Source organism: Nitrobacter sp. 62-23 (genome assembly GCF_001897285.1).
In the GTDB taxonomy this organism is placed as follows: domain Bacteria; phylum Pseudomonadota; class Alphaproteobacteria; order Rhizobiales; family Xanthobacteraceae; genus Nitrobacter.
In genome coordinates this window covers 1-42,045 of the sequence record NZ_MKSM01000109.1, presented here as the reverse complement: position 1 = coordinate 42,045, position 42,045 = coordinate 1, and the positions used below count along the sequence as shown (strand labels likewise).

Here is a 42,045-nt window from a genome sequence, read left to right as displayed (position 1 = left end):
CTTCCGACACCACCTCGCCGGAGCAGATCGAGGACATCATGTCGATGCTCTCCGACATGGGCATCAACGTGTCCGAGTCCGAGGACGCCGACAGCGAGGAGGAGAACAAGGAAGAAGGCGACGACGAGACCGACAACGAACTCGTCGAGGTCACGCAGAAGGCCGTCACCGAAGTCAAGAAGTCGGAGCCCGGCGAGCGCACCGACGACCCCGTGCGCATGTACCTGCGCGAGATGGGCACTGTCGAGCTGTTGTCGCGCGAGGGCGAGATCGCCATCGCCAAGCGTATCGAGGCCGGCCGCGAGGCGATGATCGCGGGGCTGTGCGAAAGCCCGCTGACCTTCCAGGCGATCATCATCTGGCGCGACGAACTCAACGAGGGAAAGATCTTCCTGCGCGACATCATCGACCTCGAGGCGACCTATGCAGGACCCGACGCCAAGAACAACATGAACCCGTCGCTGCTTGGCGCGCCGGTCGGCCCCGACGGCCAGCCGTTGCCGGCGGACGCCACTGCTGCATCCGGCGAGGGCGATGTTGACGCCACCGTGGCCGCGCCCCCCGCCGCGCCGCCGTCGCCGACGCCGTTCCGTCCCGCGCGCGGCGCGCCGGGCGGGGCTGGCGAGCGCGACGAGAAGGACCCGGGCGAGGCCGCCGCTGAAGGCGATATGGAGGAGGACGACTTCGACAACCAGATGTCGCTCGCCGCCATCGAGGCCGAGTTGAAGCCGAAGGTGGTCGAAACTTTTGACAAGATCGCCGAGAACTACAAGAAGCTCCGCCGGCTGCAGGAAGCCGACATCTCCAACCAGCTTCAGAATGAATCGCTCTCGCCCAACCAGGAGCGCCGCTACAGGAAGCTGAAGGACGAGATCGTCGTCGAGGTGAAGTCGCTGCGGCTCAACCAGGCGCGCATCGATTCCCTCGTCGAACAGCTTTACGACATCAACAAGAGGCTGGTCTCGTTCGAAGGTCGCTTGCTGCGACTCGGTGACAGCCACGGCGTGGCGCGCGAGGATTTCCTGCGCAACTATCAGGGCTCGGAACTTGATCCGCGCTGGCTCAACCGCGTCTCAAAACTCTCGGCCAAGGGCTGGAAGAATTTCGTTCATCACGAGAAGGATCGCATCAAGGAGTTGCGCGGCGAGATCCAGCAGCTCGCGGCGCTGACCGGGCTCGAGATCGGCGAATTCCGCAAGATCGTGCACAGCGTGCAGAAGGGCGAGCGCGAGGCGCGCCAGGCCAAGAAGGAAATGGTGGAGGCGAACCTGCGCCTCGTTATCTCCATCGCCAAGAAGTACACCAACCGCGGCCTGCAGTTCCTCGACCTGATCCAGGAAGGCAACATCGGTCTGATGAAGGCGGTCGACAAGTTCGAGTATCGCCGCGGCTACAAGTTCTCGACCTATGCGACATGGTGGATCCGGCAGGCGATCACGCGCTCGATCGCGGATCAGGCGCGCACCATCCGCATTCCGGTGCACATGATCGAGACCATCAACAAGATCGTGCGTACCTCGCGCCAGATGCTCAACGAGATCGGCCGCGAGCCGACGCCGGAGGAGCTCGCCGAGAAGCTCGGCATGCCGCTGGAGAAGGTGCGCAAGGTTCTCAAGATCGCGAAAGAGCCATTGTCGCTGGAAACGCCGGTGGGCGACGAGGAGGATTCACACCTCGGCGACTTCATCGAGGACAAGAACGCGGTGCTGCCGATCGACGCCGCGATCCAGAGCAATCTGCGCGAGACCACGACGCGCGTGCTCGCCTCGCTGACGCCGCGCGAGGAGCGGGTGCTGCGCATGCGCTTCGGCATCGGCATGAACACCGACCACACGCTGGAGGAAGTCGGCCAGCAGTTCAGCGTCACCCGCGAACGCATCCGCCAGATCGAGGCCAAGGCGCTGCGCAAGCTCAAGCATCCGTCACGCAGCCGTAAACTGCGTTCGTTCCTCGACAACTAGCTTTTGTCTTCACGGAGGCGTGCAGCACGACTGTTGCGCAGCCGGGGCCTGCCCATTCATCGATCAGCAAAACGGCGGACCGCAAGGTCCGCTTTTTTGTGTCATGAAACATTCGCTTCGCCGCGCCGTTGTCCGGGCTCACGCAACGCAAACGCGAACGGAGACACGCCATGGCGGAGCAGCTCAAGGGCAAGCGCATTCTCATTCTCGCTACCAACGGTTTCGAGCAGTCGGAACTCGAGGTTCCGCGCGACCGGCTGAAGGCCGCCGGCGCTGAGGTTAACGTCGTCTCGCCGGAGTCGGGCGAGATCAAGGGCTGGGACAAGAAGGACTGGGGCCGCGCGGTGAAGGTCGACAAGCCGCTCTCGGCCGCGAAGGCCGACGACTATGACGCCATCGTGCTGCCCGGCGGGCAGATCAATCCGGATATGCTCCGCGTCAACAAGGACGCGCTGGCGCTGATCAAGGCGTTCTACGAGGCGGGCAAGACGGTGGCGGCGGTGTGCCACGCGCCCTGGCTGCTGGTGGAGACCGGCATCGCCAAGGGCCGCCGCATGACCTCGTATCACTCGATCCGCACCGACGTCATCAATGCCGGCGCGCGATGGGAGGACAGCGAGGTCGTGACCGACGAGGGCATCGTCACCTCGCGCAATCCGGGCGATCTCGAGGCGTTCAGCGCCAAGATCATCGAGGAGGTGCGGGAAGGCCGTCACCAGCGCCACGCGGCCTGACGCCGGCCCGCGCATTCCCCATCATCCCATCAAATCGCCGGCGGGTGGTGCGGATCGTAGTCGTGCGGGCGGTTGTTGCCGATCTTCTTCCAGAACGGCCAGATGAACGCGGCGCCGGCCGTCAGTGGGCCGATCGCTTGCCATTCGTGCAGGTCGACAACCAGCACCGCCGGTGTCACCACGAACAGCAGGGCCGTTATGACGCCGAGCGCCAGCATCGCCTTGCGGTAGGTCGGCGAGACACCCGCGGTGAAGCGAATGGCGCCTTCCGGCGCGTCCGCGAGGCGCTGGTGCAGCGCGCGGATGAAATCGCGATAAACCGGCCTGCGTATGCGATCGACCTTGCCGTCGATACCCGCATCGGTGACGAGGAGAAAGCGGCCGCCGCGAAAATCGATGCGGCATTTGTCGACGGCATCCTTGCCGTCGGTGTCGGGCATGTTGACGGAGACGATGTCGGTCCAGAGTTGCCGGCCCGCTTCGCCGGCCTCGTTGCGCCAGGCGACGGCCGAGTCGCGCCCGGCGTCGATCAGCGCCACGCCGTGGCTCGCGCTGCGCCAGAAGTAGCGCTCGCCGTTCACCAGGTAATACAGGTCATAGGCCGTCGAGGCCATGTATGCTGGCTCGATCATGCGCCGAGCATAGCGCATTTTTGCTCACCCTCGAAACGGGTTTTCACGTTGCATTGCAGCGGGATGAGGCGGGTTCCCAATCGAAACTCCGTCTGCTTTTGTGTTTTCCAGTGGAGTATGTCCTCGGGCTTGATCCCGGGATTGATCGCTTAACGCGACGAGCCGCGCTTCGCCTCCCGCTTGCGGGGAGGTTGAGCGACAAAGCCGGTCGGGTCGGGCGGTTCATCGCCATGCCCCACGACATTGCCGCCGTTCCAACCCTCTCAGAGCGAGCGTTGCTCGTCTCGACCCTGCAAGCTGGAAAAGAGCACGTCGCGCTCCGATGAAGCGCTTCCATTAAGATGTGACTGGTCTAATCCTGCAGCACCTTTGACGCCGAGCGCGCCTTGGCTATGCGATCAATATTATCAATCGAAATGTTTCGTTCGGATCGTTCGACCGAACCGAGGTAAGTGCGATGTCCCGGATGCAATGCGGCGCGAGCGTCAGTGTCGTGGCGCGTTGCGGAGTTGGGACCATTGCGGGATGATCGCGGATCAGCGCCGCATTGCTGAGACGCTCCGCCGCATCCGGAATGCGGACCTCCGCGGGTCGGCTGCCTCCGGGCCGCGTGCCGCCACGCCGCCACAGTCGTGCTATAACGCGCATCGATTCAGAAAAAAGGGATTGCAATGAAACTCCGTTTTGCCGTTGCCGTCGCCGCTGCCCTTCTTGCTGCGCCCCTCGCATCGACTGCCGCCTCCGCCGCGCAATGCGGTGGCGACTTCAACACCTTCGTGGCCGCGATGTCGCGGGAGGCCGCGGCCAACGGCATCTCGCAAAGCGTGATTTCGCAGGCGCTCGGCGGCGTGCAGCAGGACCAGGCGGTGCTGAGTTTCGACCGCCGCCAGCGCGGCACGTTCCGTAAGAGCTTCGAGCAATATGCCGCGACCCGCGTTACCCCCGGCCGCATCAAGGGCGGCAAGGCGATGCTCATGCGTCACGCCTCGCTGTTGTCGCGGATCGAAAAGCAGTTCGGCGTGCCGCCGGAGATCATCGTCGCGATCTGGGGACTGGAAACCGATTTCGGCCGCGGCGACATGGGCAGGCTGCCGGTGTTCCGCGTGCTGGCGACGATGGCGCATGATTGTCGGCGCAGCGAGCTGTTCCAGGGCGAATTGCTGGCAGCGCTCAAGATCGTGCAGCGCGGCGATCTGCGGCTCAGCGACATGATCGGCGCTTATGCCGGCGAGATCGGGCAGACCCAGTTCCTGCCCTCGTCCTATATCAAGTACGGCGTCGATTTCGACGGCAACGGTCATGTCGATCTGCGACATTCGGTGCCCGACGTACTGGCTTCGACCGCGAATCTTCTCAGGGCCAACGGCTGGAAGGCTGGCGGCGACTACCACCAGGGATCGGCCAATTTCGAGGCGATGCGGGAATGGAATCGCTCCGAGGTCTATCGCAGGACCATCGGCTATTTCGCCGACAAGCTGGCCGGGCAATAGCTGAAAACCGGAGGCGGGCCGCACGCCCGCTTTCGTCGACTCCGTCAGCGTTTTGGCCGGCGCCGTGATCGAAAAGCCCGGGCGGAGCATCCGCCCGAGCTAAAAAAAACGACTACTTCTTTTTCTTCGCGGCTTTTTTGGCTTTCTTTGCTGTCTTCTTTTTCGCTTTCTTAGCCATAATAATCCTCTTGAGGTTAAATGGTTGAAGCGCGACTTCGAGGCGTGCCTGGCGGAGGGTGATCCTGGCAACAGCCTCGGACGGCGATCCGAACAGATTCGGAGCAACCTGTCCTCGCGTTGTCACGCCGCCTCCATCCTCTTATCCACAGGTGTTGCACGGGCGATGCCCGACCGGGCCAGACCGGCCGCCCGAGCGGGTGCGATGGGACGCGCGGCATTCATTGTTTCAAAACCACGACGGGAGGGGGGTTCGCCGCAGTGAGGTTCCGTTAAGCGGTGCGGCTGCACGCTGACCGGACGACGGGGAAAAGCCGTTGGAGACAACACGAAGGGGACCGGGCGGAGACGCTCTGAATTCGCGATGCTGAGCGTGGTGACGCTGTGGGTTGTGTTCGCCGTCAACTTCCTGGCGCTGGGTCTGGTCTGGACCTACGTCATGCGGAGCTATCCGACGCTCGTGGCAGCGCGATATTGGGCCGCGGCTGCTTTCACCGCCGCCTTTTTCGCCGCGGTATCGATTCTGCGCGGTCACATCGATTCGATGCTGCCTTTGCTGTTCGCAGGTGGCGGGTTGATCTTCGCGGTCTGCCTTTGCACGATGGGAATCCGACGCTTCTATGAGCGGCCGGTGTCCTGGCAAACCACGTTCATCACGGTCGGGTTGGGCGTCGCGGGGCTCGCCTTTTTTCTGTATGTGCGCGACGACAGACCGATGCGCATCTTCGTCTATTCGACGGCTCAGGCTGTGCCGATCGCCATGACGCTGAATTTGGTGCTGTCGCGCAAGGACGGTCGTGTCAATTCGGGCGCCCAACTCGCGGGAGTCGTTGGCGTGCTGATCATTTGCGTCAGCGCGGTCAGGTCGATCTGCACATTTTCGGGGGTTGACGGCGGAGTGTCCTACGTCCACTTCAACAGCCTTCACGCAACATTGCTGGTTGCTCTCGTCTTCCTGTCGATGACCTGGAATTTCGGTTTTCTGCTGATGGCGATCGACCGGCTGCGCAACGAGGTTGTCGACCTCGCGCTGGTGGACGACCTCACCGGCGTCGCCAACCGGCGGCAGTTGCTGGGGCGGCTGGAGGACGCATGCGCAATGTCGCAGCGGGGCGGCGAGCCTTTCGCGCTCCTCGTGATCGATCTTGATGGCTTCAAGCAGATCAATGACACTCACGGTCACGCCGCCGGCGACGCCTGCCTGCGGCATTTCGCGCTGATGACGCAGATGCAGTTGCGGCCGGGCGACCTGCTTGCACGGACCGGTGGCGACGAGTTTTGCATCCTCCTGCCGGCGACGGCGCTGCGCGAGGCGGCAGTCATTGCCCAACGCGTCCTGGATGCATGTCGTGAAGACGCCGCGGGATGCGCCGGCGCCGATGTCCCGATCGCGGCATCGATCGGGCTTGCCCAATGGACGCGGGAGATCGGAGTCTGTTCGGAGCGTCTGCTGGCCGTCGCGGACCAGGCCCTTTATGCCGCCAAGAACCAGGGCAAAAACCAGTATGCGGCCTGCGAATCCGCACCGTCGATCGCGCCGGATTGCCCGTCAGGACAGAGCATCCTGCATCACAATCCCGGATAGACGTCCGGAATACCGCACGGGACTCACAGGAATGCCGACGGCGATGCTTTTTGTTGCCCGCAACAAAAGCGGGCGTCCGCCGCGCCTTTATTTCCAGGCCGATTTGTCGGCGTCCCAACGCTGCGCCTTGAACTGTTTCGCCAGCGCCTCCACGACACCGCTGTCGTCTGTTTCGACGTCCTCGTCCTCCCCTGCGGACTGGTCGTCGGCCAGGCTGAGCTTCGGCCCCTCGCTTTCGTCCGCGGTGGTCGTCGAGGGGACACCGATCCAGAGCATGATGTGATCGGACCCGCCGGGCCGGTCGGGGGCGGGCAATGCGGCCACCTCGATGATATCGGTCAGTCCAAGCGCTGGAACTAGCTCGCTCGGGCGCTTGAAGGTCAGGGTGAGCTTTCCGGTGTCGTCACTCCATCTTGCCGACGCCGGCTTTGCGTCCAGGGCCTTTTCCAGAGCGCCGGAGATGGCGGTCGCGAGCTTGTCCCGATTGAGCTTGCCGTTGTCGCGCCATTCCGCGGCCGGGAAGCGGATGGTGCGGTCCATGTCGAACAGGCCGGCGCTCCAGCCGGCGGCGATCACGCCCGGCACTGCCTTCAACCTGGCGATGAGGGAGGGTGCGCGCTCCGGATCGACGTTGATGTCGATGACCTGCGCGCCGGCCCGCAGCGCCTCGCAGCTCACCTCCAGGCTGCCCAGCGCCACCTCGACGTTTTGTCCTCTCAGCCCCTTGAGCAGATCGGCAACCGCATCGAACCTGACCTTCACGGCGATTGCCTCGGGAGACACCTCGGTGAAATCCTTCGGTGTTGCGGTGATGCCGTCGTCAGTTGTCCGGCTCTCGTTGAACTCGGCTTCGCTGAGATCGGAATTGTCGGTCGACGTCACCTTGGTGACGGTCTGGCCGACGCTGACCCGGCCGTCGAACTCGAACGTATCGCCGGTGGGCTTGCGGGTGAGCGTCACCGTGACCGGCAGCTTGTCCTTGATGCTTTGGGTCGTGCCGGTCAGGGTCGAGCCGTTCACCGCGAGGTTGACCACGAAGCGGTCCTTGCGATCGGAGCCTTTCTCCGCGGGGTAACACACATCGAGAACGGCGCCCGTGACGATCTTGCCCTGACGGGTTTCCTTGAGGATGACGTCGGCGTTGCCTTCCATCAGTCCGTCGATGGAGGTGAAGTATCGTATCTCGGCGCTGCCGGGTGGTTTGGGAAGCGGCCTGTCCTGTGCGGACAGCAGGTTCGGTGAAACGACCATCAGGCCGCCCAGGCACCACAGCAGCGTGCGCATAAGGAATCCCCGTTCGTCGAATCGACTGACACCCTAGAACCCGCTTCGCCAAAAAAGAAGGCCGCCCGGAGGCGGCCTTCTGGCGAAGCTGTGCAGTTGAAAGGGCTCAGTAGCCCATGCCGCCCATTCCGCCGCCCGGCATGGCTGGCGCGGGCTCGTCCTTCGGCAGTTCGGCCACCATGGCTTCGGTGGTCACAAGCAGGCCCGCGACCGACGAGGCATCCTGCAACGCGGTGCGCACGACTTTGGCCGGGTCGATGATGCCCTTGGCGACCATGTCGACATACTCTTCCTTCTGGGCGTCGAAGCCGAAGGTCTCGGCCTTGTTTTCGAGGACCTTGCCGACGACGATTGATCCCTCCATGCCGGCGTTTTCCGCGATCTGGCGGATTGGGGCTTCCAGCGCCTTCAGCACGATGTTGATGCCGGCCTGTACGTCCGGATTGTCGTTACTGATGCGGCCGACCGCTTTCCGGGCGCGCAGCAGGGCGGTGCCGCCGCCTGGGACGATGCCTTCCTGCACGGCCGCGCGGGTGGCGTTGAGCGCATCCTCGACCCGATCCTTCTTCTCCTTGACCTCGACTTCCGTCGCGCCGCCGACGCGGATCACCGCGACGCCGCCCGCAAGCTTGGCCAGACGCTCCTGCAGCTTCTCGCGGTCATAGTCCGAGGTGGTCTCCTCGATCTGCGCCTTGATCTGTCCGACCCGCGCCTCGATGTCCTTCTTCTTGCCGGCGCCGTTGACGATGGTGGTGTTCTCCTTGTCGATCAGTACTTTCTTGGCGCGGCCGAGCATGTTCAAGCTGACGTTTTCGAGCTTCATGCCGAGATCGTCGGAGACGAGCTGGCCGTTGGTCAGGATCGCGACGTCCTCCAGCATGGCCTTGCGGCGGTCGCCGAAGCCCGGCGCCTTCACCGCGGCCACTTTCAGGCCGCCGCGCAGACGGTTGACCACGAGCGCGGCCAGCGCCTCGCCTTCGACATCCTCCGCGACGATCAGAAGCGGCTTGCCCGATTTCACCACCGCCTCGAGCACCGGCAGCATGGCCTGAAGACCGGACAGCTTCTTCTCGTGCAGCAGGATGTAGGCGTCGTCGAGTTCGGCGGTCATCTTCTCGGCATTGGTGATGAAGTAGGGCGAGAGATAGCCGCGGTCGAACTTCATGCCCTCGACGATATCGACGTCGGTTTCGAGCGACTTGTTCTCCTCGACGGTGATGACGCCCTCGTTGCCGACCTTCTGCATTGCCTGCGCGATCATTTTTCCGATAGCTGCGTCGCCGTTGGACGAGATGGTGCCGACCTGCGCGACTTCGGCAGACGATGCGACCGGCTTGGCGCGCTTTTCGATGTCCTTCACCACGGCCGCGACCGCGATGTCGATGCCGCGTTTCAGATCCATCGGGTTCATGCCGGCGGCGACCGCCTTGGCGCCCTCGCGGACAATCGACTGCGCCAGTACGGTGGCGGTGGTGGTGCCGTCGCCCGCGGTGTCGTTGGTTTTGGAGGCGACCTCGCGCACCATCTGCGCGCCCATGTTCTCGAACTTGTCCTCGAGTTCGATCTCCTTGGCGACGGTGACGCCGTCCTTGGTGATGCGGGGCGCGCCGAAGCTCCGCTCGATGACGACGTTGCGGCCTTTCGGGCCGAGCGTCACCTTTACGGCGTTGGCGAGGACGTCGACGCCGCGCAACATGCGCTCGCGAGCGTCGGCGGAAAACCTGACGTCTTTGGCGGCCATTGAATGTTACTCCTGGTTTGTTGTCTGCCGCTCTCCCTGAGCGTCATTGCCGGGCCTGACCCGGCAGCCTGTCTTCTTTTCCGAAAGATGGAGGCGCGGATCAAGTCCGGTTTTGGCCGAGACTGCAAGCGGCAAGATCGAGTGTCAGTCGCGGGTCTGTAGCCGGATTTTCCGGTACGGTCGATCCGGTCGCGGACGGCGTCGGGGGGCATCACGGCTTAGTCCCCCATGTAGTCAACATGATCCGTGGCGGCACCGTCGATCATGGCCAGGAGCAGGAGAACTATTTGGGACAAAATCCGAACACTTAAAGTCCGATTGGTTTCATGGCCTGTGGCAGTAAGACAGGACTGCCATCACCGTGATACTGAACGGCGACGTCCACCTCGAATACCTTCCGGATCATCTCGTCGGTGATTATCTGCTCCGGCACGCCATCGGCAACGACGCTGCCGCGGTGAATGACGATGATGCGGGTAGCGAACCGCACAGCCAGATTGAGGTCGTGGAGGATCGCGATCACGGCCGTCCCGTTCCGGGCACGTCGGCCAGCGATTTCGACCAACTCGATCTGATGTCGGAGGTCGAGACTTGATGTTGGCTCATCAAGCAAAAGCAATCCCGGGCCATGAAGGGCTTCGCCGCATGCCAATTGAACAAGGACGCGCGCAAAATGCGCGCGCTGCTGCTCGCCGCCCGAGAGGGTCGGCAATTGGCGGTGGCGAAGCGGCCGCACCGCAACCTCGTCCAGCGCCGCCTCGATACGTGGATGCGCGGCAGCGTCGTTCATATGGCTTGCGCCCATACGTACGATTTCCTCCACCGTGAACGGAAAGGTGACGCTGACGTGTTGCGACAGTGTCGCGCGATGGGTCGCCAGCTGTGCCGCTGAATAGGATTGCAGGCTGCACTGCTTGAGCCTGATGCAGCCTCGCGTGGGCCGAAGATCGCCGGAGAGCAGGCGAAGGAGGGTGGATTTTCCAGCGCCATTGGGACCGACGATCGCGATCATCTCTCCGCTTCCGACGCTGATGTCGATGTCATCGACCAGCGTTGCGCCGTTGATCTGCATGGTCACTGAACGCGTTTCGATGATCGGCGTCATAGCCCGGCCAGCCCCCGCTGCCGAAGCAGGATCGCGAGAAAGAATGGCGCGCCGATCGCTGCCGTCAGAATTCCGATGGGCATTTCGGCGGGCGCAACGATGGTCCGGGCCAGCGTGTCGGCGCCGACAACCAGAACCGCGCCGAGGAGCGCCGACGCCGGAAGCAGTATCCGGTGACCGGGGCCGATCATCAATCGGAGAAGGTGCGGAACGACAATGCCGATGAAGCCGACAACGCCGCAGATCGACACGGCAACTCCGGTCATGGCCGAGATCAGGACGATCGAGACACGCTTCAGCCGTTCCACATTGATGCCGCTGTGGAAAGCCTCGGATTCGCCGAGTATTAATACGTCCAACCCTCTGCCGATCCAGACGCAAGCGATCACTCCGACAGCAAGGACCGGAGCTATCGTCACCGCCTTGCTCCAGGTTGCACCGCTCAGCGAACCGAGCATCCAGAAAGTGATGTCGCGCAACTGTCTGTCATCAGCGATAAACACGAGAAGCCCAAGTCCGGCATTGGCGATCGCGGCGATGGCGAGCCCTGCCAGAAGAAAGATGGCGATGGATGTCCGTCCCGCGCGGCTGGCGATGCCGTACAGGATCAGCGTGGTTGCAAGCGAACCCAGGAATGCCGCCAGTGGCAGGAGCGCATTCTGCATGAAGCGGAAGGCATCGCCATAACTGCTGTCGATCAGAACAATGGCGCTTGCGGCCGCAAACGCACCGCCGCTGGAGACGCCGACCAGAGCCGGATCGGCCAGTGGATTGCGAAACAAGCCTTGCATGATTGCGCCGGATGTCGCGAGCAGGCCACCTACAACGGCCGCCGCCAGAACACGGGGGATCCGGATCGACCACAGCACGAGTTGATCGCGCGCCAGAAGCGTATCGGCTGGTTCGCTCACCAGAATCCCAAGGGCCGCCGGCACACGGGCAATGGGAATGCCCGCGGCGCCTAGCGTCACAGCGATGATCGCCGCTCCGGTCAATGTCAGCAGCAGGCATCCAAATATAAGCGCGGGGGAGGGACGTACAGTGATGCTTCGGCGCGGGCGCTTCGCATTTTCGCGTCCGTCGACTACGGTCATTTCAGGCAGTCGACAGTCGGTGCCGCCGGCGTAAACTTCTCGGCTTCGGATGCAAGCGCCGGATAGAGTCGGACCGACAGGTCTCGCGCTGCGGCCGCTGTCCTTGGTCCGAAACCAAGAAGATAGAGTCCCTCCATGGACATGAACGACCTGTTCGCCGCAGCCGGCGTCAATGCGAAGGCCGGATGCTGATAGATAGCGTCGGCGCTCAGCGAGTCCTTGCCCCTGTCGATGGACAGGACGACGTCCGGCTTGGCGGCAACGATCGCCTCGTCGTTGATCGGTTTGTAGCCTTCATATTCGCTGATGGCATTGACGCCGCCAGATAGCTTGATGATCTCGTCAGCGGCGGTATGACGCCCCGCCGCCATGGCGCGCCCGTTCACCAGCGACATCACGAACATGACGCGAACCGGCTTTTCGACCTTGGCTCGCAGCGCCTTCAACTGAGCGAGGTCATGTGCGACGGCTGCGGTGAGGCAGGCGGCACGCGTATCAGCCCCCAGCGCGTGTCCAACCAGCGAAATCTTGTCGAGGATACCCTGCTCGGAATAGGTCTCGGGCACAAGGACAAGCGGCACGTTCGCCGCTTGCAGAACGTCCAGCGTTTCCTTCGGTCCCGATCCCTGCATCGCAAAGATCACCGAAGGGTTCAATCCGAGAACACCTTCCGAGGATAGCTGGCGCATGTAACCGACATTCGGCATCTTGAGAGCGGCCGCGGGATAGAGGCTGGTTGAATCGACGCCGACGACATGGTTCTCAAGTCCAAGAGCGTAGAGAATCTCGGTGACCGCGCCGCCGATCGCTACGATGCGCGACGGATCGCCGACCGTGACGTCATGGCCGCTCGCGTCGCGCACCATGATCCCGCCGGCTCGCAATGAGACTGCGGGCAGGATTGTCGCCGTCGTCGCAATCACAAACATGAAAGCGATGATCCGCCGCTTCGAAAACGGTTTGGGGCGCAGGCTCATTTGGTCAGGATCAGCTTGTTTTGCGACGTCAATCGCAAGCGATAACTCTCGCTGCCGTGCGCGATGATGACTTCACGACTGGCGGAGAACAGGTCTTTGCTGTCGAGCATGTTTCCTCGCATTGCGATGGTGCGCTCTCCGGCGAGGGGCGTGGCTCCGTGATCTTTCAGATGCTCGTGCTTCGTTCGTGATATTTCAGTCATATGGCCGCCCGACCTGCCTGGAGCGCTCAGAACTTCTTTACAGGTGCGCGCGGTCTCAAACCAACCGCCGCAGATTACAATCAATGTAAACAAACCCGCGAGTGGTTGACCTTATCGGAACCCCTTCTTATTCCCGAGACGAAGCGTGCGCTCCGGTGCATGCCATGACAGGCAGCCAGCAAGCCACTGCATCGATCGCAGCGCCCGCCAGCCGAGCCCGACGAAAGACATCGTAGACAGGGGGCCGCGGGACGATGAAGGTCAGCGAGGCTGGGCGTTCGCGCGCCTTGAAGATGGGTGTTTCCGTTGTTGCGATGTCGCTGGCCGCGACCGGCATTGCCTCTGCGCAGCAAGCTCCCGGCGCCGCTCCTTCAGAGCGGTCAACCGAGCTTCCAAACCCAACAAAACGCAAGCATGCTGCCGTGTGGCAGCAAGCAGCTATCGAGACGGCGGCGCTCAACGCGCGGGCGCAGATCGGTTCGCAGACCGTCGTGCCGCTCGACATGATCACTGTGACGGCGACGAAAACCGAAGAACGGGCCATTGACGCGCTCGCGCCGGTTAGCGTGGTGACGCTTGAGCAGATCCAGGGACTTCAGCCGGGACGGATATCGGACATCTTCCGAGCCATGCCGGGTGTCACGTTCCAGGACCGCGGCGACGATCCGTCCAGTTCCATCAATATTCGCGGCTTGCAGGATTTCGGCCGGGTCGCCGTCGTCGTTGATGGTGCGCGGCAGAACTATCAACGCACCGGCCATAATGCCAACGGCTCTTTCTTTCTCGACCCGGAACTGATCGGCGGGGTGGATGTCACGCGCGGGCCAACAGCCAACATCTATGGTTCGGGCGCAATTGGGGGTGTCGCATCCTTCCGCACCAAGGACATCAATGATGTCCTTCGTCCCGAAGAGCGCTGGGGCGTTGACATGACCGGCTCATACGGCAGCAACAACAGCCGGGGACTGGGTTCGATCTTCGGCGGCGTTCGTCTCGATCCGAGCGTTGATGTGTTCGGTGGCGCGGTCTATCGCACGCAAGGGAACTACAAGGACGGCGCGGGGACGGAAATTGGCAATACTGGAAACGATATCGCGGCCGGATTGATGAAAGTGACGGTTCGTCCGGCCGACGGGCACGAAATCAAGTTCGGCGGATTGTTCCAGGATTACCAATACAATATCGGCCAGTTCAACAGGGGACCGGCGACCACGGCCGCCCAGCGTGCGCTCAATCAGGGCTCGTCGGTTTATGCCTCGGATGCCAAGAACTACATGGGTACGCTGAGCTGGCGCTATTCGAAGCCGGACGACAGGCTGTTCGACTGGAACATGTCATTGTATGGCAATCGCGTCGATAACGACCAGACCAAGACCTATCACTACTCGACCGGCGGTGCAGCTTATTGCGGCCCTGGTGTCACCGGCAACAACATCTCTGGCTGTGTCGGCGACAAGCGGGGCTACCTGCTCGACACGATCGGTCTCGACGTCAACAACACGTCCCGCTTCGACATCGGAAACTGGCAAAACGCCGTGACCTATGGCTTCGACATCTTCAATGATGACGTCAGAACCACCGACTCGCGCGGTAATTCCAACATCACGACGCCCAGCGGCAGCCGGACTGTTTCCGGCGGCTTCGTGCAGTTGAAGAACAGGTACGACAACTGGCTCGAAGTCATCAGCGCGGTTCGCTACGATCGCTATGAACTGAATTCAGCGGGAACGGCGTTGGGCCAGACGTCGTCCAGCGGCGAACGGCTTTCGCCCAAGATAACTATCGGGGTGACGCCGGTTGCCGGATTTACGCCCTATGCCAGTTACGCCGAAGGCTATCGCGCGCCGTCGATTACCGAGACGTTGATCGCGGGTTCCCACGCCACGGGTGGCGGACCGGCCTTCTTCAATTGTCCCGACGGCACCAGCGGGCTGTTCTGTTTCCTGCCCAACCCCAACCTGCGGCCCGAAGTCGGCAAGACCAAGGAAATCGGCGTCAATCTCAAATACGACGGAGTCCTGACGGCAGGTGACGCGTTGCGCGCGAAGTTCAACGTCTTCCGCAACGATGTCGACGACTATATCGATCTGGTGGCCTCGCCTCCGACGATGACGATGTTCGGGCCGTTCAGCCAGTACTACCAATATCAGAACATCGCGGCCGCCCGGATCGAAGGTTTCGAGTTCGAGACCACCTATGATGCCGGTGACTGGTTCGTCGGTGTGGCCGGCAATATTCAGCGCGGCAAGAACACGGCCACGAATATCGGCTTGACCACTGTGCAGCCGCGCAAGGTCACGACCAGCGCCGGTGTGCGATTGCTGGACCGAAAGCTGATCCTGTCGGCGCAATGGTCATCCTTCGCGGCGCTGACGGATCTTCCGGCAGGCTATCTGCCCTCGACAGCCTACGACCTGGTGAATCTGTATCTGACCTATCAGGCGACACAGGACATCATGTTGACCGCGTCGGTTCAGAACCTGCTGAATGAGTACTACCGTCCCTACGCGATACCGGGATCGTCAACCGACGGCACGACGCAAAATGACGTGTTGTTCAGCAGTCCCGGTCCGGGGATCGTTTTCAAGGCGGGCTTGAAGGTTCATTTTGGCGGAGCCTGATATCGAGGCCGGCGTAAACCGACGCCAGTCGCGCTGATGCCCCGGCGCGGCTCGTTTTGTCATTGTGACGCGTTGATGAAAGCATATGTGAAATACACCGAGCGTGAGCAGGAGGATACCAGGATGTTTATCGCGATGAACCGTTTCCAGGTTAAGCTGGGCTCGGAAGCGGCTTTCGAAAAGGTCTGGGCGACGCGTGAATCCTACCTTGGGACCATGCCTGGCTTCATCGAGTTCCATCTCCTGAAGGGGCCGGCGGCCGAGGATCACACGCTGTATTCGAGCCATACGACCTGGGCTGATCGTGCGGCGTTTGAAGGATGGACGAAATCCGAGGCGTTTCGCCGGTCGCACGCGCGCGCCGATAATCAGACGGGAGAGAGCCTGTATCTTGGCCATCCGAAATTTGAGGGTTTCGAGGTCATTCAGAGCGAGCGGAAGTCTGACGCCGCAGCGTAAGGCGGAGACGAGAACCTCCCTGTCATCGGAGATACAAAGTGGCGAGTCCAATTGCTTCTGATTTGAAATCCTATCTTGTGGAGAATTCCGGAGCGGTGATCGAGGACGTGGCGCGAGATCACGGTGTATCGCCGCGAACGGTGATAGAAGCGCTGCCGTCCGACATGGTGAAACTCTGCGAGGGAGGTTCGTTCGCGGTGGCAATGCAGGACATTGCACAATGGGGAGAGGTAACCTTCATTGTTCATACCGCCGACGCCATTTTTGAGTTCACCGGTCCGGTTCCGGACGGCGAGATCGGCCGTGGCTATTTTAACCTGATGCAGCCGAAAGGTCTGCACGGCCATCTGCGGCATGAGCGATGCGCCGCCATTGCCTTTGTCGAACGCCCCTTCATGGGCAAATCCTCGGCGTTCGTAGCGTTTCTGAACGTCGATGGCGGTGTGATGTTCAAGGTCTTCGTGGGACGAGACGAAACGAGAGCCTTGCGACAGGACCAGCTCGACCGCTTCCGTGCGCTGGCTGAACGCCTGGGCGCCGTGTCCGCAAGTTAGGACAATTGTAGAAACAGTGCCGGCGCGTCGCGTCTCCGTACACAGGCTCTTGTGTCTTCAGAGAACCAACGGCGAAAACGCAAGCGTGGCTATACTACCCACTAACTCAGGATTGCGCTGGTCGAGTTCGAGGATAGCAGGCGCAAGCGGTCGGCGGCGGCGCAGCCGTGAGAATCGACCGGCTCAATCCGGACGAACGGGCGGACGGCGCGCTCACCACGGCATCGGTGCTGCGCTGGAGCGCGGCCGGGCTCGACCCATGTCACGACGAATTCGCCGTCCTCCGCCGCACCGCCGTCGCTCCATTCGAATCCTGACGTCAAGCGGAAACAGCCAGTGCCGACTTCGTCAACGCAATGCTACTAGTAGCAGCGACGAACTCTGACACCGTTTGCCCACACGACTCGGCAGGTACGAACTGGTGCCGCCCTGACAGCGGGTGCGACGACGACGGGCGCTGCAACTGGCCGACGCACGACAACAGCGCCTCGATATCCGGCGCACCCCGCACGGTAAACGCCGCGGGCACATACGACCGCGTTGGCATCCTTCGATTCGAAGGTCATGGTGGCGGCAAACGCGGCGAAAGCACAAGCAGCAAGCAACAATGGACGCATAATAGGCTCCCGTTTTTCAAATGCTATTGATGATGAACGAATACGGCAGCGCCGTCAAAAAATAACTGCTCTATTTCGACGGAGAGGGCTCACTTCTTTCGGCGCAGTCCTGCACCTTCTTGCAAGTTGGCGTCAGCCGTCACTTGCAAGACAAGCGATGATTTTGCCCCGCTGCCCGATGTCACGCCTTGCAAAGCCTTTCCCATACACCCCATTACGCCGGGCTGCTGTCACCCCCTGAGCAAAGCTCGCTTGAGAAGCGTATAAAACGCCCTGTGACCAGCATCATCCGCAGTATCGATTTTTCTTCCCGAAAATAATTCCTGTTGCTGAGTTCTTTCTTCTTGACTGCTGAGCCACTGTACTGGCAGGCGATTCAACCGCTTCAACTTCACCTTTCGATGAGGAAAGTATGAGGGACATCAAAAAGAGATGGCTTGCGTTCTACTTCGAGCACGTCGAGCGAGCCGCCAAGGAAATATTCGAACACCTCGAGAAGATGATCATCGGAACGCTCGTTGTGTCGGCAGGAACGCATGTCTCGAGCAGCAACGAACCCTTCATCGTCCTTTTCGGCTATCTCCGCCACAACCTGGTCGGAAGGGGCGTCGAGTTGTTCGGGATAGCTCTCCTCATCCTCAACTTCGTCGATGGCTTTTCCAAACTCGCAAAGCTCAACTGGCACGTCGCTTATCAAATCGCGATGTCGCTTTGTTATGTTATCCTTTCGATGCGAATGATTCAGCTGATCCTAGCCTTCCGCGGCGAATGAATGCGAGTGTATCGCCACCTTCAAATGCCTACCGCGATACAAATTGCCCAAGCACGGTTTTGCAGGCCGGCGAAAGAGACGATGCATTGCTGGCGAGACATTGGGCGATGCGGCCACCGCCGGCGGCAATGCCGCTGCATAGCGTTTGGGCGTCGGCGCCGCAGGCTGACCGCAACATCCTTAGTTCTTCTCGCGGACGTAGCGGCCGCAGAGTGAGAGCCGCCGGAGCGGCTGTTGACGCGGCGCCTGCCGCGCCAGTCGACGCCGCGGCTTCTCCTCCGGATGCGGCGTTGACAGCTTGCTGGCAGCTTGTGGAAACTTTCGCCTTATTCTTTTCAAGACATTGCAGGGCTGGCGCGCCGCCAGTCGGGACTCCCGAGCAGACCTTCATGTAGTCCGAACGGCAGGCCGTGCGTACGGCTGAGATCTGAGCACTGGTCGGCTGCTTCGTGGCGTTCGTGGTGGCAGCCTCCTTTGGAGCGGACGACTCGGCGGCCGGCTTTGCGCTGGCAGCCGCTGGCTTGGTCTTCGGCGTTGCTTCGGCCTTGGGCGCAGCCGCCGTGTCGACCGCGCGCACTGCCGTCTGACAGTTCGATGACAGGCTCTGCAAGTTCTTCTGAAGGCATTGCAGCGAGGCTGCGCCGCCGGGAGGGACGCTGGCGCAATGGGCTTCGTAATCAGCGCGGCACGCAGAGCGGATAGCGTTCCGCTGAGCATCCGTGGGCGCTTGAGCAAGTGCCAGGGTATTCATTGCAACGGACAGAGCGGCCGAGATCGCCAGGGCCGCTAGACGAGACGCAATTTCGCTGTTGATCATTTCCCTAATTCCTTCGCCAGTATCGAAATCGTTGTTCGAATTTGTTTCGAAAAAGAGTCTCAAAGAAACGATAGTTATTATTTTATTTTTTTTGTACCATAGCAAGTGAGATATTGCTATTCGACGGTTGTAAGAAGAAATTTCCAGAGCTTTAAATTATTTCAAGCTTCATTCGGGAGTTCGGTAATGAGCCTGACGCAAAGCGTTATATCCGCCTTGCGGATTGTAGCTGTATTATTTGCGTCCACGCTTCTGGTGGCTTGCGAGCAAAATAGCTTTGTCCAGCCTCCGCCGCCAAAGGTGGAAGTCTCGCTGCCCGTACAACGCAGTATTACCCGTTATCTCGAAGCGACTGGAAATACCGCCGCGATCAAGAGTGTCGACCTGGTGGCGCGCGTGCAAGGTGTCCTGCAGTCGATCAACTATCAGGACGGCGCCTTGGTCAAGGAAGGGACCACGTTATTTACGATCGAACCGGAGACTTACAAATTGAAGCTTGAGCAGGCGGAAGCCGCTGAAGCTGGCGCGCAAGCCTCCTTGAAACAGGCCAGTGCTGATTTCAAGCGTCAATCCGACCTGGTTTCGCGGCAAGTCGCTTCCCAGGCGACGCTCGAACAGTCGACTGCGGCTCGCGATAACGCTCAGGCGAATTTGCAGCAAGCCGAGGTCAATACCAAGATCGCCCAGGTTAACTACGGCTACACCAACGTGGTCGCGCCGTTTGACGGGATCGTGACGGCCCATCTCCAGTCTGTCGGTGAGCTTGTTGGCGTGGCGTCACCGACTCAACTGGCGACGATCGTGGCGCTCGATCCGATCTACGTAAATTTCAACGTGAACGAGCGCGACGTGTTGCGTATCCGGGAGGACGCACGCAAGCGGGGAATGACAGGCGAGAATTTCAGGCAGGTGCCAATCGAAGTCGGCCTGCAGACCGAGACTGGTTACCCGCATAGGGGAAAGCTTGATTACATCTCGCCAACGATCAACCAGTCGACGGGGACACTGGCGGTTCGCGGCGTTCTCCCCAATGCCGACAGAGTATTGCTGCCGGGCTATTATGTTCGCATCCGCGTCCCGATAGAACAGCAGAAGGATGCTCTGTTGGTCCCCGATGTCGCCTTGGGCAGCGATCAAGCCGGCCGTTACGTACTCGTCGTGAATGGAGAGAACGTCGTCGAGCAGCGTAAGGTTCAGACCGGCCCCCTTGATGGCGATCTCCGCGTCATCACCAGCGGTTTGAAAGTTGATGATCAAGTGATCGTCGCGGGACTGTTGCGTGCCATTCCCGGACAGAAGGTCAACCCGCAGCAGAAGAAGGTCGAGTCTCAGCCCCCGACCAAATAGGACCCGTCATGATCTCAAAATTCTTCATCGAGCGGCCGGTCCTGTCCAACGTCATCGCGATCTTAATGATCCTGATCGGCGCCGTCTCCCTGTTCCGCCTCTCCGTGGCACAATACCCCGATGTCGTGCCGCCAACCGTCCAGGTCACGACGCGTTATCCCGGCGCAAGCGCAAAGACCGTCATCGATACCGTCGCGCTGCCGATTGAGCAGCAAGTCAATGGCGTCGAGGATATGCTTTACATGCAGTCCTTTAGCAGCGCCGACGGTACTTATTCACTGACGGTCACCTTCAAGATCGGGACCGACCTCAACTTCGCGCAAGTGCTCGTCCAGAATCGCGTTTCGAGCGCGCTGTCCTCGTTGCCCCAGCCGGTCCAGAACCAGGGTGTGACCGTCCAGAAGAAGTCGACGGCTATTCTTCTGTTTGTAACGTTGACGTCGCCGAACGCCACCTATGACAGCCTGTTTCTGAGCAACTACGCCACTATCAACATCAAGGACGAACTGTCTCGTCTACCGGGTGTCGGCAATGTCACCGTTTTCGGAGCCGGCCAGTATTCAATGCGGGTCTGGCTCGATCCTAACAAGCTGCAGGCGCGCGGATTGATGCCTCAGGACGTCATCCAGGCGATCCAGCAGCAGAGCCAGCAGGTGACGGCAGGACAGGTCGGAATGCCGCCGGCGCCGTCCGGCCAGGCGTTTCAGTATACGTTGGACATCAATGGCAGGCTCGACGATCCAAGTCAGTTCGAGGACGTCATTGTCAAGACGGGAGACAATGGCGACGTCACGCGGGTGAGGGACGTCGGCCGGGTCGAACTCGGTGCCCAGACCTATAGCCAGATATTCTCCCTCAATGGAAAGCCTGCGACGGGTATTGGCGTATTCCAGTCTCCCGGCGCCAACGCTCTTGATGTCGCGAAAAGCGTCCAACAGAAGATGGTCCAACTGGCGAAGGCCTTCCCGCAAGATGTCAGGTACGATACTCCGTTTGATACGACCAAGTTCGTGTCGGCCTCGATCAACGAGGTATACAAGACACTGATCGAGGCGGGACTGCTCGTCCTGGTCGTGATCCTGATCTTCCTTCAGGACTGGCGCGCGATGCTCGTACCGGCAACCACCGTGCCTGTCACGATCATCGGTGCCTTTGCGGCGATGGCGGCGCTTGGGTTCACGGTCAATATCTCGACCCTGTTTGCGATCGTGCTCGCGATCGGAATCGTCGTCGACGATGCCATCGTCGTGGTTGAAGGCGCGGCGCACAATATTGAGCGCGGAATGACGGGACATGACGCGGCGATCAGCGCCATGAATCAGTTGTTCTCGCCTATCGTCGGCATCACGCTGGTCCTGATTTCGGTGTTTCTGCCCTCTGCCTTTCTGCCAGGCTTGACGGGCAGGATGTACGCGCAATTCGCGCTGGTGATTGCCGCCACCGCGCTTTTAAGTGCCATCAATGCGGCGACATTGAAGCCGACACAGTGCGCGTTATGGCTCCGACGGCCAGCACCGCCGGAACAGCGCAACCTTTTCTATCGTAAATTTAACTCCATCTATGACCGCCTAGAACGCGCCTATGGACGGCTCATGGTTCTCATGACGAACCATAGCGGTCTCTGCGTCATTCTGGCGCTGATCCTGATCGGAGCCAGTGGCTATGGTCTCTCGCGCGTGCCGACCGGATTCATTCCGATCGAAGATCAGGGATATCTGCTTGTTACCGTGCAATTGCCCGATGGCGCGGCGCTCGAGCGGTCGCAACGCGTCCTCGATCGGGTCAACGAGCTGGCACGCCAGACGCCCGGCGTGGATCAGGTCATCACCATCGCGGGCATCTCGCCGCTCGACAACAATTCAAGTCTTGCCAGTGCCGGAGTGTCCTATGTCATCCTGAAGGACTGGAGCGAACGCGGAGCGGGGCAGGATCTTCGATCGCTGTTTACGACGCTGAATGAGAAGATGTCCCAGATCGAGGAGGCACGGATACTTGTGCTCCCGCCGCCGCCGATCCAGGGAATCGGCAACGCTGCCGGCTTCGCCATGCAGGTCCAGTTGCGAGACGGCAATGCCGACTACAGCAAGCTCCAGGCGATTACGGGGGCCGTTGTCACCAATGCGCAGGCGCAAAGCGCGCTTCAGCACGTCAGTTCATCGTTCCGGTCGATGGTGCCTCAATTCGATGTTGAGATCGACCGAACCATGACCCAGACGCTGCATGTGACGATCGACCAGATATTCTCGACGCTGTCGTCATATATGGGCACCACCTACGTCAATCAGTTCAACAAGTTTGGCCGCACCTTCCAGGTGTATGCTGGGGCTGATGCGCAATATCGTCTGACAACGGGCGATATCGAAAGAATGATGGTGCGTAACAGCCAGGGCAGCATGATTCCGCTGGGCACGGTCGCAAATATCACGCCGTCAGTCGGTCCGTCGCTGATCAGCCTGTACAATCTCTATCCCTCGGCGGCCGTGATCGGCCTGCCAGCGGCAGGTTATAGTTCAGGCCAGTCGATGACGTTGATGGAAGAAATCGCCGACAGGACCCTGCCGCCGGGATCGGGTTTTGAATGGACGGCGATGTCCTATCAGGAGCAAATCGTCGGCGGGCAGATTTACTGGGCGTTCGGCCTGGCGCTGTTACTGGTTTACCTTGTCTTGGCCGGGCAATATGAAAGCTGGTACGCACCGATTTCCGTCATTCTGGCGGTGCCGTTATCGCTGATCGGCCCGATATCGGTATTGAGTGCGTTGCGCATTGAGAACAATCTCTACACCCAAATCGGCATCATTCTCCTGATCGCGCTATCAGCCAAGAATGCCATTTTGATTGTCGAAGTCGCGCTTGAACTTCATGTGCGCGACCGCAAGCCGTTGCTCGAGTCGGCCGTGGAAGCGGCGCGAGCCCGGTTCCGGCCGATTCTCATGACATCGTTTGCCTTCATCCTTGGCGTGGTGCCACTCGTGCTGGCGACCGGAGCAGGAGCCAGTGCTCGCAAATCAATCGGCATCACCGTATTCTCAGGCATGATCGCATCGACGTGCTTGGCCGTGTTGTTCGTGCCGACCTTCTTCGTGGTGGTGCAGCGGTTTGAGAATTGGCTGAAATCCCGGAAAAAACGGCCAATCGCGGCGACCACAGCACCAGATGCGCCAAACACCGCGCCGTAAGTGGCTTCGAGGATCCTTGTAATGAGGGCGGGCACATGTGCGACAGCCGCGTATTGCGGGAAGGAACCGTGACACCAGCCCTTCGAGGCGACCGCGCCGGCGGTCGTGCTCAGTTGCGCACGAAATAGAGGGGCGTCCTGAAGGTGACCCGGTAAGCCGGCGCCGGCACCCACATGATCTCCGCCGTCACGCCGAACAGGCGGTTGTCGTTGTCATCCATGCGGTCGAGATCGAGCCGCAGGACCGGCTTTGTAAAAGCCGCGACATGCACGAAATTCGATAGCTGAGCACCTCCGAACGACTGCACACCGACGCGGCCGGTAAATTTCCAGTTATTCGGCCATTGGTAGTAGCCGCCGACATAGCCGGTGATGCTCGGATGGAGCCTTGCCAGCGGGTGACCGATTTCTACGTGTACATCTTGTACACCGGCGAGCCATCCGCGGGTCCCGTCCTTGTCGAAGGCGTAGTCGAATTCGAAGATATTGTTGAAGGTCGTCGTGGCAAGCGGCCCGTTGGGAATTACCTGCGTAATGGTCGATTGCCAGGTCAGAGTTGGAATTGAGCCGCCGTTTTGCTTGTAGAGGTCGGCCTGAAACCCGATGTGCCAGCTGGTGATTGCTCCCGGCGACCAGCCGGTCAGGGCGGTACCGGTCGAACTGGCTGACACACCAGCATAGAGCGACACGCTATCGGTTACATCAATGGTCATCGGAACATCGACGACCACGCCTTGGGCGGAGGGTAGCGTCAAGCCGCCCGCAGCGGTCGTGTTGGCTCGAAATAGCGCAAGCGATTGCAGTGCCGTGACCAGAGCAGGATTGCCAAAACCGATTGACAGTGAGCCGACAGGTACGCGGGCGTAGGACGTTCTCAAATCGAGGTAGATGTTGGGCGTCGTCGAGGCGCCATTGTCATCATCATCTTTGGTAAAGGCAAAACCGGTAAAGTAGATGCAGATCACACCAGCGAGCGCCGCCTTCAGGCACGTCGAAGATCTGGCGCCTCTTCGATTTCGAAGTGTCACAGCAACCTGCATGATGCTTTCTCGGAGCAGATGTGCCGAAGCTTATATCATTCGGCACGCAAAATTGCCCCCTGCGTCGGGGGGGCGTTCAAGGTGCCGGTCAACACCTACATGATGGATGGCCCGATAAACTATCATCACTCGGGCGCCGCGCCGGTCTAAGTGTCGAGCCGTGCCGGCGCTGGGCAGATCAGGAGGGCCCGGCGGACGGCGGCTGGGAAGCCGACGGCGAGATGGTTCGCGGGGCCTATACGCTGCACGCTTAAATACTGGAAGAGGATCGATGCCGGTGTGGGCCAGCGGATCGAGGATGAGTCCGCGCCGGCGTGGCGCCCAAGGCTACGCAGGGTATCGGGCTGCAGAAGGTATCGGCAAAGGCTGATGACCGGTGGCTGCGGCGTTTCTCCAAGCCTTGCGGCCACCGGCCGGCGTCCTGTCGATGGAGGTAGCCGCGGGCAGAAACCCGGTGGCTCCCGCCATCACGAGGCCGAGGATATGAGCCGCCACAAAGGATCAAAGCGGGACTGTAGCGCCCGAAGAACGCCGCCGCTGCAAGTGCCTCGATAACCTCTTGAAGACGGTTATCTTCAGACGGCCCTGAGCCGATTTACAGCCCAGGCCTTTTTACAGCCCAGGCTTTTTTCAATTTTCAAGCCGATTGATGGTGTGTCTCGGCGAGCGAGCAATGCCGGCCCTCCGTGCCGGCTTGATCATCGCCGTACATATTTTTATGCGCTGAATTTGGAACGACCGGGATCATCCCACGAATACGCCGACTGCGATCATTCCAACGACAATGAGACCAAGACCCCCGACCAGCATCGGCAGCAAAGTGCTCGTGAAATCCGTCGATGAATGATCGTCATCGACATGAAATTGCTCATTGTATCTGTTGAGTGTGGTCATGATGCTTCTCCTGTGTGAAAGACCGCTCACGGTTCTTGCCAAGACAATCTCGTTCACGGTCGGGCCATTCTCTTCAACATACTGCTATGGTTTCAGTCGTGGATCGCGATCAGCGAGTTTGGGATCGCGACATCTGCCCGGTCCAACCTTGCTTCAGCGAATTTCGCCGAGGAATTGATGCCGGCCGCTCGAGGTTCGTATTAAGATATATTCACAATATATCTTATAGGCATCGACCGCAACCGAGCGTCGGCGATTCGATCGACAACTTTTTGTGACGGTATCCAGCGTCTTTTGATGCGCATCGCAGTTCCGGCGAACTGCAGGACGTGATCAGCAGCGCAATGATGTCGCCGTGGGGATCCTGGACTCGATCAACTCGGGCTGAACCCGATCTGAGGATCGACAGGCTGCAATTCCGGTGAATTGATCCAGTTACGATACAGCGTTATTGGCCTGCCAGGTTGCCTTCAGCATCGCATGCCGCTCGGGTCCGCGTGGAAGCGAGCCAATCTTTTGGCGGGGATCATCTGCAACCTTTTTTGGCGTGGCGGGTTTGGACGTGGCGTCAGTCATTTCGGATTCTGGCATCCGATTTGCTCCGACATCAGATCATGAGAGGCAGTTGTAGCGTATCGGAGCACTCCTATGGGGACCACATCCCATTTTGAAACTTTAACCATGCACCACGTCCTGATTCAGGAAAGAACGAAACAGCTTATTTCCGATTTGCGGGGTCTGATTCATCTGCTCGACCGCAACATTCAACTCGCCGAGAAGGCGCAAAACTCCGGCATTCCGAATTTGGACCGCCTGGCATCGGCACGAAAACTCAAGGGCCGGAAAGACGCTTTGATCGCCACGATCTGTCGATTGCGGTAGCGATAACGGGACGAGGGGCTCTCCTCCACTTGTTCGGCCGCTTGTCGCCTGCGATCTCCGGCAGGGGCGAGATAGTGTCTTCCGCCCCCGGGGAAAGCCCGTATCCCGATAGACAATTCTTGACGGCGCGGGCAGGCGTCAAGAAACTCCCGTTCGCATCTTGCCCTTTCCAGGGAATGCAAAGGGGGGCGGGATGAAAGCCTGCCTTGCCCGTTCACGCCGTGGCTGGTAACCCGTGTCGCGCTTCGTTGACATACGACGTCAGCGCCGTTTGTTCTCAGCCGCCCGTGTGAGTTCATGTCCGACAAGAAACCGAAGAAGCCGCAAAAGCTCCGCGCCCGCCTGCCGCGCGGGCTGGAGGATCGCGGGCCAGCCGCGATCGACGCCACGCGGCAGATGGTGGAAAAAATCCGCGCGGTCTACGAGCGTTACGGCTTCGAGCCGGTCGAGACCCCCGCGATGGAATACACCGACGCGCTCGGCAAATTCCTGCCCGATCAGGACCGCCCCAATGAGGGCGTGTTCTCGTTCCAGGACGACGACGAGCAGTGGATCAGCTTGCGCTACGATCTCACCGCGCCGCTGGCGCGTTATGTTGCGGAAAATTTCCAGAACCTCGCGCTGCCCTATCGCAGCTATCGCGCGGGCTACGTGTTCCGCAACGAGAAGCCCGGACCGGGACGCTTCCGGCAGTTCATGCAGTTCGATGCCGATACGGTCGGCTCGGCATCGCCTGCCGCCGATGCCGAGATGTGCATGATGGCCGCCGATACCATGGAGGCGCTCGGCATCCCGCGCGGGCAGTACGTCGTGAAGGTGAACAACCGCAAGGTGCTGGACGGGGTGATGGAGTCGATCGGACTCGGCGGTGATGAAAATGCCGGACGACGGCTGACGGTGCTAAGGGCGATCGATAAGGCTGACAAGTTTGAATGGAGTGAAATCGAAAAATTATTGGGTTCGGGACGTAAGGACGACAGCGGCGATTTCACTAAGGGTGCTAATCTCGACGAAGATCAAATCGAAGCAATTCGTCAGTGCTTGAAGTTCAATGTTACCGTCAATCTACTCCCCGACGGTAAATGGCATAGGCACATGGACGGCGAACTTCCCAAGAAGTTTTGCGGCATGACGGGCGCAGCTACAATGAATGCTGCCCTTTCAGAGTTGGGCGACATTGCCGAATTCGTCATTTCAAGCGGTTACAGCGAAGATCGCATCCGCATTGATCCTTCCGTCGTGCGCGGTCTCGAATACTACACCGGTCCTGTCTATGAGGTCGAACTGCTGTTAGAGACGAAAGACGAGAAGGGCCGTCCCGTTCGCTTCGGCTCGGTCGGCGGCGGCGGGCGTTATGACGGCCTCGTCTCGCGTTTCCGCGGCGAGCCGGTGCCGGCGACAGGTTTTTCCATCGGCGTCTCGCGGCTGCAGGCGGCGCTCACCATGCTCGGCAAGCTTGATACCAAACCGCAGCCGGGGCCGGTGGTCGTCACCGTGTTCGGCGGCGACATCGCGGGCTACCAGAAAATGGTCGCGGAGTTGCGGAGCGCGGGCATCCGCGCGGAGTTGTATCTCGGCAACCCGAAGCATTCGCTCGGCCAGCAGATGAAATACGCCGACAAGCGCCACTCGCCGTGTGCCATCATTCAGGGCACCGACGAAAAGGCGCGTGGCAAGGTGCAGATCAAGGACCTGATCGCGGGCGCCGGGCTGACCTCGATCGAGGATCGCACCGAGTACCTGAAGAAGCAGGCCGAGGCGCAGATCGAAGTCGGCGAAAGCGATCTCGTCACGGAGGTGCGCAAGATCCTTGATAAGCACGACGTGAAGTGGGGTTGATCGTCATGCTCGACCTTGCGCGGGCAGCCACGTGCTGAATGTGAAGACCTGACAACAGAAAAAGCGGATGGCCGGGACCATGGGCCAGCGAAGCGACGCCATTCTTCGAGCGGCTATGCCCGGCCATGACATCAGACAAGCGAAACAAAGCCTGAGCCTGTTCCCCGCAAGGGCGAGGAAGGGCCACCGCCTGATATCTACTTCGGCGCCATCGACTTGAATTTTTCAAGATCGCGCATGTTCATCTTGAAGCCGCCGGGCATCACCACATCGCCAGGTTTCTGACCTTCCTTGCAGTCGCCGGCCCATTTTGCTGCGATGGTGATCTTGCTGTCGCGGGTTCCGAGCTTGCCGCCTTCGCTGCGCGATGTGACCGTTACCGTGTAGGCGGAATTGAAATCACCCGTGGTTTCGGCGTGCGATGTCACGGTCGCGCCGGCCAAGGTACAGACCGAATCCATGACATAGCCGGTCGCGGTTTTCTGGACGTTGGTCTTCGAGCAGTCCTGCTTGGCGGAGGGGGCGAATTCCGAGGTGAATTCGCGGTCCACGGCTGCGCTGGTGCACTGCTGGACCGTCACTCCCGGCATTTTGGCGCTGCCGTGATCGACTTTGATGTCCCATAATCCGGCCTTGCGCAGTGGCAATTGCACCTCCGCCCATGCCGGCGCTGCCAAAAAAAACAGCAGCGGCAGGAAGGGAATCGAGAGTCGAAGAGACCGTCGCATCGCATGCTCCGTCAGTGGATAATCAGGCTCGCAAACGTGGGATCGCGCTGCCGGCTCAATAGCGGGTCCGCAGCGGAGGCTGGTCGGGTCCATAAGGCACCCACCGGCAGGCGAACGAGATGTAGCCGCCAGGATAGGCCTGGACACCGAGGACTTTCGCCACCTTGCCGTAGCGCGCGCAGTGATCGACCGCGATCACGCGGACATCGCCAGTTCCGGCCAGCGAATAGGAGATGATGCCGCCGGTGTCGTTGCCCTTGACGGGCGGCACCCAGTCGGCCCGTGCCGGTCCGCAAACCAGCGCGCCTGTCATCGCCGCCAGCAAAGCCGTTCCGAGCAATCTCATCGTCATCTCCATCGTTGCCGATTCAAGTCTAGAACGCCGCGCGAGCCATGAAAAGAACGGCGGCCGGTGGATATGGAGTTAGGCGGCGGGTGTTGCCGCGCCGCACTTGACCTTGCGCGGGCTTCGCGGCACCGTCTCTCGTGGCGTGAATTTGACATTCGCTACCCGCTTTGCAACGGGATGCAAATGTTAGAATCGGACCACCAGCCTCGGACCACCGGCGGATGCTCTCTATGCGCAACCTTATCACATCCTTGAAGAAAGCCGGCTTTGGCGCTGTGCTCGGCGCAGTGTTGGGGCTGTTTGGCGCCTTGCCGACGGCGCAGGCTTTCAATTTCCCTGTGTTCGGACCGAGTTATGAGGGCCGTTTGCCAGGCTGCGAGGCCGGGCTGCCGGTCATCACGTCGCAATTCTGGGAAAAGGAACGCGCCTTCTGGAATTCGCCGCTGCGGATCACGGCCTATGGCAACGTCCATGAAACGGCGTTCCGGCCGTGGCAGTCCGACAACATCCCGCGCCGCTATTGCACCGCCGACGCGATGGTCAGCGATGGCAAGATCCGCACGGTGCATTATTCGATCATCGAGGATGGCGGGCTTGCCAGCATGGGGCACGGCGTCGAGTGGTGTGTAGTCGGCCTCGACCGCAACTGGGCCTACAATCCGGCCTGCCGCACCGCGCAGCCCTGAAAGGGCGTTCACGCCTGATGCAAGGCACGTCGTCCCGGCACGAATGACCCGGCAATTCATGGTGCTCGCGGCCGTCCCTCGGACGGCATCTCGCGCATGCCCCCCGGTACATGGAAACCGCTGCGAAGTTTTCCCCTGCGGCGTCCACCCGCTATGGTAGACTTGATTCTGCCGGTCTGCGTCAGGGACGCGGAACGGCGGGGCTGGGAGTTTGGCGTCATGAGGTGGGTGTCGCGCGCGGCCGCCGTGCCTGTTCTGTCGTGTCTGGCCCTGCTTGCAGGGTGGACCAGCGGCGCGGCGCAGGACCGTCGCCAGAACGCGCCAGGAGCGTTCGATTTCTATGTACTGTCGCTGTCGTGGTCGCCGTCGTTCTGCGCGGCTGCGGCCGAGCGCGGCAATACCAGTCGGTCGCAGCAGGCCCAATGCGGCGGACGACCGTACTCTTTCGTGGTGCATGGCCTCTGGCCGCAATACGAGCACGGCTTTCCGGATTATTGCCAGCGTCCCGCGCCGCGACTCGATCGTCGCATCATGTCCTCAATGCTGGATTTGATGCCGGCTCCCGGCCTGATCTATAGCGAGTGGGACAAGCACGGCACCTGCTCCGGCCTCGATGCGCAGGCCTATTTCGAGACCGTCCGCAGGGCCCGCGCTGCGGTGAAGGTTCCCGCGGAATTCGTCGATCTGGAGGCGCCGAAGAGCATCGCGCCCGACGATATCGAGAGCGCCTTCATCCGGGACAATCCCGGGCTCAGCCACTCCGCGATCGCGGTGATCTGCGATCGCACCAGGCTCAGCGAGGTGCGGATCTGCATGAACAAGGACCTGCAATTCCGCGCCTGCGAGGAAATCGACCGCCGCGCCTGCCGCAAGGACCAGGTCGTGCTGCCGCCGGTGCGCGGGGGTGGTCTGTAGCATTCGCGGCAAGTCGTCCCCACGAAGGTGGGGACTCATACGCCGTGTCGTGCGATGGATGTATCGTTGTAGTTGAAATGCGCTGTGCCCTTCCTCGGTGATCTCTCCGCCTCGTCACTGACATCCGGGGATAGGTCCCCGCTTTCGCAGGGACGACCAGGGAGCGAACGCTCCGCGAAACCATCATGAACTATCGCCACGCCTTCCATGCCGGCAACTTCGCCGACGTCATCAAGCACATCGTGCTGGTCCGCATCCTGACCTATCTGCAGGAGAAGCCGGCGGCGTTTCGCGTCATCGACACCCATGCCGGCGCAGGCGTTTACGATCTCGGCGGCGAGGAGGCGGCGCGCGGCGGCGAATGGCTGACCGGAATCGCGCGGCTGATGCAATCGCGGTTTTCCGACCCCGTCGGCGCACTGGTCGCGCCTTATCTCGATATCGTCAGGGCCTTCAATCCGCAGCGCGGCCTGCTGTGCTATCCGGGATCGCCGCTGATCGCGCGCGCCTTGCTGCGGCCGCAGGATCGGCTGGTGGCCTGCGAACTCGAACCCGTCGCCCGTAAACAACTCATCGACGCGCTGCGTCGCGATGTCCAGGCCAACGTGGTCGATCTCGACGGCTGGACGGCGCTCTCCGCCTTCGTGCCGCCGAAGGAGCGGCGCGGGCTGGTGCTGATCGATCCGCCATTCGAGCACAAGGACGAGTTCGAGCGGCTCGCAGGCGGATTTGCCGCGGCCTTCGCGAAATGGCCGAGCGGCTGCTATATGCTGTGGTATCCGGCGAAAAGACGCCGCGCGACGGACGATCTGGCGCGCGGGGTCGGTGCTGCGGTCGGAGGGCGCGCCGACAAATGCCTGCGGCTTGAATTCAGCGTGGCCCCGCAGACCCCGGACGGTCCGCTCACCGCGGCCGGACTTCTGATCGTCAACCCGCCGTGGACGTTGAAGGCGGAGCTGAAGCTCATCCTCCCCGAGCTGGAGAAGCCGCTGGGGCACGGCGGCGCCGCCAGGTTCAGGCTGGAGGCGGTCGGAGGTTGAGCCGATCGCAACATGCAATTTCGTCATGGTCAGTTCGGCGGGAACCGTATTAAGCTGCCGCGCTTGCGACCGGCGGTGGCTGCGATGGCGGCATCGCCCGAGTGAATGTCAGGTCTCGTCGGCGCGCGGGGGCGCGGCGGCGAATGCAATGCGGCGAGAGGGGTTTTGCCGATGGCCATGACTGGAACGGTCAAGTTCTTCAACGGGGAGCGCGGCTACGGTTTCATCAAGCCGGATGATGGCGGCCGCGATGTCTTCGTTCACATCACGGCGGTGGAACAGGCCGGATTGACGGAATTGTCCGAAGGACAGCGCGTCACATTCGAGGTCGAGCCGGACAAGAAGGGCAAGGGCCCCAAGGCAGTCAATCTCGTGATCTCGCCCTGACCGGCAGCGCCGCGCGGCGGCCTGCGGAAAGTGCATGAAGCGTGCGCATTTTCCGGTGCACGCTGACTTCCGACATAAAAAAATCCCGGCCGCGAACGGCCGGGAGTTTGAAGCGGCTTATGAACCGGTCTGATTGAATCGCGCCGCACGCGCCCGTCATGCCGCGTATGTTGCGGGCATCCACGTCTTTGCACCCGGCTCTACAAGGAAGACGTGGACTGCCGGGTCAAACCCGGCACTGACGAATCGTCGAGATGTTCGCGTTTAAACGCGAAACGCGTCAGAAATGATAGTTCACGCCGGCGCGGACCAGTCCGGACTGATAGCTGTTGGGAGCGCCGGTGATCGAGAAGTTGCTGCTCGACAGGTCGACATAGAGATATTCGACCTTCGCGGTCCAGTTCTGGTAGATGCCGAATTCTGCGCCGACGCCCACGGTCCAGCCCGCACTGGTGTGGGATTCCGACAGCCCGAAGGTTTCGGCGCGCAGTTCGCCGAAGGCGAGACCGCCGGTGCCATAGACCAGAACGTTGTTGAAGGCGTAGCCGAGGCGGCCGCGCACTGTGCCGAACCATGGGTTGGAGAATTTCCACGGCGCGAAGGTATCGTCGGCGGCGCTGGCCTGGATGTCGCCTTCGAGGCCGAACACCAGCGGCCCGCTCTGCCAGTTGTAGCCGGCCTGCACGCCACCGAACACGCCGTCCGGCTTGGTGGCGCTGTTATGGACGCTGCCCCAGGCATAACCGAGGTTGCCGCCGAGATAGGGGCCCGCCCAGCTGAAGGCATTGAGCGGCTGATTGACGGTATAGGGCGAGCGGTAGGACAGATCCGCGGCCTGCGCGGTGCCGATCAGCGCCGTTGATGCCACGGCGGCCAATGCTGCGATCGTTGTCTTGCTCATTTCGATACTCCAACCCCTTGCCGTCGTTCCCGTCGTGACATTGCGAGTCGATCCGTACGGTTACGAATTCTGAAATTCCGTGCTTAGGATTTATCGAAAGTTTTAAGTTAAGCGGTTCTTAAGGCGGTGCCCCATCGGTCTTTTGTTCTTAAAAAAGTGTTACCGGCATGGCGGCGCGGGTTATTGGTGAAGGCGGCCTCGTACCGCCCGCCCGTCTCGCCGCCGCTGGCGTCCTCCGGCTTCATCGCTTAACTGATGGATATGACGAGCGATTCCTCCGACCCCGCAAAACCGGCCGGATCCGGACGGCCGCCGGGTTCCGGCGCGAACATGCCGCGGCAAGCGGAAACGGTGGAGGCGGGGCAGGATGTCGATCCCGCAACCGTCGAGACCGCCGGGGCTGTCGAGCCCGACGAGGACGACGAGGCGCGGCTGCCCGATGTCCAGGACGAGTCCACCGATGGGATCGAGGAGGGACCGCTCGCGGTCGGCCGCGCGGCCATCGCGCGCGCGGTTCGCCACGCCCCGACCTCGCCCGGCGTCTACCGCATGATGAACGCGGCGAACGACGTGCTCTACGTCGGCAAGGCCAAGAACGTGCGCAAGCGCCTGTCGTCCTATGCGCGGCCGACCGGTCAGGTGATGCGTATCGCGCGCATGATCGCGGCGACGTGCACCGTCGAGATCGTGTCGACCGGAACCGAGACCGAGGCGCTGCTGCTCGAAGCGAACCTGATCAAGCAGTTGCGACCGCGCTTCAACGTGCAGCTTCGCGACGACAAGTCGTTTCCTTACATCCTGATCACCGGCGACCACTGGGCGCCGCAGATCCTCAAGCATCGCGGCGCGCAGTCGCGGCCGGGACGCTATTTCGGTCCGTTCGCATCCGCCGGCGCGGTCGGCCGCACCATCACGGCGCTGCAGCGCGCGTTCCTGGTGCGCTCCTGCACCGACTCGTTCTTCGAAAGCCGGACGCGGCCGTGTCTTTTGTATCAGATCAAGCGCTGCTCGGGTCCTTGCACCGGCGAGATCGATTTCCCCGGCTATACGGTGCTGGTGCGCGAGGCGACCGACTTTCTGTCCGGCCGCAGCCGCGCCGTGAAGGAGGACCTGGCCCGCGCGATGGAGCAGGCATCACGCGACCTCGCTTTTGAGCGCGCGGCGCTTTACCGCGACCGGCTCGCGGCACTGTCGGCGATCCAGTCGCAGCAGGGCATCAACCCGCGCACGGTGGAAGAGGCCGACGTGTTCGCGATCCACCAGGAGGGCGGCTATTCCTGCGTCGAGGTGTTTTTCTTCCGCACCGGGCAGAACTGGGGCAACCGCGCTTACTTTCCGCGCGCGGAAAAATCCTTCACGCCGGAGGAGGTGCTGGGCGCGTTCCTCGCGCAGTTCTACGACGACAAGCCGCCGCCGAAACTGATCCTGCTGTCGCACCAGATCGAGGAGAGCGAGTTGCTGGCCGATGCCCTGTCGATCAAGGCCGGTCACAAGGTCGCGGTCTTTGTGCCGCGGCGCGGCGAGAAAAAGGAGCTGGTCGCCCATGCGCTGACCAATGCGCGCGAGGCGCTCGGCCGCAAGCTGGCCGATACCGCGACGCAGTCGCGGCTGTTGCAGGGTTTGGCGGCTGCCCTGGGTTTGCCGCATAGCCCGCGGCGCATCGAGGTCTATGACAACAGCCACATCCAGGGAACCAACGCGGTCGGGGCGATGATCGTCGCCGGTCCGGAAGGCTTTTTGAAAAACCAGTATCGCAAGTTCAACATCCGTTCCGAGAGTCTGACGCCCGGCGACGACTACGCGATGATGCGCGAGGTCTTGGAGCGCCGTTTCAAGAGACTGCTGATGCAGCAAGCCGCCGAGGACCCGGAGAAGGAAACGGAGCCGCAACGGCCGGATCTTGTGATCATCGATGGCGGCCTCGGCCAACTCAATGCCGCGCGCGGGATTTTCGATGCGCTGGGGCTGCGTGAGATATCGCTGATGGCGGTCGCCAAGGGCCCGGACCGCGATGCCGGTCGCGAAACCTTGTTCCTTCCCGATCGTCCGGCCATCAAGCTCGAGCCCCGCGATCCTGTTTTGTATTTTATCCAGCGATTGCGCGACGAGGCGCACCGGTTTGTCATAGGATCGCATCGCAAGCTGCGCAAAAAGGATATCCGGGAAGCCGGATTACAGGAGGTTCCCGGCATCGGCCCGGCGCGCAAGCGGGCGCTGCTGCATCATTTCGGAACGCTGAAGGAGATCGAGCGCGCCTCGGTGGCGGACCTCGGCAAGGTTCCGGGGATCAGCGCCGAAAGCGCCCGCAGGATCTTCGACTTTTTCCATGCCCGGCCCGCATGAGGGTGGATTTTGTTATGCGATCCGGCGGCTTTTTCGTATTAAGACCAACGGATAAGGCTTGAGCAGCGACCAAGGCGGCAAAATGCGTGGGTGGCCGGTTGACGTTCGCGCCACGACGGTATTGGTAAGACAAATGAGCACCGCCACCAGCCAGGCGACCGCGAGGCATATGCTGTCGCTTCCGAACATTCTCACCTGTGCCCGGATCGCCGCTATTCCGGTGGTGGTGGGCTGCGTCTATGCGCAATCGATCATGGACGGGCCGTTGCGCCTGCGCTGGGTGGCGCTCGGGGTGTTCATCGCGGCAGGCGTCACGGATTTTCTCGACGGCTACTATGCGCGGATCTGGGATCAGCAGTCCGCCTTGGGCAAAATGCTCGATCCGATCGCCGACAAGCTCCTGGTCGCCTCCTGCCTGCTGATGCTGGCGGCGGATGGCATCATCCATGGCTGGACCTTGTGGGCGGCGATCGTGATCCTGTGCCGCGAGATACTCGTATCCGGCCTTCGCGAATATCTGGCGGCGCTGCGCGTCAGCGTGCCCGTGACCAGGGTCGCGAAGTGGAAGACCACCGTGCAACTGGTTGCGATCGGCTTCCTGCTGGCTGGCGAGGCCGGTGACCTGATCTTCCCGTTCGTGACCCAGATCGGGCTTCTGCTGTTGTGGGTCTCCGCGATCTTCACCATCTATACGGGTTGGGACTATTTCCAGGCTGGTATTCACCACCTCATCGAGGAGGATGAAAAATGAAGGTGCTGTATTTCGCCTGGGTGCGCGAGCGGGTCGGCAAGGCCGAGGAGGCGCTCGATCCGCCGGAGGCGGTCGCGACGGTTGCCGATCTGATCGCATGGCTGTCGCAGCGGGGCGATGAATATGCCCATGCGTTCGAAAAGCCGAAGGTGATCCGCGCCGCGATCGACCGCATCCACGTCAAGCAGGACACGGCGATCGCAGGCGCGCGCGAGATTGCGTTCTTTCCGCCGATGACCGGCGGCTGATCTGTAACGAGCGGCGTCGCCATGACCATTCCCGTCACCATTCGCCTGCAGGAAGAGGACTTCGACGTCGCGCGCGAAATCGCGGCGCTGTCGCGCGGCCGCACCGATATCGGGGCCGTCGTGAGTTTCAGCGGCATCTGCAGAAGCGACAAGGTTGACGGCGAGGGTGGTGATGCGATCGCCGCGCTTGTGCTGGAACATTATCCGGGCATGGCGGAGGAAGAGATCGCGCGCCATGCCGAGGAGGCGGTTTCGCGCTGGCCGCTCACCGGCCTCACCGTCATTCACCGCTTCGGGCGGATTGTGCCGGGCGACAATATCGTTCTGGTGGTGACGGCCTCGTCGCACCGCGAAGCGGCGTTTCATGCGGCCGAGTTCCTGATGGACTATCTCAAGACTCGCGCGCCGTTCTGGAAACGCGAAGAGGGCTCCGCCGGATCAAGTTGGGTCGATGCCCATGATCGCGACGACACGGCTGCGGCGCGCTGGGCCAAATCCTGATGGTGACGACCGCCGCACGCGGCGGACGCTCGAAGGCCGCGATCCACAGTCCAACCAAAAAACGCCGGCCGGCGCGCGCGACCGTCAAATCCGGGACAACAAATCCGGACGAGGCCAAGGCTGAGGCAGCCGAACTCGCGACGATTTACGACTATGTCCGTTTAGCCGCCGCAAGGCTGAAGCAGGGGCGCGTTGCCTTCGCGCACGGCACTACCGATCCGGTTGCGGAGGCCGCCTTTCTGGTCGGCGAGGCCATGCGCCTGCATCCGGACGAGGTGGAGGTGAACGCCGCGCGGCGCGTGCCGAAGGCGGCAGGCCAACGCATCCTCGACTGGGTCGGGCAGCGCATCGCAACGCGCAAGCCCGCCGCCTACCTCGTCAACCGAATGTACATGCGCGGGTTGCCGTTTTATGTCGACGAGCGCGTGATCGTGCCGCGCTCGTTTATCGGCGAAATTATCGACTCGCATTTCGGACACGACGATGTGCTGCGTCTGCGCGACCCCGTAACCATCACTCGCGTACTTGATCTCTGCACCGGCTCGGGATGCCTTGCCATTCTGGCCGCGCGCGCATTTCCGAATGCGAGGGTCGATGCGGCCGATCTGTCAAAAGACGCGCTCGCGGTCGCCGCGCGCAATGTGCGCGAGCACGGTCTGGAAAACCGCATCACGCTGTTGCAAGGCGACCTGTTCGCCGCGCTCAGGGATCAGCACTATGATCTGATCATCTCGAACCCGCCTTATGTCGATGCGAAAGGCATGGCGGGCCTGCCGCGTGAATGCCTTGCGGAGCCGCGAATGGCCTTCGACGGCGGCGCCGACGGCATCGATCTGGTGCGGCGGATCATCGACGGCGCCAAAGCTCACCTCGCGCCCGGCGGCGGACTTTTGTGCGAGGTTGGTCGCTGCAAGCCGGTAATCGAGAAGGCGTACCCTGGTGCGGAATTCCTCTGGCTCGACACCGAGGAGTCCGAAGGGGAGGTGTTCTGGATCGAGGCGGCCAGGCTTGCCGATGTCGCGTCTGCATGACAGCCGGTCGGGTCGGCAGATCGCCCTGCGCTCGGGCCTCTGGCAAAATCGCCGGAGTTCACTTAATTAAGGGCGATCCAGCGAACGACGCATGAGGAACCTCCGGCGATACCGTCGGAGGTTTTTGTCGTCCGGAAAATGTTCTTCTGTTCGTTCTGCCGTGTTGATGACGGACCAAATGCTTTTTGACGCCCGCCAGAGCGCGCTGCTGCGCGAACCCTGGCTCGGAGAATTCCGGGCGACGCTGACGCTTGGCTGGCCGCTGGTCCTCACCAATCTCGCGCAAATTGCGCTGACGACAACCGATGTCATCGTGCTCGGTCGCGTCGGTCCTTCCGCGCTGGCGGCGGGAACGCTTGGCGTCAATCTCTACTTCGCGATCCTGATTTTCGGCATCGGCATCGTCACTGCGACGTCGCCGATGATGGCCGAAGCGTTCGGTCGTAAGCTGCATTCGGTGCGCGACGTGCGGCGGACGTTCCGGCAGGGACTATGGGCGTCGGTTCTGATTGCGGTGCCGAGCTGGTTGCTGCTGTGGCATAGCGAGGCGATCCTCATTCTGTTCGATCAGGAACCGCAGCTTGCGGCGGATGCTCAGGTGTTCGTGCGCGCATTGCAATGGGGCATGTTGCCGACGCTGGGCTTTATCGCGTTGCGATCGTTCTTCGCCGCGCTGGAGCGGCCGTTATCGGCCATGCTGGTGACGGCGGCCGCGATCCTGTTCAATATCGCCGCGAATTGGGCGCTGGTGTTCGGTCATCTTGGTCTGCCCGCGTTAGGGCTGCGTGGTTCCGGCATCGCGACGACATTGTCGAACACCTTTCTGTTCGTCGGGCTGGTGCTGGTGGCAAGCCTTGGCCGCAAGTTTCGTCGCTTCCATCTGTTCGGCAACTGGTGGCGCGCCGATTGGCCGCGTCTTGTCACGCTGTGGCGCGTCGGTCTGCCGATCGGCGCCGCGCTCGCTTTCGAGATCACGGTGTTCAATGCCGCCGTATTCCTGATGGGACAGTTCGGCACGGCCTCGATCGCGGCTCACGCCATTGCGATCCAGATCGCATCGGTCTCCTTCATGGTGCCGATGGGACTGTCGCAGGCTGCGACGGTGCGCGTCGGCCGCGCTTACGGCGCGGGCGACCGTGACGGGATCACCCGCGCCGGATGGACGTCCTTCGCGCTGGCGATCGCTTTCATGACCGCGACCAGCGTGTTGATGATCGCCGCGCCGCGATGGCTGATCGGTGCATTCGTCGACATCAACGATGCGGCGAATGCCGAGGTGGTCGGACTGGCGGTGTCGTTTCTGACCTGCGCGGCGGTGTTTCAGATTGCCGACGGCGCGCAGGTGGTCGGCGCCGGCATGCTGCGCGGCCTGCAGGATACCCGCGTGCCGATGATCTATGCCGGTCTTGGCTATTGGGGCTTCGGCATGTCGCTGAGTTTGCTGTTTGCCTTCAGGCTCGGATTTCAGGGCACCGGCATCTGGATCGGCCTGGCGTCGGGCCTCGCGGCCGTAGCTATCCTGATGATCACGCGTTGGACCAAGCGCGAGCGGCTCGGTCTGGTGCCTCGAAAGGAGATGCGATATCGCGAGGCTTGAGCGCAAAACAAGCCGATGAAGCGCCCCTGGTCACAGCACCTTGCGGGTCCAGTCGTGCGGGTCTGCCGCGCGTCCATACTGGATATCAACCAGTTTCTTGCGGAAGCCCATCGCGACGGGACCGGCGGCGCCGCCATTGATGGTGAAATCGCCATGCGCCGAGCACACCTTGCCGATCGGAGAAACGACGGCGGCGGTGCCGCAGGCGAAGGCTTCTTTCAGCCTGCCGCTGGCGGCGTCGCTGCGCCACTGGTCGATGGTGTAGGGTTCCTCGCGCACTTGCGTGCCGGACTCCTTCGCGAGTGTGATGATAGAATCGCGGGTGATGCCCGGCAGGATGGTGCCGAGCGGCGGCGTCGAGAGCGAGCCGTCGTCGAACACGAAGAAGATATTCATGCCGCCGAGTTCCTCGATGTAGCGGCGTTCGATCGCGTCCAGGAAGACAACCTGATCGCAGCCGCGATCGATGGCTTCGGCCTGCGCGCGCAGGCTGGCGGCATAGTTGCCGCCGCATTTGACGGCGCCGGTGCCGCCGACCGCCGCCCGCGTGTAATTCTCCGACACCCAGATCGAGACCGGCGCGGGCCCGCCCTTGAAATAGGAGCCGACGGGTGACGCGATGACGGCGAAGATGTATTCCGCCGAGGGCTTGACGCCGAGAAAGACTTCGTTGGCGATCATGAAAGGCCGCAGGTACAGGCTGCCTTCACCGCCGGGAATCCAGTCGCGGTCGATGTGCAGGAGTTGCTCGATGGCTTCGATGAACACGGGCTCGGGTAGCGGCGCCATCGCCATGCGCTCGGCCGAATTGCGAAAGCGTCTCGCGTTGGCGTCCGGGCGAAACAGGTTCACGCCGCCGTCGTCACGCTTGTAGGCTTTCAGACCCTCGAAAATCTCCTGCGCGTAGTGCAGGACGGCGGTCGCCGGATCGAGCGGGAAGCTGGCGCGCGCTTCGACCCGCGCGCCGTGCCAACCGTTCACGTGATTGTAGCGCACCACCGCCATGTGATCGGTGAACACCCGGCCGAAGCCGGGATCTGCGAGCTTTGCCTCGCGCGCGGTCGCGGGCGTCGGATTGGCCGTTGGCTGGACATCGAATGTCAACGACACCGCGCCATCGGTTTTTTCGAACGAAGCTCTCATGGTGTTCTCCGGCTTGAAAAAGGGTCTTCGCGTTGCAGGCTTTTGCCGCTCCGCGAAGTCCCGGTTTCCGCTTTGGCGGACGGCGCGAAGTCCAGTATGTTGCCGAAAGGCAGCTCGACCAATCGCACGACGAGGTGAGGGCCGATTGGTCTGCCGCTTGGCAGGGCTTTATCCGGAATTTCGCGGGACGATATAATATTTCACTGTGGATGTCCGGCTTGTAACATTGAGACCAAGATATGTCAACATGGCTGTCCTAAATTCTCCGACCCGCTCCGGCATAACGTCCGCCGATCCGCAACGGGCCGGAGAACGCCCCGTTGAGACGCGCTGGGACATCATCGAATTGCTGTTCTTCGCCTATCGCGACTTTGTCGGCGATCCCGACCATGTGCTGGAAGAATTCGGCTTCGGCCGCGCCCATCATCGGGTGATGCATTTCGTCTACCGTTATCCTGGGCTTAATGTTGCCGATCTGCTCGAGGTGCTGCGCATCACCAAGCAATCGCTGGGGCGGGTTCTCAAGCAACTCCTCGATGAAGGCTACATTGTGCAGAAAGCCGGCGACGCCGACAGGCGCCAACGCCTTCTTTTCGCCACTGCGAAAGGCGAGGCGCTAGTGGGAAAACTCGCAGGGTTGCAGACCGACCGGATCGTGCGCGCGCTGCGTGGTCTCGACGCGTCCGGCGCCGAGGCCGTGCGCAAGTTCCTGCTCGGGATGATCGACCACGATGATCCCGACAAGGTGCTGGAAGCGATCCTGCGGGCCGACGGCAAGATGGTGAAGGCATGACGGGAATGCAAACGGCAGGGATCGCGCGCGCGCCGGTGAGGCCTGCCGACGACGCCCCGCATCTGCTGCTGGTCGATGACGACCGGCGTATCCGCGATCTGCTGTCGCGCTTTCTGGCGGGGGAGGGTTACCGTGTCACCACGGCCATGAGCGCCAAGGCGGCCCGCTCCAAACTGCTCGGGCTGCATTTCGACCTGCTGATCCTCGACATCATGATGCCCGGCGAAACCGGCTTCGATCTCGCCCGGTTCATCCGTGCCTCGTCCGCGGTGCCGATCATCATGCTGACGGCCCGACACGAGGCCGAGAGCCGCATCGAGGGTTTGCAGATCGGCGCCGACGACTATCTCGCCAAGCCGTTCGAGCCGCGAGAGCTGGTGCTGCGGATCGGGAATATCCTGAAGCGCACGATGCCGCTGCCGACGGCGCGGACCGGATCGATCGCGTTCGGGCCGTATGTCTATCACCTGGACCGGGGCGAGCTGCGGCAGGGCGACGATGTCATTCATCTCACCGATCGTGAGCGCGAGATGCTGCGGGTGCTCGCCGCCACGCCCGGCGAGACGGTTCGCCGCGGTGAGCTGAACGGCGGAGGCACCGTCAACGAGCGCGCCGTCGATGTTCAGATC

At 61.6% G+C, this 42,045-nt stretch carries 41 protein-coding genes; 25 read left to right on the top strand and 16 right to left on the bottom strand.

The window, feature by feature from the left end:
- Positions 1-1,961 (top strand): RNA polymerase sigma factor RpoD (rpoD, locus tag BGO16_RS11720; protein ID WP_292618911.1); only part of this gene is annotated, 1,961 nt, incomplete at its 5' end.
- A 170-nt stretch (positions 1,962-2,131) separates the two neighbouring features.
- On the top strand, positions 2,132-2,695 hold the full coding sequence (locus tag BGO16_RS11715) for a type 1 glutamine amidotransferase domain-containing protein (protein ID WP_292618910.1): 564 nt from the start codon (positions 2,132-2,134) through the stop codon (positions 2,693-2,695).
- Positions 2,696-2,724: 29 nt separating this feature from the next.
- Here the strand turns inward: BGO16_RS11715 and BGO16_RS11710 are convergent, their stop codons facing one another.
- The gene (locus BGO16_RS11710; protein ID WP_292618909.1) at positions 2,725-3,309 is read right to left on the bottom strand and encodes a hypothetical protein; all 585 of its coding nucleotides are present in this window, start codon (positions 3,307-3,309) and stop codon (positions 2,725-2,727) included.
- Positions 3,310-3,998: 689 nt separating this feature from the next.
- On the opposite strand from BGO16_RS11710, the gene BGO16_RS11705 reads away from it, so the two are divergent.
- A complete protein-coding gene (locus BGO16_RS11705; protein ID WP_292618907.1) occupies positions 3,999-4,817 on the top strand; it encodes a lytic murein transglycosylase in 819 nt (272 codons plus the stop codon).
- A gap of 112 nt (positions 4,818-4,929) precedes the next feature.
- Here BGO16_RS11705 and BGO16_RS11700 read toward each other — a convergent pair whose 3' ends face one another.
- Positions 4,930-5,121, bottom strand: a complete 192-nt coding sequence (locus BGO16_RS11700; RefSeq protein ID WP_292618905.1) for a hypothetical protein — start codon at positions 5,119-5,121, stop codon at positions 4,930-4,932.
- 237 nt (positions 5,122-5,358) lie between these two features.
- Between BGO16_RS11700 and BGO16_RS11695 the strand changes: the two genes are divergently transcribed.
- Positions 5,359-6,579, top strand: coding sequence for a GGDEF domain-containing protein (locus tag BGO16_RS11695; RefSeq protein WP_292618903.1), 1,221 nt, complete (start codon positions 5,359-5,361; stop codon positions 6,577-6,579).
- Positions 6,580-6,666: 87 nt separating this feature from the next.
- Here the strand turns inward: BGO16_RS11695 and BGO16_RS11690 are convergent, their stop codons facing one another.
- The 6 genes from BGO16_RS11690 to BGO16_RS11665 all read right to left on the bottom strand — a co-directional run bounded on the left by BGO16_RS11690 (position 6,667) and on the right by BGO16_RS11665 (position 12,983).
- Entirely contained in the window at positions 6,667-7,863 is a 1,197-nt protein-coding gene (locus BGO16_RS11690) for a hypothetical protein (RefSeq protein ID WP_292618902.1), read from the bottom strand.
- Between the two features lie 106 nt (positions 7,864-7,969).
- The gene (gene groL / locus BGO16_RS11685; RefSeq protein WP_292618901.1) at positions 7,970-9,604 is read right to left on the bottom strand and encodes a chaperonin GroEL; all 1,635 of its coding nucleotides are present in this window, start codon (positions 9,602-9,604) and stop codon (positions 7,970-7,972) included.
- A gap of 307 nt (positions 9,605-9,911) precedes the next feature.
- The gene (locus BGO16_RS11680) at positions 9,912-10,709 is read right to left on the bottom strand and encodes a heme ABC transporter ATP-binding protein (RefSeq protein ID WP_292618900.1); all 798 of its coding nucleotides are present in this window, start codon (positions 10,707-10,709) and stop codon (positions 9,912-9,914) included.
- Positions 10,706-11,803, bottom strand: a complete 1,098-nt coding sequence (locus tag BGO16_RS11675) for an iron ABC transporter permease (RefSeq protein ID WP_292618899.1) — start codon at positions 11,801-11,803, stop codon at positions 10,706-10,708. Before BGO16_RS11675 ends, BGO16_RS11680 begins: the two co-directional genes overlap by 4 nt.
- On the bottom strand, positions 11,800-12,732 hold the full coding sequence (locus BGO16_RS11670) for a hemin ABC transporter substrate-binding protein (RefSeq protein ID WP_292618897.1): 933 nt from the start codon (positions 12,730-12,732) through the stop codon (positions 11,800-11,802). The genes BGO16_RS11675 and BGO16_RS11670 overlap by 4 nt, the downstream gene beginning before the upstream one ends.
- A 44-nt stretch (positions 12,733-12,776) precedes the next feature.
- Entirely contained in the window at positions 12,777-12,983 is a 207-nt protein-coding gene (locus BGO16_RS11665; protein ID WP_292618917.1) for a hemin uptake protein HemP, read from the bottom strand.
- 254 nt (positions 12,984-13,237) lie between these two features.
- Between BGO16_RS11665 and BGO16_RS11660 the strand changes: the two genes are divergently transcribed.
- From BGO16_RS11660 to BGO16_RS11645, 4 genes are all read left to right on the top strand, one after another.
- Positions 13,238-15,604 carry a TonB-dependent hemoglobin/transferrin/lactoferrin family receptor gene (locus BGO16_RS11660; protein ID WP_292618895.1) on the top strand — a complete coding sequence of 789 codons (2,367 nt, stop codon included), beginning with the start codon at positions 13,238-13,240 and terminating at the stop codon, positions 15,602-15,604.
- Between the two features lie 123 nt (positions 15,605-15,727).
- Entirely contained in the window at positions 15,728-16,063 is a 336-nt protein-coding gene (locus BGO16_RS11655; RefSeq protein WP_292618916.1) for an antibiotic biosynthesis monooxygenase, read from the top strand.
- 38 nt (positions 16,064-16,101) lie between these two features.
- Entirely contained in the window at positions 16,102-16,617 is a 516-nt protein-coding gene (hutX, locus tag BGO16_RS11650; protein WP_292618893.1) for a heme utilization cystosolic carrier protein HutX, read from the top strand.
- Between the two features lie 167 nt (positions 16,618-16,784).
- A complete protein-coding gene (locus tag BGO16_RS11645; protein ID WP_292618891.1) occupies positions 16,785-16,934 on the top strand; it encodes a hypothetical protein in 150 nt (49 codons plus the stop codon).
- A gap of 45 nt (positions 16,935-16,979) precedes the next feature.
- Here the strand turns inward: BGO16_RS11645 and BGO16_RS11640 are convergent, their stop codons facing one another.
- A complete protein-coding gene (locus BGO16_RS11640) occupies positions 16,980-17,234 on the bottom strand; it encodes a hypothetical protein (protein ID WP_292618889.1) in 255 nt (84 codons plus the stop codon).
- A 412-nt stretch (positions 17,235-17,646) separates the two neighbouring features.
- On the opposite strand from BGO16_RS11640, the gene BGO16_RS11635 reads away from it, so the two are divergent.
- Complete coding sequence (locus BGO16_RS11635) at positions 17,647-18,006, top strand: hypothetical protein (protein WP_292618886.1); 360 nt, start codon at positions 17,647-17,649, stop codon at positions 18,004-18,006.
- Between the two features lie 28 nt (positions 18,007-18,034).
- On the opposite strand, the gene BGO16_RS11630 is transcribed toward BGO16_RS11635, so the two are convergent.
- Complete coding sequence (locus tag BGO16_RS11630) at positions 18,035-18,823, bottom strand: cysteine rich repeat-containing protein (protein WP_292618914.1); 789 nt, start codon at positions 18,821-18,823, stop codon at positions 18,035-18,037.
- Between the two features lie 186 nt (positions 18,824-19,009).
- Between BGO16_RS11630 and BGO16_RS11625 the strand changes: the two genes are divergently transcribed.
- Both BGO16_RS11625 and BGO16_RS11620 read left to right on the top strand, forming a co-directional pair.
- The gene (locus BGO16_RS11625; protein WP_292618884.1) at positions 19,010-20,170 is read left to right on the top strand and encodes an efflux RND transporter periplasmic adaptor subunit; all 1,161 of its coding nucleotides are present in this window, start codon (positions 19,010-19,012) and stop codon (positions 20,168-20,170) included.
- A gap of 8 nt (positions 20,171-20,178) precedes the next feature.
- Positions 20,179-23,349 carry an efflux RND transporter permease subunit gene (locus BGO16_RS11620; protein WP_292618882.1) on the top strand — a complete coding sequence of 1,057 codons (3,171 nt, stop codon included), beginning with the start codon at positions 20,179-20,181 and terminating at the stop codon, positions 23,347-23,349.
- A gap of 109 nt (positions 23,350-23,458) precedes the next feature.
- Here the strand turns inward: BGO16_RS11620 and BGO16_RS11615 are convergent, their stop codons facing one another.
- A complete protein-coding gene (locus tag BGO16_RS11615) occupies positions 23,459-24,388 on the bottom strand; it encodes a hypothetical protein (protein WP_292618880.1) in 930 nt (309 codons plus the stop codon).
- 744 nt (positions 24,389-25,132) lie between these two features.
- Positions 25,133-25,282, bottom strand: a complete 150-nt coding sequence (locus tag BGO16_RS11610) for a hypothetical protein (RefSeq protein WP_292618878.1) — start codon at positions 25,280-25,282, stop codon at positions 25,133-25,135.
- A 648-nt stretch (positions 25,283-25,930) separates the two neighbouring features.
- Between BGO16_RS11610 and BGO16_RS11605 the strand changes: the two genes are divergently transcribed.
- Positions 25,931-26,164 (top strand): hypothetical protein, encoded by a 234-nt coding sequence (locus tag BGO16_RS11605; protein ID WP_292618877.1) that lies wholly within the window; start codon positions 25,931-25,933, stop codon positions 26,162-26,164.
- Between the two features lie 297 nt (positions 26,165-26,461).
- Positions 26,462-28,003 (top strand): histidine--tRNA ligase, encoded by a 1,542-nt coding sequence (gene hisS, locus BGO16_RS11600; RefSeq protein ID WP_292618875.1) that lies wholly within the window; start codon positions 26,462-26,464, stop codon positions 28,001-28,003.
- Between the two features lie 197 nt (positions 28,004-28,200).
- On the opposite strand, the gene BGO16_RS11595 is transcribed toward hisS, so the two are convergent.
- Together BGO16_RS11595 and BGO16_RS11590 are read right to left on the bottom strand one after the other, a co-directional pair.
- Positions 28,201-28,731, bottom strand: coding sequence for a DUF3617 family protein (locus tag BGO16_RS11595; RefSeq protein ID WP_292618873.1), 531 nt, complete (start codon positions 28,729-28,731; stop codon positions 28,201-28,203).
- A 55-nt stretch (positions 28,732-28,786) separates the two neighbouring features.
- Complete coding sequence (locus BGO16_RS11590) at positions 28,787-29,077, bottom strand: hypothetical protein (protein ID WP_292618871.1); 291 nt, start codon at positions 29,075-29,077, stop codon at positions 28,787-28,789.
- Between the two features lie 233 nt (positions 29,078-29,310).
- On the opposite strand from BGO16_RS11590, the gene BGO16_RS11585 reads away from it, so the two are divergent.
- The 4 genes from BGO16_RS11585 to BGO16_RS11570 all read left to right on the top strand — a co-directional run bounded on the left by BGO16_RS11585 (position 29,311) and on the right by BGO16_RS11570 (position 32,108).
- Positions 29,311-29,766, top strand: a complete 456-nt coding sequence (locus BGO16_RS11585; protein WP_292618869.1) for a hypothetical protein — start codon at positions 29,311-29,313, stop codon at positions 29,764-29,766.
- A gap of 219 nt (positions 29,767-29,985) precedes the next feature.
- Positions 29,986-30,681, top strand: coding sequence for a ribonuclease T2 (locus BGO16_RS11580; protein WP_292618913.1), 696 nt, complete (start codon positions 29,986-29,988; stop codon positions 30,679-30,681).
- Positions 30,682-30,866: 185 nt separating this feature from the next.
- Complete coding sequence (rlmJ, locus tag BGO16_RS11575) at positions 30,867-31,721, top strand: 23S rRNA (adenine(2030)-N(6))-methyltransferase RlmJ (protein WP_292618867.1); 855 nt, start codon at positions 30,867-30,869, stop codon at positions 31,719-31,721.
- A 171-nt stretch (positions 31,722-31,892) separates the two neighbouring features.
- A complete protein-coding gene (locus BGO16_RS11570; RefSeq protein ID WP_292618865.1) occupies positions 31,893-32,108 on the top strand; it encodes a cold-shock protein in 216 nt (71 codons plus the stop codon).
- Between the two features lie 280 nt (positions 32,109-32,388).
- On the opposite strand, the gene BGO16_RS11565 is transcribed toward BGO16_RS11570, so the two are convergent.
- Positions 32,389-33,009 carry an outer membrane protein gene (locus tag BGO16_RS11565; protein ID WP_292618863.1) on the bottom strand — a complete coding sequence of 207 codons (621 nt, stop codon included), beginning with the start codon at positions 33,007-33,009 and terminating at the stop codon, positions 32,389-32,391.
- Positions 33,010-33,270: 261 nt separating this feature from the next.
- Here BGO16_RS11565 and uvrC point away from each other — a divergent pair, with 261 nt between their 5' ends.
- From uvrC to BGO16_RS11535, 6 genes are all read left to right on the top strand, one after another.
- Entirely contained in the window at positions 33,271-35,352 is a 2,082-nt protein-coding gene (gene uvrC / locus BGO16_RS11560; RefSeq protein WP_292618912.1) for an excinuclease ABC subunit UvrC, read from the top strand.
- Positions 35,353-35,485: 133 nt separating this feature from the next.
- Entirely contained in the window at positions 35,486-36,103 is a 618-nt protein-coding gene (pgsA, locus tag BGO16_RS11555) for a CDP-diacylglycerol--glycerol-3-phosphate 3-phosphatidyltransferase (protein WP_292618861.1), read from the top strand.
- Complete coding sequence (moaD, locus tag BGO16_RS11550) at positions 36,100-36,351, top strand: molybdopterin converting factor subunit 1 (protein ID WP_292618859.1); 252 nt, start codon at positions 36,100-36,102, stop codon at positions 36,349-36,351. Before pgsA ends, moaD begins: the two co-directional genes overlap by 4 nt.
- A 21-nt stretch (positions 36,352-36,372) precedes the next feature.
- The gene (locus BGO16_RS11545; RefSeq protein WP_292618858.1) at positions 36,373-36,852 is read left to right on the top strand and encodes a molybdenum cofactor biosynthesis protein MoaE; all 480 of its coding nucleotides are present in this window, start codon (positions 36,373-36,375) and stop codon (positions 36,850-36,852) included.
- Entirely contained in the window at positions 36,852-37,883 is a 1,032-nt protein-coding gene (gene prmB / locus BGO16_RS11540; RefSeq protein WP_292618856.1) for a 50S ribosomal protein L3 N(5)-glutamine methyltransferase, read from the top strand. The genes BGO16_RS11545 and prmB overlap by 1 nt, the downstream gene beginning before the upstream one ends.
- Before the next feature lie 178 nt (positions 37,884-38,061).
- Entirely contained in the window at positions 38,062-39,480 is a 1,419-nt protein-coding gene (locus tag BGO16_RS11535; RefSeq protein ID WP_292618855.1) for an MATE family efflux transporter, read from the top strand.
- 30 nt (positions 39,481-39,510) lie between these two features.
- On the opposite strand, the gene BGO16_RS11530 is transcribed toward BGO16_RS11535, so the two are convergent.
- The gene (locus BGO16_RS11530; protein WP_292618854.1) at positions 39,511-40,623 is read right to left on the bottom strand and encodes a branched-chain amino acid aminotransferase; all 1,113 of its coding nucleotides are present in this window, start codon (positions 40,621-40,623) and stop codon (positions 39,511-39,513) included.
- A gap of 247 nt (positions 40,624-40,870) precedes the next feature.
- On the opposite strand from BGO16_RS11530, the gene BGO16_RS11525 reads away from it, so the two are divergent.
- Positions 40,871-41,416, top strand: coding sequence for a MarR family transcriptional regulator (locus tag BGO16_RS11525; RefSeq protein WP_292618853.1), 546 nt, complete (start codon positions 40,871-40,873; stop codon positions 41,414-41,416).
- A partial coding sequence (locus BGO16_RS11520) for a response regulator transcription factor (RefSeq protein WP_292618852.1) occupies positions 41,413-42,045 on the top strand: 633 nt, incomplete at its 3' end. The genes BGO16_RS11525 and BGO16_RS11520, both read left to right, overlap by 4 nt.

Excerpts from the sequence above, each read along its gene's own strand:
- BGO16_RS11715 (WP_292618910.1), top strand. The coding sequence starts at position 2,132 with ATGGCGGAGCAGCTCAAGGGCAAGCGCATTCTCATTCTCGCTACCAAC.
- BGO16_RS11710 (WP_292618909.1), bottom strand. The coding sequence starts at position 3,309 with ATGGCCTCGACGGCCTATGACCTGTATTACCTGGTGAACGGCGAGCGC.
- BGO16_RS11705 (WP_292618907.1), top strand. The coding sequence starts at position 3,999 with ATGAAACTCCGTTTTGCCGTTGCCGTCGCCGCTGCCCTTCTTGCTGCG.
- BGO16_RS11695 (WP_292618903.1), top strand. The coding sequence starts at position 5,359 with ATGCTGAGCGTGGTGACGCTGTGGGTTGTGTTCGCCGTCAACTTCCTG.
- BGO16_RS11690 (WP_292618902.1), bottom strand. The coding sequence starts at position 7,863 with ATGCGCACGCTGCTGTGGTGCCTGGGCGGCCTGATGGTCGTTTCACCG.
- groL (WP_292618901.1), bottom strand. The coding sequence starts at position 9,604 with ATGGCCGCCAAAGACGTCAGGTTTTCCGCCGACGCTCGCGAGCGCATG.
- BGO16_RS11680 (WP_292618900.1), bottom strand. The coding sequence starts at position 10,709 with ATGACGCCGATCATCGAAACGCGTTCAGTGACCATGCAGATCAACGGC.
- BGO16_RS11675 (WP_292618899.1), bottom strand. The coding sequence starts at position 11,803 with ATGACCGTAGTCGACGGACGCGAAAATGCGAAGCGCCCGCGCCGAAGC.
- BGO16_RS11670 (WP_292618897.1), bottom strand. The coding sequence starts at position 12,732 with ATGTTTGTGATTGCGACGACGGCGACAATCCTGCCCGCAGTCTCATTG.
- BGO16_RS11665 (WP_292618917.1), bottom strand. The coding sequence starts at position 12,983 with ATGACTGAAATATCACGAACGAAGCACGAGCATCTGAAAGATCACGGA.
- BGO16_RS11660 (WP_292618895.1), top strand. The coding sequence starts at position 13,238 with ATGAAGGTCAGCGAGGCTGGGCGTTCGCGCGCCTTGAAGATGGGTGTT.
- BGO16_RS11655 (WP_292618916.1), top strand. The coding sequence starts at position 15,728 with ATGTTTATCGCGATGAACCGTTTCCAGGTTAAGCTGGGCTCGGAAGCG.
- BGO16_RS11640 (WP_292618889.1), bottom strand. The coding sequence starts at position 17,234 with ATGCGTCCATTGTTGCTTGCTGCTTGTGCTTTCGCCGCGTTTGCCGCC.
- BGO16_RS11635 (WP_292618886.1), top strand. The coding sequence starts at position 17,647 with ATGAGGGACATCAAAAAGAGATGGCTTGCGTTCTACTTCGAGCACGTC.
- BGO16_RS11630 (WP_292618914.1), bottom strand. The coding sequence starts at position 18,823 with ATGATCAACAGCGAAATTGCGTCTCGTCTAGCGGCCCTGGCGATCTCG.
- BGO16_RS11625 (WP_292618884.1), top strand. The coding sequence starts at position 19,010 with ATGAGCCTGACGCAAAGCGTTATATCCGCCTTGCGGATTGTAGCTGTA.
- BGO16_RS11620 (WP_292618882.1), top strand. The coding sequence starts at position 20,179 with ATGATCTCAAAATTCTTCATCGAGCGGCCGGTCCTGTCCAACGTCATC.
- BGO16_RS11615 (WP_292618880.1), bottom strand. The coding sequence starts at position 24,388 with ATGCAGGTTGCTGTGACACTTCGAAATCGAAGAGGCGCCAGATCTTCG.
- BGO16_RS11610 (WP_292618878.1), bottom strand. The coding sequence starts at position 25,282 with ATGACCACACTCAACAGATACAATGAGCAATTTCATGTCGATGACGAT.
- BGO16_RS11605 (WP_292618877.1), top strand. The coding sequence starts at position 25,931 with ATGGGGACCACATCCCATTTTGAAACTTTAACCATGCACCACGTCCTG.
- hisS (WP_292618875.1), top strand. The coding sequence starts at position 26,462 with ATGTCCGACAAGAAACCGAAGAAGCCGCAAAAGCTCCGCGCCCGCCTG.
- BGO16_RS11595 (WP_292618873.1), bottom strand. The coding sequence starts at position 28,731 with ATGCGACGGTCTCTTCGACTCTCGATTCCCTTCCTGCCGCTGCTGTTT.
- BGO16_RS11590 (WP_292618871.1), bottom strand. The coding sequence starts at position 29,077 with ATGAGATTGCTCGGAACGGCTTTGCTGGCGGCGATGACAGGCGCGCTG.
- BGO16_RS11585 (WP_292618869.1), top strand. The coding sequence starts at position 29,311 with ATGCGCAACCTTATCACATCCTTGAAGAAAGCCGGCTTTGGCGCTGTG.
- BGO16_RS11580 (WP_292618913.1), top strand. The coding sequence starts at position 29,986 with ATGAGGTGGGTGTCGCGCGCGGCCGCCGTGCCTGTTCTGTCGTGTCTG.
- rlmJ (WP_292618867.1), top strand. The coding sequence starts at position 30,867 with ATGAACTATCGCCACGCCTTCCATGCCGGCAACTTCGCCGACGTCATC.
- BGO16_RS11570 (WP_292618865.1), top strand. The coding sequence starts at position 31,893 with ATGGCCATGACTGGAACGGTCAAGTTCTTCAACGGGGAGCGCGGCTAC.
- BGO16_RS11565 (WP_292618863.1), bottom strand. The coding sequence starts at position 33,009 with ATGAGCAAGACAACGATCGCAGCATTGGCCGCCGTGGCATCAACGGCG.
- uvrC (WP_292618912.1), top strand. The coding sequence starts at position 33,271 with ATGACGAGCGATTCCTCCGACCCCGCAAAACCGGCCGGATCCGGACGG.
- pgsA (WP_292618861.1), top strand. The coding sequence starts at position 35,486 with ATGAGCACCGCCACCAGCCAGGCGACCGCGAGGCATATGCTGTCGCTT.
- moaD (WP_292618859.1), top strand. The coding sequence starts at position 36,100 with ATGAAGGTGCTGTATTTCGCCTGGGTGCGCGAGCGGGTCGGCAAGGCC.
- BGO16_RS11545 (WP_292618858.1), top strand. The coding sequence starts at position 36,373 with ATGACCATTCCCGTCACCATTCGCCTGCAGGAAGAGGACTTCGACGTC.
- prmB (WP_292618856.1), top strand. The coding sequence starts at position 36,852 with ATGGTGACGACCGCCGCACGCGGCGGACGCTCGAAGGCCGCGATCCAC.
- BGO16_RS11535 (WP_292618855.1), top strand. The coding sequence starts at position 38,062 with ATGCTTTTTGACGCCCGCCAGAGCGCGCTGCTGCGCGAACCCTGGCTC.
- BGO16_RS11530 (WP_292618854.1), bottom strand. The coding sequence starts at position 40,623 with ATGAGAGCTTCGTTCGAAAAAACCGATGGCGCGGTGTCGTTGACATTC.
- BGO16_RS11525 (WP_292618853.1), top strand. The coding sequence starts at position 40,871 with ATGGCTGTCCTAAATTCTCCGACCCGCTCCGGCATAACGTCCGCCGAT.